The following is a 57,671-nucleotide window of genomic DNA, read 5'->3' as shown; positions in this document are numbered from 1 at the left end:
TGGGCAATTCTCCATGTTGGATGACGACTCAGAAGAAGGTAGTCCACCCAAGACCAGGGAAGCGGACTTCAGCTTCGTAAAGTTCGGTGCCGCCTATACGCTTCGGCTTACCTGCACCGTTGAGGGCGATGAGCGATGCTTAAAGGAAGACTTCGCTCAAAGCGTCGCCGAAAGTCTCGTACAAGTTGGAGGGGCCCCACAATGAAGCTTTTTCTGCTTACAGGCGCTTGTTTGGCTTCACTCATCGCAAGCGTGGCTTCGGCAAACGACTATGGGATGCCCGGAGATTTGGAGCGCAACAGTGGTCAGGGGTACAGAAGTTCCGCGATTTTTAGACCTGGTATGCGCTTTCCGATTGAGAATGGGAAGGCGTATGCCAATTCGCAAGTGTACCGTCCGGGCGGTATGAACGGCGGAGCTGGCGGCCAATGCGATCCCAAGAATTATAGCTTCCCTTGGCGAGACAACTTTTGCGAGAAGCGGAGTCGCGCTACGCCAATGTGCCCGAGTGGGCAAGGCCACCAAGGCCAGGACATTCGTCCTGGAACTTGTAAGGCTGGACTTCACTGGGCAGTTGCTGCTGAGGACGGTATTGTTACGAACATTGGGAGCTACAGCGTCACAATACAGGGGCGCAGCGGAGCTATTTTCCGATATCTTCACCTAGACATGAGCAATCTTCGCGTGAAGACCCTCGATTCCGTCGTACGAGGGCAGAGAATCGGTCAGGTTTCGAATTTTTTCGGCGGAACTCCAACCACCATTCATCTGCATTTTGAGATCAAGCAGGCAGTAGTGGTGAATGGTAGGAGGATCGTGACTTTTGTCCCACCCTATACCAGCCTTGTCGCCGCTCATAAGGCATTTGCCGACGGGAATCCATAGATGATGAAGCTCGTCAGCACCTTGTGCTTAGTCGCGTTGGCTCTTGTAGGATCGGCCGCGCATGCTCAACCGACCTACGTCAACGCTGACCCTAGTCCATACCTCATGTATTCGGACAGCAGGGCGCTTGTCATCGGCGCGGCGCGTTATGACGACGCTGCAGGATGGCCCTCGCTTGCCAAGGTTGAGGGACAGGTCCAAAGAATTGCTGCGGCATTGAAGGAACAGGGCTTTACTGTCGAGACATTGCTCGACCCTAAGAGCAATGATTTGACCCAGACTTTGCGTCGCTTCCTGCTGCAAAGACTTGATAGCAACTCGCGGCTCCTCGTCTATTATGCGGGTCATGGCTGGTCCGACGGTGACGCCGTCGGTTTCATTGTGCCCACCGATTCACCAGCGGAGGGTACCGATAACTTCATTGCGTCCTTGATAAACATGGAAGAGATCGTGGGATGGGGCCGCCGCTCAGGGGCGAAGCATGTACTTTTCGTCTTCGATAGCTGCTTCTCCGGTTCGGTGTTTTTGGTGAGAAGAAATCTCACCCCCTCCACTTCGGAATTGTATCTCAACGATATCGATCGCAAGGGACGGCAGTATCTGACTGCGGGAGGGTACCGCGAGCAAGTTCCGGATAGTAACGATTTTTCCGATGCATTTATGGCGGGCATCCGTGGAGATGCTGATTATAACGACGACAGTATCGTCACCGCGAATGAACTTGGACCGTTCATACGTGACGCACTGATCCCGATCGGGAACCAGCATCCGCAGTTCGGAACCGATACTAGATTCGATATGAAGCTGGGGGACATGGTTTTTGTGCCAGGCGAGACACAAACGAAAATAGCTTATGCGGCAGAGGCTTCAGGCCCGAGAAATTCCGCGTTGCGCGGACTTGGCGAACCGCGTCCGGAAGCTGACGAGGCGTTCAAGGGCGTGGAGGTCTTGTACTATCAGAAGACACAGGACGGAAGGTCCGTGTACACGGCGTTAGATGAGAAGAAGATACCCTACGTGGTTACCAGAGCTTTGCTACCTGGCAAGTTTCCCGTGAATACAGTCGCGTGCGCGCCAGATGTTCCCATCGAGGCACTAAAGCAGGTCACGCTCACCCTCATCGACGGCGGCGTTCCGGTCCGCCGTATTGTGACCTTCCGGAAACCCGCTGAAAAGCCGCGGCGAATCGAGATTCTGTCATCGACCAAGGACGGGGCTGGTAAGGCCCCACTTGACAGCGCGCCACTAACGCGAGCCCAAGTCGAACAACTTACGTCATGTCCAAAACTTCTCGAAAACTCACCCACCTGATAGTGCGTGTCGTTGATCTTACCGCGCAAGGTAAAAAGCCACCCTGCCGATCGCTCGGGACCATTTGATCCGCAGAAGTCGGCGCTGGAACGACCAGTGCATCAATTGGAGATCAGAATGATCCGTGTCTTGTTTGCTATATGCGTACTATCACTTATGTCGGGGTGTAAATCAGATACCATTACACCGAGTTTTGACTATGCATCCACAAGTTTGGGCGTTTATAACAGTGGACTTTTGAATGTAGGGCAGCTTTTCATCTGGGATACGAAGGCGAATACCTTAACGCGATTGGATGAGATTCCCTTCCCTGCTGAGCCGTCCAGTCGAACAACGCCAACAAGCCTGGTCGCATCTAATATTTCTTCGGTATCCTTCAGCGCCGGGTTGGATGCAGCGGTCAAGGCTAATGCCTCTGCTGCGATACGAGACAACGTTTCCATTCAGGTTCGGAATGGTAGTCGAGAAGAGTACAGATCGACAATCACTTTGATTTCAAATGAAATTAATAGAAAGAGAAGCGCGAATGAAGATGTCGACACGAGCTGGCTGCTAAGCCGTGCTGTGCAGGAAAATTCAGGTCTTCTCTATATCCTCGTTCGAGGGCTGGTCACGAGCGATCAGGCAGAGCTCAGTGCAAAGAACAGCAGTGGCGGGCAACTGTCGTTGGTAGTTCCGGGCGCGAAGGGGGGGAATGTAACAATCGACCTTTCGAAAGAAGCACTTGCCAACTGCGCTGGCCCGAGGTCCCCGTGTTTTCTTTCATTCCAGGTGCTAAAAGCTTATATCAACGCACGAGGAAACTATGATTTCGAGCCTGTGCGCGGCGTGAATAATTCGCAGATCGCAAATCTGTTGAAAAAGCTCTAAGTCGCAGCTCCCGACATTGAACCGTACGCACTGACGGTCCGACGGTGAAGTTGGCGTTCGCCGACAACGAATCGTTCCGGTGCCGACTTTTGTCATTGTCGCAAGGTACCCCTCCGGTGATGGCCGCCTTGCTGAGTTAGGCTGAGGGCTGCAAGTCCTAGTGCAAACACTAGGAGTAGTCCTATGACGAAGCATCAGATTGAGGTCATTACGTCGGTCGAGCGGCGTCGGCGCTGGTCTCGGGAACAGAAGGAGCGGCTGGTCGCGGCGACGCTTGAGCCAGGCGCAAGTGTTTCAGAGATCGCTCACTCGGCCGGCATCCATGTGAGCCAGCTCTTCCGCTGGCGCAAGGAGCTCTGCCAAATCTCCGCGCCGTCCGCCCCGCAACTCGTTCCGGTGGAGGTCGTCGAAGCGCTGCCAGCGCCGGCGATCCCGGCCGAGCCGCCGCCGGTCTGCCGGGCGCGCAAGAAGGCAAGCATCGTCACGATCGAGCTTGGCGGTGGGCGTCGTCTCCGGGTCGAGAGTGACATCGATACCGATGCGCTCGGCCGGATTCTTGATGTGCTGGAGCGGCGATGATCCCGATCCCGAGCGGTGTAAAGGTCTGGCTGGCGACGGGCTATACCGACATGCGGAGAGGCTTTCCCGGCCTGTCGCTGATGGTGCAGGAGACGTTGAAGCGCGACCCGATGAGCGGCCATCTCTTCGTCTTCAGGGGGCGGAGCGGTGGCCTGATCAAGGTGATCTGGCACGACGGCCAGGGTGCCTGCCTGTTCACGAAGAAGCTGGAGCGCGGCCGTTTCATCTGGCCGTCAGCGGCCGACGGCACGGTGATGATTACGCCGGCGCAGCTCGGTTATTTGCTCGAAGGCATCGACTGGCGAATGCCGCAAAAAACCTGGCGTCCGAGCTCGGCGGGATGAGCAAAACCGCTGGTCTGGCGGGAGCGAATATGATTCCATCCCGCCATGACCGATGCGGCCGATCAGCTTCCCGACGACCTTGCCAGTGCGCACGCGATGATCCTCGCCGAGCGTGCGGCCCGCCGTGAGGCGGAAGCGCTTGCCGCCCGCGCCCAGGCGGTAAACTCGCACTCGGATGCGCTGATCGCCCGGCTCCGGCTCGAGATCGAGAAGCTGAAGCGCGACATCCATGGCAGCCGCTCGGAGCGCAAGGCCCGGCTCCTCGAGCAGATGGAATTGCAGCTCGAGGAGCTGGAGGCCAACGCCAGCGAAGACGAACTGGCGGCGGAGATGGCGGCACGGTCCTCGGCGGTCAGGGCCTTCGAGCGCAAGCGTCCGTCCAGGAAGCCGTTTCCCGAGCATCTGCCGCGCGAGCGCGTCGTCATCGCCGCGCCGGCGAGCTGCCCGTGCTGCGGTTCTGGCAAGCTGGCAAAGCTTGGCGAGGACATCACCGAGACGCTGGAGGTGATTCCGCGTCAGTGGAAGGTGATCCAGACGGTGCGCGAGAAGTTCTCCTGCCGCGAATGCGAGAAGATCACCCAGCCGCCCGCGCCCTTCCATGTGACGCCGCGCGGCTTCGCCGGGCCGAATCTCTTGGCGATGATCCTGTTCGAGAAGTTCGCCCAGCACCAGCCGCTGAACCGGCAAAGCGAACGCTATGCCCGCGAGGGCATCGACCTCAGCCTGTCGACACTGGCCGACCAGGTCGGGGCTTGTGCCGCGGCGCTGAAGCCGCTGCATGCGCTGATCGAGGCGCATGTGCTTGCCGCAGAACGGCTGCATGGTGACGACACCACCGTGCCGATCCTGGCGAAGGGCAAGACCGATACCGGTCGCATCTGGACCTATGTCAGGGATGACCGGCCGTTCGGCGGACAATCACCGCCGGCCGCACTCTACTATGCCTCGCGCGACCGGCGGCAGGAGCATCCCGAGCGTCATCTCAAGACCTTTACCGGCATTCTGCAGGCCGACGCCTATGGCGGCTACAACCCGCTGTTCAAGGTGGATCGCGATCCCGGTCCGCTGACGCAGGCGCTGTGCTGGTCGCATTCGCGGCGCAAGTTCTTCGTGCTCGCCGATATCGCCACCAACGCGAAGCGCGGCAAGAACGCCGCGCCGATCTCACCAATCGCGCTCGAGGCGGTCAAACGCATCGACGCCCTGTTCGATATCGAGCGTGAGATCAACGGACTGGCCGCCGACGAACGCCTGCAACGACGTCGCCGCGACAGTCAGCCACTCGCCACAGAACTCCAAGAGTGGCTGCGGGCCGAGCGGGCAAAGCTGTCGCGCAGTTCTCCGGTTGCCGAGCCGATCGACTATATTCTGAAGCGCTGGGAGGGCTTCACGTCTTTCCTCGGTGACGGCCGGATTTGCCTAACCAACAACGCCGCCGAACGGGCGCTGCGTGGCTTCGCCCTCGGCAGAAAGGCATGGCTCTTCGCCGGCTCCGATCGTGGCGCTGATCGCGCCGCCTTCATGGCAACGCTGATCACGAGCGCCAAGCTCAATGACGTCGATCCGCAGGCCTGGCTTGCCGACATTCTCGCTCGTGTCGCGGACACGCCGATCACTAAGCTCGAGCAATTGCTCCCGTGGAACTGGGTGGCACCAAAGTCCCTAAAACATCAGGCGGCCTAATCTGCGGCCTTCGCCGGATGGTTACGTCGCAAGCCGCCTAACTATCGCTGCTGCTTGTCCCAACATCTCTCCCCTGTTCGCTTGCCGAACTTAGAGATCATGCGGCCAGTTGAACGAGTATCGTTTCTGGGTCTTGGAGAACTCAATGATGCTTATCTCCAAATTCCCCAAGATGGTTCTGGCAAAGCTGTGAAGGTCCGGAGGGATGACCAAGAACTTTCGGTGTGGTTGGCCTAACGCCTTTTCGTACACCATGAGCTGCCCCACTGCCTTGAGGTAGTCTGATGCTCCGGCGCTGGTCTTGATCTCGAAGAGATAGGGCGTGTCATGCTCTATCGTGAAGAGGTCAGGACCAAGTGCTCCAACTCGCTCGTTTGAAACTTTGAAGCCCTTCTTCTCGAGTCCCCTCCTAAGGGCATGCCATACGTCGGCATGTTCACGATCGATCAGCTTCGCGTCCTGCGGCGGGACGAAGGACTGACCGATCGACTCTTCGAAAAGATGGGCTTTGCGTTGCGCTTTGGTGAAAGCCGGATCGGCCCCTGATTCTGTCGTCCGCACCTGAAGACAAACATCCATGAACTTCTTAGTCTGGCGCACGACCCCCAACGGATCGGCATTGAGGCGCGCCACGGGGAAATAAGGTTCCAATGTGCCGTCCGAGAAGCGAACGAGCATCTGCGGCAACTGTCCTTCCGCCAAATGGTCGCGAAGCTGGACCCGCTTGCGGTGCACATTCATTTCACCCGAGTGCAGAAGCCAAATGTCGCCATCTGATCCTTTGGCGACCAAACCTTGCCAACGGCCTGGTTTACCACCGTCGGGTGGATTTACCTCGACGATGAGATTTCGAGTCGTTCTGCTACCGAGCTTGTCTCCGAGCTCATTCCAATGGCGATGCTCTCCGTCGCGTTCCCATCCCTTAACAGCCAGCCAGATGCCCAAGTCTTCGATCCAGAGCATCTCCTCTGAGTAACCGTGATCGGTTCTTCCAAGGGTTTTGAATGCCTTGTGCCAGAGAGAGATGCCTTTGTGTGTACCCGTGCTGCTTTCGACGGCCTTTAAGGGTCTGTCGGCGATCAGCTTTGGGCCGATTAGCGCCAGGACTTCATCTCTGACGGACGTCAAATCCTGCGAGGTTTCCCGAAAGGTTAGTGCCTTGCGCAATCTGCTCGGTAGTGACACACGGCTCAGGGCTTTGCCGTCGAAAAGAGAGCGAACGTCTCGTCTTATGACGGTGTCAGTATTTAGTTTCTTGGGATGAAGCGTTACCTCGCCCTCCACGGCCAGAAAGTGGATGGCCCTCCCGTGAGGTACGATGACGATATCTCCTTTCTTCATCAGCCGCATAAAACGCCAAACATGATTCGTATCGTGCCCTAGACGACCTCGTTTAGAGAGGTCGGGGTATGTGGTGTTCAGCACGGAGCGAAATTCTTCCTTGCTTCCGGCCTTTTGAAGCAAGTCCGCTGCTCTGCTCCACCCGACAGCGATTTGATTGTCGGCAAGCAGTTCACCAACTCGGTCGATGCGGCTTGGTTTTAGCCTGAAGGCAAAAACATTTGGATTATCCATGCCCCTAATCCTCCCCTATCAATTCGGCAACTTCAGAAAAAAGGTGCATTAAGTAGCGAAGAGCGGTCGATGGGATTTATTGCCCGAACTGCGTGATCGTCTCCCCGACAACGTCTCCGAGCCAAGGAGCGGCAAACGGCGACACCACTACGGCATCGAAGGCCTCGGATAGCTTCAATGGAACCTTCGTGCCCGTGGTCGGCATAGGGGTCGGGTAAGTTAGGCCCCGTCGAACTTCGCTCTCGTGGGCAAGGGACGTGCGCTTCCAAAAAAATACGGTCATGGGTTCCTGTGAAAACCTTGGCAAATCGACGTCTTGGACAAAACCGCTTTCACGTCGAACGAAGGGTCCAATGCGACGGCGTAAGGCCGGATTGAAACTTCCCGTTGGTTCCATCGCCTACATCTTCGCCTGTTTTTTCTGTACCAGCTTCGGGCTCTGGGGCAGGAGGAGGCGCTACCCCAACTTTCTTAATCGCTCTGATGAGCCTAAGTTGTGAAAGTCCTTTTTCCTTTTCGGCACGTGCCTGCAGAATCCTAATAACCTTAGGCACCCAGACTGTCTCTGGTTCTAGCGCAGAAAAATGGCTCGCAGCCATGTGACGCTCTTTGAGAGCGTTCTCGATCCAGTACCAGCCAGCTTTTGGTGACGCTAGCCAAGCGTCGACGAAGTCCTCCGGCGCGATACTCGCGAGAATCGGAATGTCTTCATATACAATGGTTCCATTGTGCGTATGGCAAACCATTTCGAAGAATGTCAGGCCGTTGGAGCGAACAACTTCCAGGAGGGCAGGGATCAGTTCGCCGAATTTGTTCTCCAGAGCTTTCCCACGGGCCTCAACCAAGTGTTCGAAGACTTCCCGGAACTCGTGTTTATAGGGGTCCGTTACCCAATACGAGACGCCCTGGTAAGCGCCGTCAAAGTCGTCGAACCACCTCGATCCACGTGTTCGAGGAGGTAGGTTCCCTTTTTTCAACAGATCATCGATGTAAGCTTTACAGGCGTCGGTCACCTGCCGGACAGTCTCAGATGTTAAACCGCGAGCTGCCATCATCATCTTGAGCGCGAAGATATGAAGCATCTCTCCGGACTCGATAACTTCCCTTTTCTCGAACTGCTCTTCCATGCGTTCAAGGGCGGGGTTTACGAGATCGTCGTCGAGCTGATCAAAGTTAATTACAATCTGCCATGGCGAGGAATCCAGCTTCAGGAAATAGGCGCTGGCATTCACTGATTCTCGGATGCGCACAGGGTCGAAGCGGCCTTCAACGAGCATTTCGCAGAGGACGTCATCCTGCAAAATCGTGCCCGAGAGATTGATAGACTTGTATTTTGCAGCCGCTTTCACGAACCGCGGCGGTTCAACATTGCTACCGTTGTTCGCGGCCGCACTGAGACGATGAGCGTACAAAGCTCCGTGGCGGTTTCGAATATCCTCCTTCTGAATGGCATTCGATCGGTATTCGATTGCGAGCGCTGAAAATAGCCTGATGAGCTCGACCATCGCGGCCCGATCTTCGCGATGGCGCTCCTCAAGGACTGCTACCAGTCGTCTCACGTCCTCGATAACGTGCCGAAGAATTCGAAGGGATTGCGCTTCCGATTCCCGGAAAATCGAAAGCACTTCGGCTTTTAGATCGCCCAGCAAGTCCTTTTCGTTCTTCTGTGCGAAAAAGGTGTTGAACTCCTCGAAGGCGGCGTCGACATTCGGCTCCACCATCAGGGTTTGACCGAAGACCTTTTCCTTCGCATCCTTAAATGCATCGACGACCTTTGTGTCATGGGCAATCACGATCACGCGGCACTTATGATGCTCTACATAGCGGTTGATGATCCCAAGAATCTTGCTGTTTCTAACGGAGCATCGCTCGAGGTCGTCGAAAATCAACGGTTTCGAATTGTCGACCTCGTCCTTGATCAACGTGTTCGCCAAGACAGACGTAAGGCCGTTGACTCCCAAGGAACCGTATCCGGGAACGCCCACATTTACTGCGCCGAGCTTGTCGGCGAACTTCTTCAACGAAGCCATCTTTGGGAACATCTTGGCGAACACCTGCGCCTCGATTTCCTCGGGTGTGTTTAAGCCAAACAGGCTGACGTAGTGGGCGTGGTCCGCAGGCAATGCCTTGGTCACCTGATGCGTCTTTCCCGTCCCCCAGTCACCCGTAATCAGGACAGCATAACCCGGCTCCTCGCGACCCACGTAATACGCCAGATATTGTTCGAGATGTGTCTGCGGTTCGTGCGCCAATTTGGTAACAAAATTGCTGTCTTCGCCGTCGTCCGCTTCATCGGCAACTTGCTCCTTTCGGATAAGCATATTCCAGATCATTTAGTCGCCCCAACAAACACCGTCTGGTTGTTCGATGGCACATACTTTGGGTTGCCACAACAGCTATTTATGCGACTTTAACCCCTCCTGCATACTTTCCTCTCGAAGGTAACTTCCGCGTGCGGAGGGCAGGTAGGAAAGCGCCTAGAAGGGAATTGGATGCTGACAAAATCCGAACTTTTGTTCCTCAAGACACAGGGTCTTGGTGCAGATGATGTGTTCGATGCGAAGGGGCGCTCGATCAAAGATGTTAAGGACGAGGCCAAGGCATTGGGCAAGGTGCTTGTCGTCGGCGCGCCATGTGGCTCCGGAGGACATCGGTTGCGTACACGGCACGGTCACTGCGTCCAATGCAACCCCGCACCGCTCGGCTACCTCAAAAGGGCTTCGGCGCTCGGGGACGTCTATATTGCCGTTTCACGTAGCCTGAATTGGACGAAGGTGGGGAGTACCACTAACCGCGAGCAGAGGTTCGCCAAGCTTAATTTTGACGCCTATGGCAACGCCAGCGACTGGAGGCCCGTGTTCTGGATCACTGCCGAGCAGTCGGGGCGGATCGAACTGGACGCCCACCGGAAGCTGAGCCGCTATGCTGTAGAGGCAACCTACATCAAAGACGGCAGGCCCCAGGTCTCGCGCGAGTGCTTTGCGTGTCCGGCAATCGTCGCGATGAACGCTATCGTCCAACTGGTCGAGCGCGGGGGGTACAAGACTTCCCGATACTGGAGGGATGAACGGTATCACTGGAAATGAAGATGTAAGCGTAGAACCCGAAGAGCGGCCCGGTCGCAAGAAGTCAAACACGGACACAAGTCAGCGACCTCCGGGCACGAGCTTCGCCTGACCAATGTCATGGCGGCCTAAAATCGCGGCTCCGCCTGGTAGGCGATTTGCGCCACGACCTTGGTTGCGTCGCCGCGCCCTCCGTACCTGCCGATATGCTGCCCCTTCTCATCTGCCGTAGGGGCATTCACTCGGTGAAGGTCCCATCGTTTGTCAGAAGTTGGCGTGAGGCGGTACGTGCGTCCGTTGGTGCGACAATACCATTGCGGTGCCCTGCCAAGCTGCGTCCATTTGCAATCGGCACCCGAAAGAAGGCGTTGCTCTGCTGCCAAGCGCTCCTGCTCCCGCATGTGCTTATATTGCTCCGTTCGTTCAAGACGAAGGCGTTCCTCCTCGTGCTCGATATGTTCGGACAATAGCCCGATTATTGCGGGAAGCTCAGTGCCTTCAGCCTTCTCTTTAGCAAACAACGCAAGACAGCCATCTTTGAGCTCGTCGTTCGGGTAGGAGGCATAGGGTTCCTCCTCAAATGCCCTTAGTCTCTGTGCGACATCGGTCATCGTGAGGTTCGGACCAGGCAAGTCGTTGAGGTAGTCACGCAAATCTTGCACCGGAATCCAGCATCCCACCGCCGACTTGAGAAGCGTCTCCCGCTCACCTTGCCATTTTTGCCATGTCCTACTCTGGCGATCTAAGCGCTTCACGATGTCAGTTGCCACCCGCGTCAAAGAGTATGGATCGCGGAGATGCCGAAGAGATGGGCTCTTCACGTACTCACCTAAGATGGCTCGCACCACCGAAACCCGATCATCATTTGTCACGAGTTCACCTTCCTGCGACCGGCCGGAGCGGCATAGCACCAGTTGTTTTCACATCTGGCAACTACAATGAACGTATTGATCCTGAAGGCTTCCCCGGTAAGCGCGCTAGGCGCTCGCAAGCACTACTACTAAGACGAGAAAGAGCGCTTGAGCATAGCGAAAACGCCAGTATGTTGTTCACATGAGGGAAGAGACGGGGAACTTTACATTTCTGTCGGCGCACAGCCCGCAATTGGCCAAGCTCGGCAGATTGGCCGAGCGCTATTTTCATGACGATCCGCCCACCGCGCTGGTGAAGTTACGACAGTTCGCAGAGGCTGTAGCGAAGGAAGTCGCGGCGCGGCAGGCGCTGTTGACCGACAGCCGGATGTCTTTCGACGATGTCCTGCGTATCTTGCGCGCCCGTTCCATTCTCCAGCGGGAGATCGCCGAGTGTTTCTATCACCTAAAACGTGCGGGTAATCTCGCCGCGCATGAGGACCGCGGCACGCGAAGCGAAGCTCTGACGGCTCTCAAGATTGCACGGGCGATTGGAGCCTGGTTTCATCAGTCCTACGGCAATGCACCATCCTTTCGGGCGGGGCCGTTCGTGCCGCCGACAGCGCCCGCTGACGCGAGTGCGGCCTTGCATCAAGAAATTCAGCGTTTGCGCGAGGCGGTGAATGCGAGCGCCGATGCAGAGGCCAAGGCGCGTCTGGCAGCACAGGAGGCAGAAGAAGCACGCGGCGAACTTGAAGGACGCGCCGCTGCCGAAGCGAAGGATCGAGCCTTCTGGGAGGCACAAGCGCTGGAGATTGAGACGTCTCTGCGTGAGGCCGAGCGATCCCTGGCCGAGACGCAGGCGAGAGCAGCTGCGATGCCTGCGCAGCAACTGGACCTATTGGCCGAGGCTGCGGCAAGAAGCACGGAAAGCCTCGAGATCGATGAAGCGACGACCCGTGTTCTCATTGACGAGCAATTGCGTTCCGCTGGCTGGAGGGTAGACAGCGCCCTGCTGCGCCATGCCAATGGAGCCCGGCCAGGTTACGGGGAAGCAATAGCCATCGCTGAATGGCCAACAGAGAGTGGGCCGGCAGATTATGCGCTCTTTATCGATGGCCGCTGCGTGGGCGTTATAGAAGCCAAGCGGCAAATCCGTGATGTGCCCGGGCGGCTGGGGCAGGCGAAGCGCTATGCCCTCGACATCAAGCTCGCGGCCGACGAACTGTTGCCCGGCGGTCCCTGGATTGCTGGCGTCGATCAGTTCCGGGTACCGTTCATGTTCGTGACCAATGGCCGGCCCTATGTGAAGCAGCTTGCCACGAAATCGGGAACCTGGTTCTGGGATGCCCGAATCAAGGCTGCGCCGAGGGCGCTAGCGGAGTGGTTCGCGCCCCGGGACCTGATTGAGCGCTTCGAACAGGAAGTGGGTGGCGGGGTGGCGGGCCTCGCCGAACGAGAGATCGGCGTCACGGGGCTTCGCCCGTATCAGCAAGAGGCGATCCGCGCCGTTGAAGAAGCGATCGGCCGGGGGCAGGATCATATACTTCTCGCCATGGCCACCGGAACCGGCAAGACGCGTCTCGCCATTGCACTGATGTATGAACTGCTGCGGGCCAAGCGTTTCCGGCGCATCCTGTTTCTCGTTGATCGCAACGCGCTCGGTCGGCAGACGCTGGACGCCATGAGCACCACGGACACAAGCGGCTTCTTGAAGTTCGACCAGGTATTCCCGGTCGCCGACATGGCGCGAAAATTTCCGGAGTCGACGGACCGCGTGCAGGTCGCGACGGTGCAGGCAATGATCCGCCGAATCTTCGATGATCCCGACGCCGAACGCCCGACGCCGGGCACCTACGACTTGATTATCGTTGACGAGGCGCACCGCGGCTACACCCTCGATGCGGAACTGCGTGAGGACGATCTCGGCTTCCGCAATCTCGATGATTACCTCTCAGCCTATCGCCGCGTACTCGACTATTTCGATGCGACGAAGGTCGCCCTGACCGCAACGCCTGCTTTGCATACGCGCGAAATCTTCGGTGCGCCGGTCTTCCGCTACGGTTACCGTCAGGCGGTCATTGACGGGTACCTGATTGACCACCGCCCGCCCCGCCGCATCACGACGGCGCTCAGCCAAGCCGGCATCACCTTTGACAAGGGCGAAGAGGTCAACATCATCGATCCCCGGACCGGCCAGATCGACCTATTCGATCTCGACGATCAGGTGGACTTCGAAGTCGCCGAGTTCAACAAGAAGGTCTACACCCGCGCCTTCAACCGGGCAGTCGCGACTGCTGTTGCGGCTGAATGCCCACCGGACCAGCCGGGTAAGACCCTCCTGTTTGCGGCTCGCGACGATCACGCCGATATCCTCGTCGAGGAGTTGCGCGCCGCGCTGATCGAGGAGTACGGTCCCCAGCCGCATGACCTCGTCGAGAAGATCACGGGTTCGGTCGACAAACCAGGAGACAGGATCAAGGCCTTCAAGAACGATCCGCGCCCGAAATACGTTGTCACTGTCGATCTCCTTTCGACCGGGATCGACGTCCCCTCGATCATCAACCTCGTCTTCGTCCGCCGAGTCAACAGCCGCATTCTCTACGACCAGATGATCGGCCGGGCCACCCGTCGCTGCGATGAGATCGGCAAGGAATATTTCCGCATCTTCGACGCCGTCGATATCTACGCGAACCTGCAGGAAGTGACCGACATGCGGCCGGTCGTGGTCGACCCGACCTTGAGTTTCGCGACACTTGTTGGAGACCTGAACCGGGCGACCACAGATGAAGACCGCGCCTTCGTCCGTGACCAGATCGTCGTCAAGCTGCGCCAGCGCCTGAAGCGGATCGACAAGGAGCAGCGGGAAACGCTGGCAGCGGTGCTTGGGCCGTTGGAACCTCTGCTTGAACGGTTGAAGTCCGCGCCGCCAGCCGAAACGGTGGCCCTGTTCCAGCAGCACCCGTCGCTGACCACAGTCCTGGACGCAGGGCGGAAGGCTGGCCGAGGAGATGGCATCTATATTTCCGAGCATGAGGACGATCTGATATCGGTCGAGGATGATTTTGGCGGCAAGGCAAGCCCTGCCGATTACATCGAGAGCTTCGAGACCTTCGTCCGCAATAACATGAATGCCATCCCTGCCATGGTCGCCGTCACCCAGCGCCCGCGTGAATTGACGCGCAAGGAGTTGAAGGAATTGGCTATGCGCCTCGATGCCGAGGGCTTTTCCGAGGCGAGCCTCAGGCGCGCCTATGGCAGCGCCCGCAATGCCGATATCGCTGCCCATATCATCGGTTTCGTGCGCCAGGCCGCGTTGGGCGATCCGCTGGTGCCTTACGAGACGCGCGTCGAGAACGGCGTGCAGAAGATTCTCGCGAGCCGTCCTTGGACGCAGAAGCAAAAGCAGTGGCTCACCCGCATCGGCCGCGCCTTGAAGGCCCAGCCAGTCAGCGACCCGGAAATTCTCTCGGAACCACTTTTCGCACAGGCGGGTGGCTTCGAGGTGGTGGACCGGGAGTTCGATTCGGGTCTAGGGGATGTTCTGAAAGATTTGAACGCCGCGATCTGGGATGGCGGCAAGGTTGCTTTATGAAAGTGTCGCCATGAACCCGTCCGCCGATCTCGTTAACAAGCTCTGGCGTCTCTGCGCTCTCCTGCGCAAGGACGGCGTGACCTACCAGCAATACGTCACGGAGCTCACTTATCTCCTGTTCCTGAAGATGGCCTCCGAACAGAAGGATGAGAGTCGCATCCCGGAGCAATATCGCTGGGGTGCGCTGAAATCGGCGAGCGAAACGGACGTGCTGCAGCGCTACAAGCAGGCGCTGATCGATCTCGGCGACGGTACCAAGATTGCCGACCGCTCCATCGTGGCGATTTTCCAGAATGCCGCGACCATCGTCCGCGAACCGGCCAATCTGCGCAAGCTGATCGACGCCATCGACGGCCTCCATTGGTTCAGTGACGAACGTGATGCCTTCGGCGACGCTTATGAAGGTCTGTTGCAAAAGATGGCCGAAGAGACGAAGCGCGGAGCTGGCCAGTACTTCACGCCCCGTGCGCTGATCGAGGTCATGGTGCGGCTGATGAAGCCTGAGCCCGGCGAAGTCATCCAGGACCCGGCAGCAGGCACGGGCGGCTTTCTGATCTCCGCCAACAGTTACATGAAGGAGAAGACGGACGACTATTTCGAGCTGTCGCCAAAGCAACAGGCTTTCCAGTTGCGCGAGGCGCTGCGCGGCATCGAGAACGTGCCGGATACCTTCCGCCTGCTGCTGATGAACCTGCATCTGCATGCCATTGATCCCGACAATCTCGATCTCGCCGACACGCTGAGTCCGAGGGGATCGGAGGCGAAGTTCAAGAACGCCGATCTCATCCTCACCAATCCGCCCTTTGGTCCCGCCGGTGGACCGCCGACCCGCGATGATCTGACAATCACCGATCGCGTTGCCTCCTATCAGTTGCCCTTTGTCGAGCATTGCATCCGCGCGCTGAAGCTCGGCGGTCGCGCCGCCGTCGTCGTGCCGGACAACGTTCTGTTCGATGACGGTCGCGGCAAGGAATTGCGCCGTCGGCTGATGAGTTGGTGCAACCTGCATACCATCCTGCGCCTACCGACCGGCATTTTCTACGCGCAGGGGGTGAAGACCAACGTGCTCTTCTTCACCCGGTCGACGGAAGAAGCGCCGATGGAGGACGCGACCAAAGAGGTGTGGATTTACGACGCCCGCTCCGGCGCGCCGCCCTATGGCAAGACCAATCCCTTCAGAGTCTCCGATCTCGAAGCCTTCGTGCAAGCCTTCGGCGAGGACCCGAACGGCGCGTCGCCTCGTGCCGACCAGGACGAGAGCGGCCGCTTTCGCCGCTTCACCCGATCGGAGATCGCCGCCCGCGGCGACAATCTCGACATCATCTGGCTGAAGGACACCAGCGCCGAGGCCGAGGACGGGTTGGAGACACCAGAGGACATCGCAGCCGCCATTGAAGGGCATCTGAAGACGGCGCTGGAGGAGATTGCCGCGCTGATGGCGGAGTTAGAGGGAGATGCCGTCGACGTCGAGCTTCCGGAGGCGGCGGAATGACGTTGCCGAGAGGGTGGGCGAGTGCGACGATAGGAGACGTCACCGCAATTAATCCCAAGCATTCAGTTGATACTGATGGAAGCCAGAGTGTTTCGTTCGTTCCGATGCCTGCGGTTGATGAGCATTTGGGCGCGATCGTCGATCGGATCGACAAGACGCTTGACGAGATTTGGACGGGATACACGCATTTTGCGGATGGGGATGTCATATTCGCTAAGATTACTCCGTGTATGGAGAACGGAAAGGCAGCCGTTGCTTCCGGCCTGACGAACGGTCTTGCTTGTGGTTCAACTGAGTTCTACGTCTTCCGCCCGGAAGATGGTGTGGACGCCTCATATCTTTGGCGCTTTTTGAGGCAGAACAGTTTTCGGGCTGAAGCGGAAAAGCACATGACCGGCGCAGTCGGTCAACGTCGAGTCCCGCGATCATATCTTGAAAATCATGGTTTGCCGCTTCCCCCCTGGGCCGAACAACGCCGGATCGTTGCAAAGCTGGATTCGCTCACCGCCCGCATCGCCCGCGCCCGCGCAGAGCTTGACCGGGTGCCTGTGCTGGCTAGTAAACTACGATCTGCAGCTTTGTCGGCCCTCCGCCGGCAACTGCAATCTGTTCCAGCTATTCCCGTGAGCGAAATTGCTTCATCGACTTTCGATGGACCATTCGGGTCAAATCTCAAATCGTCTGATTACACGTCGAGCGGCGTGAGGGTAATTCGCCTTGAGAATATTGGGCGTCTTCGCTTTATTGCAGAAAAGCGATCGTTTATATCGGAAGAAAAGTATAAAGTCCTTGCTCGCCACACTCTCATGGATGGCGACATACTGTTTTCGTCCTTCGTTGATCAAGACATCAGGGTCTGTCAGTTCAAGCAACAAGATGGTTTGGCGATAAACAAAGCTGACTGCTTTGTTGTCAGAGTTGATCCAGAGAAGTTCGAACCGCGATTTGTATCATACATGCTGGCATCGCCAGAAACGTATGAGGCCATGAAGTCTAAGGTCCATGGGGCAACGCGCCCTCGCATCGGACTAAAGCAATTGCGAGATTACCGGATAGGAGCACCTGCGCGAGAGAAACAGGTAAGAATAGCCGACTCTCTGGATGCAGCTTTCGCCCGTGCCGACCGCCTCGAAGCCGAGGCGACACGAGTCCGCAAGCTCCTCGACCGGCTAGAGGCCGCCGTCCTCGCCAAGGCCTTCCGGGGCGAGTTGGTGCAGCAGGACCCGAATGACGAACCAGCGAGCGTACTTCTGGAGCGCATCCGTGCCGAACGCGCCGCCGCCCCCCTGCCGAAACGCGGCCGCCGTGCCACCTCCTGAGACAGCACGCCATGCCCATTCCCGACTATGAAGCCCTCATGTTGCCTGTTTTGCGCCTTGCTGCCGAGGGCGAGACGCGGGTGCCTGAAGCCGCCGAGAAGATTGCCGATCAATTTAGCCTCAGTGAAGCGGAGCGAGAGGAGATGTTGCCTAGCGGCCGCCAGCGCCGTTTGCACAATCGCATCCATTGGGCAAAATTTCATATGAGCAAGGCTGGCCTGATCGACAGCCCGGCACATGGGCGTTTCGTGGCTAGCGAAGAGGGCCGCAGGCTTCTGGCCACGAAGCCCGATTTCATCGACGTTGAGAGGCTGAAAGCGTATCCTGCCTTTGCCGAATTCTATGCGGCCAGCAATGCCCGCTCGCCTGTTGACGCACCCTTTGCCGGTGCTCCAGCGGAGACGATTACGGCCACGCCGGAAGAGCAGATCGATGCTGCGCACACGGTCCTGCATGAGGCCTTGAAGGCGGACCTGCTCCAGCGCATTCTCGCGCAAAGCCCTGCCTTCTTCGAACGCGCCATCGTCGATCTCCTTGTCGCCATGGGCTACGGCGGCAGCCATGAGGATGCAGCCCGTCGTCTTGGCAAGACGGGCGATGGTGGCATCGACGGCGTGATCGATGAGGACCGCCTCGGCCTTGACCGCATCTATGTGCAGGCCAAGCGCTATGCGCCGCATGTCGGCGTCGGACGACCAGACGTCCAAGCCTTTGTCGGCAGCCTTGTCGGTTTCGGCGCGACCAAGGGTGTTTTCGTAACAACGTCAAGCTTTAGCGCGCCGGCCGCTGATTTCGTCCGCCATCTTCCGCAGCGCATCGTCCTAATCGATGGCGACCGCCTCGCCGACCTGATGATCGAACACGGAGTCGGCGTTCGTGTGGCCCGAACTGTGGAAGTGAAACGGCTCGACGAGGATTTTTTCCTCGAGGAATGACTGCCTTCCGCCTTGGGGAGTACGTGCTCGACGATCATCTCATTCGCAGGTCAACGCCTCAATAGAGCCACTTCCGTGACTTCCGACGCTGATTGGGACGTGACGACGGAAAGAAACCGTCCGTGGGACGCGACAGCCTGGAGAACACCGGTTCCTGGATGTCGCCATTTGCTGAACCTATCCGCAGCGGCGACGAAGTGGACTGGTTCGATCGCAGTGAGCAATTCCACATCGAAGTTGTTTTCTGAACCGTGATGGGGAAGGGTTAGCGTTGAGACTTTTGAGGTCAATCGCCTATAGTGTCTCAAGAACGGCTTACGGCGGCTGCCTGATTTTAGGTCTGCGTCGCCCGTCGCTAACCAGGCAACGCGATCGTTGCCATTGACCGACCACCTGCCGAACGTTCCGTGATGACCGGTGTGACCACGTTCATCAGGCAGTGGCCCCGAGTACAAGCACACCGAAGTCGTATTGAGATCAGCAGAAACGGCGTTGAACGCCTGCACGAGTTCATGCACTTTGTTTACAACAAGGTCTTTGAGGTTAAGTGGATTGTCCAGCCACACTTGGAATTTAGCCTTCTTGATCCGCGCCCCCGCGGTCAGACCTTGGTTCAACGACTTGAGCAGCTCAGTCTGGAAGCGCGCAGATTTTGCCGAAACTGCAGGGTCGATGTACGGCGAAAAGAGCCACGAAATCGATCCGGAGGGTACTGGGGAAGCGACTACCGCCACATGATCCGTCATCCGGGCGACGACCCTGTTCTCAGCCTCTTGGACAGCGTCTACATTGCCGCTGCCGGATAGTTTCCACAAACTGCGAGCAGCATCATGCTCTAGGCCAGCGACAACTGGCCCGCGGAACTCGGGTCCACGGTCAAAGCTCGGGCCATCTGGGTCGCCCGGCCCGCCTGATGATATGAGCATAATCTGCCGAGGATTGAACCGCGACAATGCGGTGACAGGATCGACGACGAATTCTCTATAGAACTCGTCCCCGCGGACCGCCGGATCGTGACTCGCGCACTTGGCAAACTCGATAAGGCGGTCCATGACGTTAAAGAGAGGCAAGATAATTGTGTCGACAGACATTCCCTTTTTTGCGTCGAGCAGGATCGGCAAGCCGCTGACGTGATCGGCATGGGAATGCGAGATGAACAGCAATTCCAGTCTTCGGTCGCCGCCGACATCTGCAAGAAGGGATGCGATACTTCTTTTGAGCGCTGCCGAGTGCTTTTTCATCGCGCCGCAATCGTAGACGTAACGGAGTTTCACAGCACCATCGTGTAGTAGTGTTCCGGAATGAAAGAAGCCTTGGCCGACCGCGTGCTGTTTTCTTTCGTTCCGGATTTCCGTTCGCGTTGTCATCATTCACAGTTCCATTTGAGGTCGGAATACAGACAGTCCGACCCAGGCGTGACGCTCGGCATGACCGCGTTCATGATCGGCGACGAAGGTAGGACTTAGGTCGATGGATGTAGGTCAGTCTCCAGCGTGATAATGGCGTGGCCCGTGTAGTGAGCCTCGTAAAGCAGCGTGACCAGGATGTCGCCTCCGCGAAAACCTTCTTGGCGAACGATTTTTCTCGCAACGCTAGTCAGGGGATCGGGGAAATTATGCATGCTGTTCCTGTTTCACGAATGGGCCTAACTCAATCGCCAAGATCACCTAGCCACGACGGGCCTTTCTCGTCGCGGAACCGCTGATAATAGGCTAAAGCCTCTTTTACCGTGTCATTGGATTTCATGTAGTCGTGCATGATTTCGTTCGACTTCAGCAGGATGGCGATGAAGCAATCCACCGTCGCCGCAATGTCGGTGCGAGATGGCTTGTCGAATATCACCAAATCCAATCCCTCCTTGTGCGCTCGTAGGTGTCGCGAGGTCAGGGCCCGGATGTTATTATGGCTATCGTTGCACAGACTGTTGTAAATCGACCGGTAGACGTCTTCCAGACCGGCCATCTTGAACTTGTCCAAGTTGTTGGGAATGGTGTGCGTTTTCTTGAAGGCCGCTAGTTCGGCTTCGTGATGGGCGAGCTGTTTTTGAGCTTCGGGGTTATCCTTGAAATAGGCGAGGAACGGGTTGTCGCCCTTCACGCCGTCGCCCGTCAACTTGATCCATTCCTTGTGGTATACGGCCTTCATGGCTTGCAGATAACCGTCATCGTTGGCGAGATTGATTAGGTCAACGTGCGCTTCCAGAGCGGAGCGCAGCAGGATGTCCATGCCGGTGTATTTCCCGGCTTCCCGAATAATGATGGCGCTGTCGGTCAGCTCAAGAATACTGGCGTAGAGGGAAACCAGCGTCCTATGGACCTCGCTGCCTTTGTTGAAGCGGAGTTCGGCGAGGTGCCTGATTGACGCAGCTTGAAGTTCAAGGAAGAAGCCGTACACGGTTATGGTTCCTTCGGTCTGGCGAATCCTGCAAAGGCCCACAGGAATAGTGCTCCGATCAGAAATAGAACTGCTGGCGGAAGCAGAGCAAATAGCAGCACAGGCTTGGTGCGCTCGAACTGGTCACCCTGAAATTGTCTGGACCAGCCAAGCCTCTCATATAGCTTATCGGAAATCTGGAGATGGGTGAGGTCGGAATATTCTGGCCAAAGCGCCCTGAACCGCGCCTCTTCGTACCAGCAGGCATACGACGGGCTACGATCACGGTTCCATGGCTCAACCGCCGACTTGGACGTGTAGTCAGTGTTGACGATCCCGCGTGCGTCCGCACAAACCACGGGAAGCTCCGCCAGTGGATCGCCTTCCCAAAAAGGAGCGCCTGCGTACCATCGGTCCTGGATGATGTTATCCCAGCCAATCACCACGATAACGGCCACCCAAAGGATGCTAACCACAAGCCAGAGCCGGAACATGCCGTGCCGGATGTTCATGGGGAAATCTCCTTATGCCGCCACCCATACCGTGCCGTCGGCGTTTTTCCCGATCTGCGGCTCTGGCTTGCTCCCGGCAGGTTTGGGCACAGGGGGCATAACCTCAAGAAGCTTTGCCGCCTCGATGTTGAGCATATGGCAGCGATCCGCGATGAACTTCAGGAAGTCGTCGTTGAAGGTGTCCGGGGGCAGCAGGTTAGCCGTGACGATCTCGGCCACATCTTCCGGCATTTTCGCCCGGTAAACGCTGGGAGCCGCGCCGCTGATGGCATTGTTGTCGGTACGGGACAGGAAGCAGATATTTGCCAAGCAGGATTCGTCGTACATGAAATCCTGATCGCTCGCCTTGATGAAGCTGCGCGGGTAGATGTGGTGGAATTCGTTGCGGTTGTATTCCTTCAGTACCTTGTGGAGATCGATCTTGTTGCCGCTGATAAAGCTGTGGGGACCGCGCTGCGCCAGCATCAGGATGAAGGTCTTCGACAAGACCGAATTCAGGCGGAAGATGGTTTCGAAAAAGAAGCTGTCAGAGAGATGGACGGGCGCAATGCTCAGTTCCTTGCGCTTCTTGGCCTTCAGGTCAGCGAATTCAGCAACGTCTTCCTTCAGCGTCTTGATCGGCTGGCTGTTCAGCCGGCGGCCGAAGCAGGTGCGCCAGAACCACTTCAGGATTTCGGTGCGCTGTTTGTTGGTCATCTTGTGCTGCTTCTTCGAGTCTTCGGCGAAAAATACGCACAGCGGCACAAGGATATTCTCGTAAGGCAGGTTTTCCAGCGAAGCGACGTGGAGGTTTTTGCGCAGGAAGTCGATAGCGCCCTTGATGCCGGTCATGACCGTTTCGAAGGAATCCCGCACCTTCTGGCCGTTCAGGTTGATAAGTGCCTCGGGCGACGGGTCCAGCGTCATCACCGCACTACAGCAGCGCAGCAGCAAGTCCTTGTTCGCGCCCACATCCTTGAACCCGAACGGGGCCAGCTCCTGTGCCAGCTCCTCGAACTTCTGATTCAGGTCGAAGTCGCCGCTCCATGTCCAGGCGCTGAGAAGTTGAACCGTATCGAGTTCGACGCCGCGCTGGTTCACCCGCTCGAACACGATGGCAACCGCCGTCTTGTCCTCGGTGGTGATCGTCTGAACGGGAATAAGGGCTTCCTTGAAGCGTGCTTGCAGCTTGTCGATGCGCTGAATCATGTCCTCGCTGTAGCCGTCGGTTTCCTTCCGATATGCAACCGGGTCGAAAAGGCAGCTGATGGGGAAGTGGCGAGCCTTGTCCGCCTCGTCATCCTGGAGCGCCATGAACGAGGAATCCTGCGCGTTCTCCGGCGTCAGAAGGTCGTAGTAGATGCTGGCCCAAAGCGGGCGCTTATCCAGCTGAATGTCCGTCTGGAAGACGCCGAAGATCGACGTGATACGCTGCTGGCCGTCAAGAATGTAATCCGTCGGGTAGGACGGGTCGTTGTGCGGAAGCTTGAAGGGGCCAAGGTCGCGTTCGTGGGCAAGCTCTTGCTTGGTCCGCCACAGTAGAATGGAGCCGAAGGGATAGCCCTTGTAGATGCTGTCCATTAGATAGGCGACACGTTCTGGATTCCACACAAAGCCGCGCTGGAAGTTCGGAACGCGCATGCGCCCGGCAACGAGCTCTTCCATGATCTTACGGATATGCAACGGTTCGGCCACGGACTTTCCTCGGTAAGCGAATCACTACTTTAAGGTTAGTGACCGAGTCCTCTACAGGCAACGTGGTGAAAACACACTTGCCCCGGTTGTTCGCGGGCAATTCTTTGACGGCTTTCGCAGGTTGGGGCACCGAAAGAAATCGCTCCAGCAGAAGCGCGTGTCGCAATGACACCCGATTCCGCCAGACGCTTCAAAAGCTCGGACATGAATGCTTTGGTCCAAACCGGAGCCTCTTTCGAGGCGGCTTTTTGTCGGCTAGGTTCAGAACCTCGGTCGTCTCGCTTGCCGTCTCGCGAGATATGCCTCGAACCCCTGCATCGGGAATCGGCGTCGAGGGGGTGGTGACGCGGTGCTTGGAAATCCTCGTATCGGCGTTCCGGATAGATAGTGCTCGATCACGCTCTGCCGGGAGACCGGTGTCGCGATAACCCGCCCTCCATGAACGTACCTGAGCAACCACAACAGGTCATTCTTCGGCAGCCAACGCGAAGAGAAGTCGCCGTCGCCGAAATCCACCAACACGGGGCAACGGCTTGCTCTCCAGCGCTCGATGATCGCCGACGCTTCGTCAGACATCCCCCACGCACGAAATTTGAGGTCGGCCGGCCACGCGTAGGTCAGTGCCTCCTGAAAGGAGGACAGGTCCTTTTTCAACCGCGTCCCGTTCACGAACCAAGCCATTCGACCGTAGAATCCTTCACGGGACGCGCGTTCATTGGGCGAAATAGGCGAGTGCTGGAACTCAAGAACAGTTCCGGTTGCCGTTTTGACGTCCGCGATATGGATTTCACCGTCGGCGGCGACATGGCGGCTTTCCTGCCATTCCGCGGGAAACTCCTCTTTCCAGGCACGATGCCATTCGGTTTCCGGTTCCCACCAGTGATCACATGACACGGTGGTGACATGAGCCCAATGATGCAGGCGCTTTAAACCGCATTTAGGAATCGTGGGCGAGTTGCACACGGGGCAGACGCCACGGATTCCTGGGCGCGCTTCGAGACGGATTCCGTCCACAAAAGAATACTTCATTGCTAACTCCAAACAGCCAAGAGCCGCGCCCAAAGCGACGCATGCTCAATTCAAAGGGGAAAGTGGCGGGCGGCTTGGATACCGCTTGGAGCTTCTTCGGGCAGTTTCGGCTGCCTCATCTTCTTAGTCGTCCGGTCCGCCTGACGACTGCCATGACGTTACGAGAGAGTGTGCCACAAATCAACAAGGCTGTCGGGCGACGACAATGATCGCCGACTAAATTTTCGCACGCCGCATGAGCTCGTCCAGGGCTTCACCGTAGGACATTCCCGTTTCATTGCAGAATGTCTTGAAGCGATTGATTACATCGATTGGCGCTCTGACAAAGGCTTGATCGAACGGTGACGCGAAGACTGGGCTGCGGTACGCACGGACGTCCAGCTGCAGCCACGGGGCGTTAGCGGCGTTCTCCTCGAAGCAATTCCAACGAAAGCCGATTCTTAACGGACCGACGTTACATGCTCCCTGGTACGATCGGAGCGCCATTGCAGGGAGTATTTTTCGTGGACACATGGCAGGCGGCGGTGGGGAATGGGGTTCTGGGCGAAGCTCGCGTACGAGCATTGCTATTGGAGCGGTTCGATGTTCTTACCAGGTCGGTCGACATCGATGGAGCTGATTTTCTGATCCAGTTACGAGACTCGGGGAGATTCAGCGACCTGGTTGCGCCACGCCTCGGAATTATCCAAGCGAAATTCGCGGAGAGTCCCGCCACTGGACACGATCTGCCTGTAGACTACGCCGTTGTCGAAGGTGTCCCAATTAAGGAGTTCTTCGTCATTGTTACGGAAGGACGCGAAGACGACATTAAGTACTTCTTATTGTCCGCAGCGGACGTCTTTGACCTCCCCATCAAGAAGAACGCCAAAGGAAAAGAATTCTACAGCCTCACTTCAGCGGTGAGAAACAAGTATGAGGCTGCTGGCAAGACCGCGCTTCTCGATCGTATCCAAAACGATCTCGTCGCAAGGACAGCCGAGCAGAACGACAAACTTCTCAATACAGTGAGGGTTCCCAACTTCGAGTTCCTGCGGCGGTCGATCGAATCTAAGTGGCTATATCCGATCGCGAATGAACACGGATATATCCCTGATCTTATTTATCAATTGCGGACCAAGTTCCGATCTCACATCTTCGCTTTTGACGATTTCCTCGCGAACACGTCGAAGCTACTGACCGCCGAAGATGCCGAAGTTTGCCTTCAAGCAGCCGAGCTCGTTTTCCAAGATACATTGATCCAGGATATAGGCGGCAACCTATCGATGATCAGAACCCTGGATAGTGAGGCGGCCATTGTTGATGACCTTCGCGCCGCGATATCAACGCACAAACGCCGATTTGATGCTTTGGTAAATAGAAATCAGAAAGATCGTTTTCTCGGGGCCTACGAAAAGATATACAATAGTCACCAACTCTTTATGGAAAAGCATCTGGCACCAATCTTTGAGCGTCTTGAAAACGGTACCTATCAAGTCTCCAAAGCTTTGGCTCAAACCACTTTCACTTTCGATCTCAACACCAACGATCCAATTTCTGTTGTAACGGAACTCGTTGCTCCAGGTTGCGAAGTGGCGGCTGAGCCCAACCAGATTGTACGTGCACGTGAGCTATGGAGGCACAACATCACCGACGGCGATGCGGCCACGTGGCGTGAGCTTCATCGGTTACAGATCGAAGTGCTCGCGGAATATATTCAGCTGTTATTGTCCGACGAAAATGTGAAGGAGTTTAAGCTACCCTTCTATCTCATAGAGTGACGTCTGAGCCTCTTGCGTACTCGGTTCCCCGGACAGCGTAACATTTTTGCTGAACGTCGCATCAAGGGTTGGCGGTATGTTTGTCGTAACGATAAAGCCATACGTCAACCGCTTGCGGCGTCATCGCGGAAGTTGTTGCAACTTCCTTCACGACCGCAAAATACTGTCGCCAGTGCCGGACCTTGAGGCCGCCGGGTGGATCGGCGACCAAAATACCTTTGCTGAACCCCACCAAGGCCCGCCAAGCCCTAACATCGATAACTGGCCACTTGTGGGGTAGTGTCCACGCTAGGATGCAGGTTGCAGTCGGAAGCCTCACGCCATCGAGCCCGAGCAGTAGGCGGACGGCCAGTTCCGGATCGTCTGTACCGAGTGCCATCCTTGTTAGGCGCTCAATAGTGTCCTTCGAGTTCGACCATAGCGCCTCGCGCGTTTTGGTCGAGAGCTTGCCGCCATTTTTCACCAAAGCGATCTCTTCGAGTTCGTCTGGAAGCAGGAAACCTCTTTCTGGCACACCACGCTCTCGGAAACTTGTCATGAGACGTTCAGGGGAGTTCGTCGGAAGCACTAATGTCTCAAAAGTCTTCCCGCTTTTCATGGCGGCCAAAATGGCAGAGACAACCTGTTGAGTATCCATCCAAAAACTCCGATGGCGGTTAATCGCGGGGGCTTTTGCTGTGAGACGTCTTGAGGATTCGTTTAAAGTTGGCGAAAACGACTGCTTTCATCTCTTCAGCGCTTCGCCCGAGGGCCGAGCTTAGGTTGGAAACGCAGAATTCCACGTCGCGAGGTCGACTTGGCTTGCCTGCGCTTTCAGTGAATGGGCCGTCTGTCTCTGTAAGAATGCTCTTCAACGGAATGGAGTCCAATATCGCCGCCGACTTGGGCTTTCCCAACATCCGATCGTTTATTGAAAACATGCAGCCCATGGCCGCCGCGCGCCTCGCTTCAGAGACACTACCTGAAAACCAATGCAAAACCGGGATGTTTGAAGTCAGATCGAGCTGTTTCTCGATCATATCGAGGACTGTTGAGACCGTACGTACGGCATGAATGGAGAGAATCTTGCCGCCATGCGCGTTGCAGGCCTCCAACACTCGTTGGAAAACCCTTTGCTGATCGGGCAATGACTTTAAGTACTGAGGACTGGCGTCTAGCCCGACCTCGCCAACATAGGTCGTTTCGTGGAGTAGCCGTTCCCATAAAGGAAGCTCGCTTGCGTGCGTCGCGACCAATTGGGGATGGAGACCAAGCGCGACCCTCACGTATTTCCCCTCTGCAACCACAGACTTGTTGTGGGCCCAGGCGCGTGGTGTTGTCGTAACCGTGAGGGTGTAGATTCCTTCTTGTTCGCATTCACGCACCAGCGCCTGAAAATCGGGGTAGAGGTCGAGGTGGCAATGGAAGTCTACATAGCGAGTCACGAATCGGCTTTCGATGAGTGGGTTTCGACGCCTTGCAGAAAGAAGGCAACTTCCTCCATACCCCGCCTGTAGACGCCTTCCAACTCACCGATACGATCCAAATCCTCTGCCAGTGGTCCCGTCTTGAAGACAAAGGTACGAGCGCGCGATGGCTTCTGTTTCAGCCTCGCTATTGCATACTCAAAGCCACGGACCTGCTCGCCCTTTTTCGTCGTGCTGTCCAGGCCCGCCTTGCTCAAGTTCGGGACCCGGTATTGGGTTGGGTCGGCGATGATTTGACTTCCCTTGAGGAATGACGCCCGTCGGATAATGCACGGAAGGCAATAGCCACAATGTTTCTCCGTGGCTTTTTCCCACCTGCCATGTGACGGCTTCGCGCACGAAATCGAGAGTTTCGCGGTCTGCTTGAGGATGTCGGGCCGTTCGCAGTCGACAATCATCTCGCCTTTGGTCTTGTTCCAGTACGGGTTCTGAACTTTCCCGGGAATGCCAAGCAATCCGAGCAGCTCGTTCCAACGATGGAAGTAAAACGGATGTGTTGTCCGCGTGCTGTTACTCGCAAGCCGGGTCGGGTCGAGCGGAATATTGAGTGATATCAGACCGTTCTCGGGGACGTAGATCGGAAATGGTGCGCCGATTGCAGAGCCGGCAAAGGCCGCGAGCGCTATGAATAGGAACGAACGGCCTCGCGTCGAGTCCTCGGAACCGAGCTGCGGGAAGACATTGAGCACGTGGCTGGTAGGGAGGCTCAGACGTTTTGGGTTGCGCTTCGGGAACGAGCGAGCAACAAGTTTGAACAGGTCCGACTGCGGCTTGCTGATTGAACCATCAGCTTTGTGGCTGACGAATAAGATTTCCTCTGAACTTTTCTCGAGCTTGTCGATAGCTCCGATGAGGCTATCCAGGCCGCCTGAAAATAGTGAAATAGCCGAAAACTTCGGCTTCAACAGCGATCTTTGACTCGTGGGTCGACCTAGTTTGCCTTTCCACTCCCTGAAATCTATCACCCAAATGTCTCCGGTCAGAAATCGGAGCATTCTCTCCAGGACAGGCTTTGCGATCTCCCATCGCGCCGAGTTTGCGACCGGTAGATAGATGCCGATCTCGCGGGTCCAGCCGTCCTGGCTTGCGTCGATGCGATTGATCCTCGTGTCTGCAATCGAAATCAGCGATGCCAGAAGCAGTAGCTCGAGAGCCTCACCAGTCGGGGTACCGTATGCCTTTTTCAACTGAACGATGGCCGAATCGATACCAAGCGAGAGGTGTGCTGCAGGAAGGATGTCGAATAGATGGATTTCCTCATCGCCGCGAGGTGAGGGCGAGAACCTGTCAGAAGGGCCGAGTACGGGCGCGAGCACATATCTGGTCATTCGTCATCATCCCCGCTGTGTTCGAGGTTGGAGTAGGCCGTCTCGTAGATTCGATTAATCTGTGCGACCACCTCTCCCTCCCGGAAGACGCCGTTGGTGGCTTCCATTGCGTCCTGCACCCGGCCATGTATCCATTCTCTGAATTGATCGGTCAGGTTCACTGCCGACACGGCGGTTTCCGGAAGGGTTATCGCGCCGTTCGCTACGGCATTAAGCAATCTGCTCATGATGGTATTTGTGATGAAATGCTCGAGGACAAACCGGATTGTCTCCGCGTCCGGACGCTCAAGTCGCGCCATCATATCGGCGGGAACAAGATCGAGCGCTTCGGCATACGCATCACGGACAAATGCCTGATCCAGGTCGCCGCCCGGCTCGCAGACGTAGTCGATGAGGGCGTCGAATATCTCCCCTGTGGACCGCTGGGCGAGAGAGTCCAGATTTAACCTTCGTAATTCTTGCCTGATGTCTGACCCGTCGGCACCCGCCCGGAGCAGCAGTTCGGCTAGAGCGCTGGCCGATGCGCTATCCAGCCTCGCCCTTGCTGAGGCTCCGCGGGCACCGCCACTCCGTGAGACATACGACGAGGCCGCACGCCCGAATGAGCGCGCTCTGTCATCACGATCTGTAGATCGTGCCCCTTTGTTGAATGCCTTGCGGGCTGACGTAAATCTGGGAAGCGGCGGCGGAGGAGGGGCTGGGGCCGCGGGCTGGGTTGGATTTGCGGGACCCGGCTGATTAGTCGGATTTGCAGGGCTTGGCTGTTGAACCGGGGGCGTTCCCGGAGCGGGCGGGACTGTGCCCGGTATCCCCGACGGGTCATTGAGCCAGGAGGGAATCAGAGGGTTCTTGTTATTGCCGCCGCCGAATGGAGTGGAGGTTCCCATCAACGAGACCTCGTCTCGAGCTTGACCGCGGCCCTTAGTTCATCGCTTCCCGTGGTGGCCCAACGATTTCGAATTTCCCCTAGTCGCGCCTTTCCCGCTTCCGTTTTGACCGCTCGATCGTGACCGGAAGCTGCCCAGCGTCCGAGTTTTTCCGGGGGCATGTGAGACAGTAGTTCGAGATACCGCGCTTCGAACGCGGCTACCTTATTGACGAGCAGGACCATTCCTTCCAGGGAAACGGGCTTGGATGCCCAGTTCGTGGTGCGCAGTATGACACTTCTCAACTCGTCGAAAACCTTCCTCTGATCCGACGGCGATAACGCTTCGAACGCCGGGATGGCCTGCGTCGCGTAAAGGCCGCCTTTCGCAAAGTTATCGGCGAGTGCCTGCAGGGCAGGATCGAGAGCTGATCCCAGCAGTGTGAAGTTCCGAACGTCGTTCACAACGAACAGATATGGCCTTAGGTCTACCCTTCCTATCCAAGGTTCCTGCCCAGCCCAGGTCTCCACATAGGGCAGAGCCAGCCATGCATCGATTTTTGCCGAAGCATCGTAATCGGGCCGAGCTGCTGTTTGCGACGAGGGCTCCGTTTCCGCTTTCGCTTCCGCATCATCTGAAGCCGCATCCTCTTGTATCGCTTCCTCGCTCCGAGTGATGTCGGATCGGTGTAACGCCACTCGCTCTTCCAACTGGGCGAGGCTAGAGCTTTTGCCTTGAGGGTCCGATCCCACCTCTTTGGCGATGTCGGTGAAGACGCTGGTGGCAAACTGCTCAGCCAGCATGAGTTTCGCGAGAACTTGGCTGTCGATCTCGCTGCCGAATCCGCGCGCCTCGGCCACGGCCAGTCGAAGCGTCAGTGAGTTCATGAAGCGTTTTACGTTTCTCGGATTACCGGCCGTACCGGAAGCCAATATCGGCGCAATTCGATCCGCCAAGTTGACGGCAGAAACAACGTCCGGTGTGTATAGGTCTTTAAGGGCGTCGGAGACTTCGCGATCGCCGATGGATGTCTGCAGCCACGGCGACGACATGAACTCCTCTGCTTTTGCCAGCAGCTTTCCGAACTGCGCGGTTTGGTCGCCGATCAGGGAGCCGACTACGAGCAATGTCAGGTACGTTCGCGTCTCGGCTTCTCCCATGGCGGGAATCCTGAACGGAACTTGTATGAGCTTCTCGAGATACGCCCTGGGATAGTCCTGAGCTTCACTCTCAGAAGGAAGATGATCGAAGTGCTTGGCAACGGCATATTGGATCATGCGTTCGTCAGCACCGATGACAAACGCTGTCTTGGGCAGCATCACGAAGAGCCTGATCGCTTCGAGCGTCTCGACGGCCGTTTCCGGGAGGCACCGATCGAGATCGTCCACTAGCACGATCAGCCGATCGAGCCCCGCCTTATCGATCAGTTCCGCGAACGCATCGTGGAATTCACGAATGTTCCTCGCGACCGAAGGCTTGTCGTCCGTTTCCTTGATGTAGTCCTGGACGCCTTCTGCGATCGCCTCCAGGTTTTCTTGGGTGGCGAGGCTCGGCACGTTAGGCAATTTGGACCATGCGAACCGAGCAAGGTCCATCGCTTGATCCGGAGATGGCAGCCCGGTGAGGGCATTGACGAGAAGTCCGCTGCCTTTCTTTGCCACCTTGAGCCAGTTGATCCGTTTGGCGACGTCGATGATCTGATCTTTGGCCCGATGATATATGGTCTTGTTCGCAGCCAATTGGTCGACCACACCTTCGATCAATGCGATCTTCGCATCTTCGAAGCCCTCGAACTGCCAACCGTTAAAACGAATAACGACAGTTCGGCCGCCATCGAAGTCGTGGTCCGCGATCATCTCAAGAACGCTTGACTTTCCGGCTCCCCAATAGCCATGAACCCCGATCGTCAGCGGACGAGGGTCTTTGTTTCCGATAATCTCGATGATCGTGGATGCAATGGCTTTGTTTCGAAGAAGATCGACCCGGGTCTCGTGATCGCTGATGAACCCCAATCTTTGCCTTGGCGACGTCTCGTTCAAGGTCCCCACCCTCACTCGAAATCAACTTGTGGTACGCATCAGGCACTTTCACCCTTTTGGTGTCAATCGCATTTATGAACATCTCTGCGTAGTCTTCGATGCCGTGCTTCGACGCTCGGGCATGACGGCGGACCTGGGACGAGGGCGACGTGTAACTTAGCTAGAGGTCAATCAGACTCAATATATCTACAGATGTATCTATTGACCGCGACCGCCGCTGAGCTTACAGTTATATCTGTTGACATATCAGAGGGCATTCCATGCAGTTTACTCCTCGCATCCGCAGTCGGGCCGCGACACTCCCTCACGGCAACACCCTTCTCAAGATTGCCTCACAGGGCGCAATCCAGCAGAACATGCTCCAGCGAATTAGGAGCGGCGAGAAGCCAGTCACCGCACTCTCTCAACCCCTCGTCGATGCGGTAGGTATGGATAGTGCCCGCGACGACAATCTACGCCGTTTGGCGGGAGAGGTTGCGGCGTTCATCGTAGAGACGGAGTTTTCCTGCGTCCGTTCTTCGGCATCAAGGGTAATCCCAGGAGACCCTGTCTTCACAAGCGGTCAGCCATACCGGAAGGACAGCGGGCACCCGGCGATCACATCCGAGGGGACAGACGACGAGAAACAAATCGTGGAGGTTCTGCTCGCCGCGCTCGATGACGCTGGATTGGCCCGTTTGGAGGGACTTTTGTCCAAGGAGCGCCAGCGACGCGCGTGACGATCTGCAACTACGCGCGCCGCCGCTGGCGCGATACGCTAAGATGCCCTGGACCCGTCTCCTCGGGCAGTTCGACGCCCGCCAGCCAGTATCCCCGTCCCTTGCGCACCACCAGTGGCGAGTCTTGCAGCGCCTTCTTGAGCAGTTCGGTCGGGTTTTTGGAGCTGAACACGTACCCAGTCGCGTCGATCCCATTCAGTATTTGCGGGCCCGACAGGATTCGGCCAGCGCCTCTCAGCACCTCGGCAGCGAGTTCCCGGATGCGGTCGGACTCCGAACCTGCGGGTGCCTTCCTACGAGGCTTACGACCCTTCTTCTGTGTGGAAATCTCCAGCTGCTCGGTACGCAGTGTCGCTTGGGCCCCCGAAAGCTTATGGCCGCCAATCAACGCTGATACCTCCGCGACCAGTGCGTCGACGTCGGAATCCTCAGTCTGTATGAAGTTTTCGACTTGCTGGATGAACCGCGCATCGTTGGCCATCGTGGCCTGGAGCGCCTTGAGGTAGTCCTTTAACCGGCGCGCCTCCCGCTCTTTTGCGGCGTACTTTTCTTTGAGGGAAGCGAGGAATTCTAAACTAGGCTTCTGCGGCGACAATCTTTCCCTCTCTCAATTCATCTTTGCGGCTTGCGGGAGGATCGGCGGTATGCGTATGTTGGGGAAACGAGCGAATCAGTTCGGGCTGGCGGATGCATTGCAGTGCATCCGCCTCCCTAAACAGTGACCCTTCTAAGACAAGGACACCAGTTTGATGCGTATATACCATGCTCACTTTCCCCACGCTACAACTTTGCCGGCCGAATTCCGGTGGCGTTCCTATATCCGTCTGTAGGGACATTCTGTAGCTATAACAATGGCTTAGCCATTCCATCGTTCCCCGATTATCTTGGTGATTGAGCGTCGACTGCCGCGGGAAGACACATTCTTTGTCTCTTTCTCCGCGTGCCGACGAATCGAATCGCGTCCTTTGACGCCGGCCGGCCACGGTGAAGCGGGGAAAATTGCGCCTTACCGGCCGCGATCTGGAACACGAGTAGGCCTTCCTGCTCGGGCGCTAGGTCGTGCTTAGACAGGGAGAACGCGGGAAAGATGACCAGAAGAAGTGCAATTCTCGGGGAGCGAGGGCTTCCTCGGCAGCGAACGCTTTCAGGCGAGCAGTCTCAGGACAAGCTAGGCGGAGGGCGTACCACGGACCCTTACGACGAAAGTCAAACCGGTAGCTCACTCGACGCTGAAAGCATCCGCAGGTCGCCAAGCTGGTCGATTTTGAAAAGCTTGGAAGTACCTCGGGTTCACACCTTATCGGCTGGCCTCTCCGCCGCGGAAAGAAAGGGGGAACGAGAGCGGGCGATCGTTTTGCGAAGTAAAAACACTTGCTCTCGAAGGGGCACCATCCCGTAGTTCGTGAGAGCGTTTGCTTCGGCGGGAGCCTCGTGTGGGGTTTATATTTTCCCCCGGTTGAAAAGGGGAAATGAAGACCCCATGCATGTGCCTGTCAAATCCGAGGGAGGCGAAGTCTTCCATTCGGGTTCCTGAATTCGGGGAATTCAAGGTCCCAATTCCGTACCATCCACCGTCAACTCAAAGCGACGATTTGCGAACGTCGCACGCGACCGGCTGCGCACTTTAGCCGAAGGAGACAGATCGTATGAAGAAAAGGAATCAACGGCTGAGCCAATGGGGCGACCACCGCGTGCCACTCGATGTAGAGGCAACCAGCCGCGGACTGGCGTGGGTTGGTTATGCGCAAGAGCTCCAGGCTTTTTACCTTCAGTCCGCCTTCGATCAATGGCGGAAAAAATATCACTCGGCTCCCGATGAGGCGAATGCTGCGTTTCATGAAACCGCGGATTGGATAAAGGCAAACCCCCTCATCGACAGAATGGAAGACGTTGATATCGCGCGCTGTGTGAACGCGCTGACTGTGAACTTCTATCGTTCAATCGAGCCGGAAGCGCGAGCGCTCGGCGTCCCTCCGGAGGGGCTTTTATGGGCCGCCATGATGCATGTGCGGGTGACCGAAAAGAACTACACCTTCGGCGGCATGTTGCGGGTCATCCTCCGTGCACACGAAGTGTGGAAAGAGCATCATAGCATTGCCTTTGCGAACGAAGGCGAGTTGGAGGCGTTCCTCTTCAAGTTTCTCCATACGCGCGTCCGCCAACTAGCCCCGGCGGGCTGGGACGATCCCTTGCCTGACGATTTGATCGTTGAATACCAGATACTCTTGGATTTTTGCCAGTACATGGCCCTGGTGGAAGGGCTTTCACCCTTCGGAAAAGCGATGGGTGCTGGCCTCCCAAATATGCCCGTCCGCTGTGATAGCGATGAATTCCGTCGGCGTGCTTTCGACGCCCTGACGCGGTTCGACAAGATGGAGTTCGAGGCTCTCCTGCCGTTCTGAACTGCAAAGCCGAATTCACATAAACGGTGGCTAACCCGACGCTTGGTCCAGCGTCAATCGAAGGGCCCTATTACCTCATCCGGAGAAAACCATGTCCAAGAAACCAACCCACAATCGGCACAGCGGCAAATACAAGCATTGCGTCCCGGTCGCGACGAAGCACTATATCGCATTCGACGATCAGCAACTATCTGAAAGGCGAGATCAAGAATTATTGTCGCCCGAAATTGATACGCGGCACGCCATATGCCGCCCGAAGGACGCGTCGAGGGAAGATGACGATGAGAACATTCCCGACGAAGAATTCGAAGATGTCCCCAATCCGCTGGCGCGACGCATCTTTACAGGCCGCGAAGCATTCACGGCATTCCTGGCGCAGCTCAAAACGCGCCGCCCAAAGGACAAAAGCGATCTGGTTACGCTCTTTTTCATTTCGATCTGGGTCCGGTTGAAAGAAGGACGGCCGGTAAGTTCGTACGGAACAGCCCCTTTCGCCGACCGTGTTTTCTGCGATGCGCGTGTCTCAGCCGTCGACCGCCCGAAGCTTTGGATTAAGCGGGAGCTGAACTCAATCGTAGAGCTCATGGTCACGCACGGGGCTTAGAGACCCAGCTTCCACCGGTCGAAGCACCCATCCAGTGGAGGGCGAGGTGCTCGGCGGTCCGCGAACTTCACCGCATTCAAATGCTCAACGTGATCTCCGATCCAGTTGGATCGGGACGGGAAAACTGTGCCCTGAAGGAGGGTAAAACATGAAAGCATGGAAGATGCCCCGATCCCAGGACGATCTGTCCATCCGCGACATCGTAAAGGCTTCGCACCTCGGTAAGGCGACGCCCTCGAAAATTCCCAAACCCACGGATTTAGGAAAAGACACTTGGACGTTCCTGATCCCCCTTGCTGATGATGCGTGGAATTTGGCGGGCAGACCGGCTTTCGAGAACGCGTTTCAGGTCGAGGCATTCTTGTGCTCGGTCGTGGTCAATGCTCCAGGCTTCAATGCCTACACCCTCACCAAACGGGACAGTCGTGCCGAAGTGAATCTGCACATCAGGTGCTTTCGAAACTACCTCTCGATGCCGAACGGTCAGTCGGAGTTGCACGCGGCTGCGGCGTTCTATTCTTCGGCACTGGGGTCGCACGCACCATCAGCCAATGCCCGCGGGTTTCTCGATTACTACCGGACGCGTGCCGACCAATTCTCTCTTTGGCATTCGCAATACGTGCTGGAAACGAGACGTCGGGCTGTCGAAGGAATTCTTTCTGACGCCCCGAAGTCCCACGAGCCTGTGATCACCACCTGGAAGCCGGACGAACTTTCCGCGCAAATCGCAAATGTAACAGGTTGGTATATCCGCTCCTCCGCTATCGAGGCTCAACTGATGGGGCTTCCGTCCGAGGCTTTGGTGTGGCGGGCGGCGCTTCGTGCGGTCGGGTTCTCTGAACCTGTCGATGATCTCCTTTGCCTACAAGCGGTGTCCGAATACCAGCAGGTATGGGAATCATTCGCGAAACCCAGCACCCGGTCTCATGCTGATGTTGAAAGCCTTCTGGCATCGATACTGCTGGAAAGGATTGTCAAGTGGGACAAGTCTTCTACCAAGATTCCCAACAGCGTCCTCTTGAAACAGTACGTTTGCATGCGTGAGTTCGCTGGCTTCGTCGCCCGGAACGGCGCGGTCTCCGGCTTCGGGCGAGCGCTGAGCAAATTTGTACACGGAGTTGAGCTCTCGGAGGATTGCGCTCTGGACTGGGCGCTTGCCAGGTTGGACCTTGTCCCCTCCGGGGAATGCTCGATTGCCGAAATCGAAGACCCGGATGCAGCCGGCTTCCGGAAGGCGCAGTCCTGGCTCGGTCCGCAGTCACCAGGAATGTCCTACTAGGCAGCCAGCGACTGGCCCTTTCGGGCGTCATCAATTTCTTTCCCACTTCACTTCGAGCGTCCGGACACGTGCGCGCGGCGGGTCCCGCGCGCCCATTCCGAGCCGACCAAACGAGGATTTGCCAATGTTAGACATCATTGTGCCGAGCGGCGAGAACCGCAGGGCAAGGAGAAGACTCAAGAAGGTCGCCAGTTTGCCGGCGCTCCGTTCGTTCGAGCGCGGTCTTAACTTTTTCTATGTCACTCAAACCGTGATGAGAGGAACCAGGCGTTTCGTATGGCCTGTTCTCTACTTCATTGTGCCGGAAGGTAAGCATCTGCATATAGTCAGGCTGGAGACCCTTCTGGATTACTTCGAGGAGCACACCGCTCGGTCGCACCAGTGGCGTCTCCTCCGTGCGCGGGGGGTCGGTCTTATGATCGACTCCTCGGTGTCACGCCTCAATCTGCTTTCGGATCAACAGCGGGGGGACACGGGCGAGCCTATTGAGCGCTACCTGCTTAAACAGTTCGCTCTGGACCTCGCCCACGGGACGATCGATCTCCACGAAAACGGTACGAAAACGGATCGATCAAACCTGTTTTGGTACGCTCGTGGCAAAGAAGCCGACAAACTGCTGGCGGCGGCATCTGCCTACATCGCATGGCTCGGTGAAAACACAGGTGCCAAGCGGTGGACGTTCGCCGCTTCCGTCGACGATGTGAGGCAAAATCCCGTCAATGCTTTCCGAATGGCGGCCGAGCTTGCTATACGCAGGAAAAAGAGCTTCCTCAGCTACCTCGAGGGCGAAGAGAGGGCACCTTCGCACAGGTTCGCCGCGATCACGGGCACTCATGACCACGACGCGAAACCAATCCATTCCTTTCCGGCCAAATATTTCTCGCCAATGCTGTTCGAGGCCTTTCGGACAGACGACGGCGAGGTCGACCATGCGGCACAGCTGATCGCGCATATCTTGCTAGCGGGTGGGCTTCGCTCGAGCGAGCCATTCCACTTCTACGTCTCAGACGTGCAGTTCATGGCGGATGAACCGGTGGTGTTCATGCATCATCCTGAGTTCGGAGAAATTCTCGATCGTAAACGGAGTACGGATCGGAAAGCTTTTCTGCTGAGGCGCTATAAAATGCTGCCGCGCACAAAGCAGTCGGGGGCAGGAAAAGCCGGTTGGAAATCCGTGCTGGGTGATGACGTAGGAACGCCCATCTTCTGGCTACCCATTCCCGGGCTACCTGAGCGCATCGCGGATTTACTACGCAATTACATCCTGCGGATACGGCCGGCGATCATGCGCGGCCGCGCACCACATCTCAAAGATCATCCATTTCTGTTCGTCAATCCGCGGGATTCGACCGATGCCGGTGGAGGACAAATCGGTGATCCCTACACGATGTCGGCATTCAAGGGCGCATGGAAACGCGCCATCGGGCGGTTGGCTCGCATTTACGATGATCCCGACCTCGCAGTCTTAAAAGCAAAGGGTACGACAGCGCATGGGCCGCGCCATCTGTACGGCCGTTTCCTGCGAACCCTCGAGCTCGAACCCGACATAATTCAACAGGCGATGCACCATCGCAGCATCTTCAGTCAGCTGATCTACACGCGGCTCAGCTCGAGCGAACTCAATCACCTCATCAAGAAAAGCGCCAAGCGCCCGGACGTGCCCAAAATGGCCGTCCAAATCATGAGCTCCGTTACAAACTTCCGAAATCACTACCAACAGAAAGGCTTTTGAAATGAAGCAGATACGCGGAACGAAGGTTTGGGTGAATCTCACGACCCGGCACATCAGTCGATCAGGAAACGTCACGTTGGATCGCACCATCATCGAGGCCTTGTCCATTCTGAAGGCCTACCCAACAAACAAGCCGCTGACCTCCGACATTCTCGAAAAGATAGACCTCGTGATCAATTCTGATGTCTGCCTTTCTCCATCGTTCTTCTATGAAAGAGACAAACGGCCGTCCAAGCTCGTTGTTCTGGAAATGGTCAAGCAAACCGAGTTGGGTGCCCAGATGTGGGAGGCGCTTCACGAAGCCGGTGCACTCACGTTTATCGAGCGGCTGACGACAAAACAGCGCCAGAGCGGTTATACCTCAGAGATCGCCCGTATTCTCGGAGTTTTCGCGCTTTGCACGATCGGCGAGGAGAACTTTGCTGACTTCCCGCTCCCGGCGATTCATGCGGTGGTTGACTTCTTCCGCAGTGATAACGGGAGACGTTGGCGCGGCGAGCTCTGGGGAGCCGGCGAAGTCGGATTTCAGTGCATGCGCGAGATTGTTCTCGCGCTTGCCAAAATCAGAAACGATCCAGCGCTCGCGGCAAAGTCTGGCCAAGAGAGGGAGTACGGTGATCTTCATCGCCATACTCGGCGCGGCTGGGCCGCTATTTGCAACAGCGACGATCCGCTCGATCGGGAACTCAGTCGCCGTTACGCCGACTACGACCAGCAGGCAACGGACAAGCCCCAAGCACGACAGCAGATGGTACTAGACCTGCGCGCCTACTTCGAAAACGTCGGCATCGACGGGCCTCTTTCCGAGGCTCTCCGGAAAAAGAATTGGAAGCCCTCCTTCGTCGATTTTCTCGTCGAAAGGACCGGGAGCGTGACGAAATATATAAAAGCGCATGCCGGCCGGGCGCAACGGTTTCTGGACTTCACCATTCGTCAGCTCGAAGAAGAACACCCAGGTGTGGTCTTCCATTCCCTCGTCACACAGCACGATATCGCTGTTCTGAAAAATGAAGTGGAAAGCGGTCCTCCGAAAAGGCGGACAACGGCGTCGAGACCCTTGCCGGGAAAACTGCACGCGATCGCAAAAGCAATTTTAGACGAAGGCGAGGCCGGATGGCCTGGCCAATCTGGGTTCTTCCATGAGTGGGTGGAAGTCAATGGCAAGCGCCAAAAGATATACTGCCCGGTGATTCCAACACTCCTCCGGACAGCGATGGACCTACCGTTGCGGATGGGGCAGCTGCGTCGACTGGACTCCGGCGAAGGCGACCTCGAAATGTTCAACGGTGACACCATGACCTGGGAGCCGAACACCAGTCCTCTGGCAGGCTACTGGAAGCGAGAAGAGGGGCGCGGTCGATGAAACCATGGGAACTTATGCAGCGCCGTTTGAACGCCCGCACTGCATCGATCACAGGGGTCTTGATCTCGAGGTTGGAAACTGATCCAGACAGCAATCCCGTCGAAAGTCCAAGCCTCGATAAACGGCTATGGCAGCTCCGTCTTTGGCAGGAAAAGCACAACCCGATTACCGAGCCCCTTGCTCCTCACCGGTACGTCGAGCACCCGGAGGAATATCCGCCGGACAAGCTGAAGAATCTGCCGTCGATATTTCCGCTGGCTCGCCTCTTTCCCACGCCAAGACAACCTGTGCCGGGTCGCATTGCGACAACGCGGGAGGTCGCGAAAGGCTGGATGATGCTTCTGGTGGAAGTCGAGCGTCGTTGGAACCTGGAAAACGAAGACGATCAGATCGTGCTCGTCGAGCGCGATGGATCGGGCAGACCGATCAGAACTCTCTACCCTTTGTCTCATCTATCGGCGGCACAACGGAATGTACTTCGGCATCAGGTGTTTGGACGGATGGAGGACGTACGATGAGAAAGACTGCTAGCCATGGGGATGGGGTCGGATATCAGGGTGTCACGGGGTTATTCGTGAACACCAATAACTCGGACGAACGTTACGATGCCCCCTGGGACAATCCCCTAATTCGCGGGCACCTCAGGGACCTTGAGCGGTGGGCGCGGCGGTATGCTGCCGAAAGCGAAGCGCCGTTTCCGAACAGTCATCGTGCTAGTGGCAGGAGAAGCTCGGACCAATGAGAACCAGAGGCTATGCATACAGGTTCGAAGACACGGTCCCGAACATCACGGGGTTCTATGTCAACACCAATAAGACTGGCGAACCTTACCAAATTCCGTGGGAACACGAGGAAACGCACAAACGCCTTTGGCACTTGCGACAGTGGCAGGTGCGCTACAACCCTATCAAAAAGGCCCTATCTCCGGAACAATACCTCGACAACCCCGACGAATATCCAGACGTCACCAAGAAACGGCTACCGAGAATTCTGCCGATAGCAAGGCTATTTCCGACGTCTCGGCGGCCGTGGGCAGGGCGCATTCCCACGTCTTCGGAGATCGACAAAGCCTGGCACAAGCTCATGGTTGAGGTTGAGCGCCGCTGGAACCTGGAGAACCCGGACAACCAGGTAATGATTGTTCGGTACCAGGAAAAGACGGGTCAACCTCAAGGGTCGATCTACAACATCCACGGAATGCGAGTGCGAGGTCTAACTGATCTTCGTCGCGGGGGAATGTCGTTAGACGTGCTCAGCAAATTCGTTGCGGGCCACGCGAGCCTGATGATGACCCTCTACTACCTCGAGTTTGAGCCTGCTTCTGTCAATGCAATGATCTCCAAAGCAGCTGTGGAAGCGAAGGCTACGGAAATCAATGACTTCGTTACCGATTTCAAGAAGCTGAGCTATGAGGATGCTCGTCGCCGTTCGGTATCGGTTCATCCTGACGCAATTGCCGCGGCCGTAGAATCGCCATCAAAGATCGAGTTCTGCAACGTCGACATCGGGATGTGCCCGTTCGATGGAGCCCGCTGCTATGATGGCGGACCTGTACTCCGTGCCGACAACCGATCCGGCGGCTCCTTCGGTGTCCACGGAGACGTTGGGTCGCGCAATTGCATCATGTGCCGTCATTTTGTCAGTGGTCCGCCGTGGATACCGCAACTTGAGCTGTACGGCGGCAAGCTGTGTGCGAAGCGCCAATACCTTGCACGGAAGGAGACTGAAATAAACGAACGAGCTGCCCTCCTCCGAGACCAGAGGGAAGCCGGGCTGAATACCCGCGCGGAGGAAATGACGGCTTCAGCCGCCTTGCAAGCCGATCTCATCGCAATCAAGGACGAGCAGGAAATGAACGAAACTGCAATCTTCAATGTCGAGATGCTACTCACTGCGAGCATTGAAATCATGGCGAGGACCGAGGAAGGTGACTCGGAAAGCGGAATTGCCTTGGTGGGCAACGATCGCCGGTCCGCCGTCCAATATGTAGAGGTACCGGAGTTCGTCCGGGCTTTGATGCTGGCGCGCGTTGCTGAGGTATATCCTGTGCTTGGCGACGACCGAATCATTGCAGAGCGGGACCGAATGATCGATCTCATCATGCATAATGCTGGAGAAGTCCCCCTCGGGTTGCGTGTGAATATCACGGACCGCCAGCGCAATCGCGCCAGGGATATGTTGTCTAAATGGATGCTCGGCCGCCTGAAGGCTCACGACATCGCGGCCTTGGGCGACGGTCGCCAGCGCCTTCAGGACCTTCGCGTCGCAGGGGAGGTCAAGGCTATGATAAGCCGTGCTCTGTCGGATTCGGTTCCCCTCGGAACAGGCCTCACGGATTCCTCGTTGAGAAGCCTCGAGCACAGCGAGGTGCGATAATGGCCTCGAGAAAAGGAGCGATTATTCAAATCGCGGAAAAGTCTTCTGAGCTGATAATAGAGGCATTGCCGCATGAACGGGCGGTGGCGAAAGCCAACTACCAGAAGATTGCTGCGGTCTGCAGAGCCTTGGTTAGCAGACAAAAAACACCTTACTTTCCGACGGCAATCCTGGTGGCGGAGGAAGGCGGAACTGCGGACGCAGAATTTCCGAGCGCGCGAACAATTCATAATGCCTACGCCGATATGATGCGCATATGGAAGCGCGCGTACCATGACATTACCAACATCATGGCCAACGACGCGATATCACTAGATGAACTTCCTTCCGTCGATCTTAGCGACGCCGACGCCAACACGAAACACGTGTTTGACGAACTGTACCGGCATCTCAGAGAGGTCCATCAGCGAAACAACGCGCTGAAAAAACTAATCACGGACAGCGTCCCGGTTGATGCTGATCAGATTCCCGCCGCTTCGGGCCGTATCATCGACGCTCTGGAGTGGTGGCTAAATTGGGTGCGCTCGGGTTTGTTCACGCTGGATGAAGATGGCCTGAAGGTCAGCAGAAAATCGCCGATTGGAACGGTAATTATGGACGCTGAAATGTTGAACGACATGCAAACCCTCGTAGAGGATTTCAGAGCGGCAGATAGATTGCGTCGGAACCAAAAGCCAGACTAGCAAGGGGTGGCCCGGTTCACTCGTCAATTTGTGCGATGGTCCGGGCCGTTCAGCCACAGCATACGATCGATTTACAGGCCACGTAAATCTGCGTCCGCTTGGGACTCCGGTTTCAATCTTCAATCAGCCGCCTTTTCCTTTCTCCAGGCGACTAGAGTCGAACTCATGCAAGCAATCAAGAATGATAGCAATCCTGATAGCACGAAAGCCTGCCATCGAACGTCTGCTAAGCTATGATGGAGGCAGCTCGTGCCGATGGAACGAAGAGGGTTGAAACCCGAGAGCGGGATGTGGCGGATAATAAACCGCTGTTGGCTCCGCAGGTACCGACCCAGCGACGTGCGGAGATTTGGTGTCCACGAGAGGATTCGAACCTCCGACCCCAGGATTCATACCACTTCGGCTTTCGCCGCCGCTTCCGCGTTCGTGGTCTGGACTGTCCCTTCACCATAGGCGAGATGCCTTTAGGTGCTGCCCGTCCAGTCTCTACACACTTCCCCAGATTTCTCCAGGGCTTGGCTCGGGATTGGCATGCTGGAAGCCCAGCGAAGCGTTCCCCGACTTTGAGCAGTTAGATTGTATAAGTTTCCAAATACAACCCCCAATTGAGGAATCCTGTGCTCTATCCGACTGAGCTACGTGGACACAACATCCCTCCAATAGCGCAGGCGAACAGGCCGGGCAACCGCTCTTTTTCGGAAATCACTGTCGACAACTCATTCGAGTACGCGCTCATCAGCGCAATGGAAGGAGCCAAAATGAATCTGCCTCATGGATGCCTCTCAGTGTTCAGCGGTCATCTCGATGAAGACTCTGCCCGTTATCTAGCAACGACACATCCTTACTACTGACCATTTCCCGGGGGCGTACGGGCGTTACTACGGTTGGTTCTGCAAGTGCGAACCTTTCGATCTCGGACCCAGTTTGGCCCCCTTCACGGGAGCAGAAATCCTCGCGGTCTTCGAGTTCGCTAAAGCACGAAGGTGCGAGTGGGTGATGTTTCACGAGTCCGGGGACCGGCATCGTGGCCTCAAAATACATAGGAAACTACGGGGATGGCTTCGATCCTTTCCTCTACGGACTCTCGATGAAAAAGGAAGACTGGCGTCGAGAACGCCAAGAGTGGCTCAAGGCACTAGCTCGCGGCGACGATCCTGCGTTCTAGGCACTCGGGCGTTCGCGGGCACCGGAGCCTGTTCACCGCCAAGATGGAATTCGCCATGGGCGAGTAGGGAAATAACTCCGACCGGTAATGTTACCGGCCTCCGAAATCCCGCTGACACAGGGCTTGGAGTTGGATCGGTAAACATTCCTGCCCCTAAACGTGCTCTATCCTGCTGAGCTACGGGACCACTCGGCATAGACCCATACAAAAGCGAGACCTGTTCGCCAAGTGTTTTTGCGCCTCGGCCGGCGATTTGCCCCCGTGTGGAGGCCGATGCGCCGATGCGAAATCATGGGGCTAGCGTCATCGACGGGGTGGATGCTAAGCAGGGGCCGGCGGCGGCTGGAGGAGATGCCGCCCTTTCCCGCAGCTACATCCATCCTGGGACCTGATCCGCGCATGTTCATCGGAATCGATTGGGGCGGCACCAAAATGGAAGTCATCGCGCTTAGCCGCGATGGCGAGACGCGTGCCCGGCATCGCGTCGCAACCCCGACCAGCGGCTATGACGCGTGCATCCGTGCCGTGGTCGATCTCGTCGCTGCCGCCGAAGAGACGGCCGGCGAACGCGGGTCGATCGGCATCGGCATTCCCGGCAGTCCCAATCCGCGGACCGGGATCGTCCGCAACTCCAACGCCGTGCTCATCAACGGCAAGCCGCTCGGGCGCGACCTCGAGGCCGCGCTGGGACGCAAGGTGCGGCTTGCCAACGACGCCAATTGCCTGGCGGTCTCCGAGGCGGTCGACGGGGCCGGCAAGGAGGCGCATGTCGTCTTCGGCATCATCGTCGGCACCGGCCATGGCGGCGGGCTGGCGATCGGCAAGAAGGTGCATGCCGGCTATCAGGGCATCGCCGCGGAGATCGGCCATTATCCGCTGCCCTGGATGACCAGGGACGAATATCCCGGCCACAAATGCTGGTGCGGCAAGCTCGGCTGCCTCGACATGTATGCCTGCGGCACCGGGCTCGAACTCGATTATCGCCTGACGACCGGCACCGACCGCCGCGGCCGCGACATCATTGAGGCGAAGCGGTCCGGCGATCCGGTGGCGATCGGCGTCTACCAACGCTTCGTCGACCGGCTTGCCCGCAGCCTGGCGCTTCTGACCAATATCGTCGATCCGGACGTTTTCGTGCTCGGCGGCGGCATGTCGAATGTCGACGAGATCTACGGCGAAGTGCCTGGGTTGATCACCAAATACCTGTTCGGCGACAGTTTCGAGACGCCGATCCGCAAGGCGGTGCACGGCGACAGTTCCGGCGTGCGCGGCGCCGCCTGGCTGTGGAAGGAATAGGGCGTGCCGAGACTTGGCGGCGGCAGGCCAGAGGAGGCATCGCCCTCCAATTCGATCATGACAAGCGGAGGCATCATGAACATCGACAATGATCTGCGCCGGATTGCGCGCCAGGAACAGGAGTTGCAGTTCGAGGGCTTCGATCTCGAAACGGCCTGGACGCTCGGATCGACGCTCCGCCGCATGGCGGCCGAGCGCAAGCTCGGCGTCGTCATCGACATCACGCTGTTCTCCATGCAGGTCTTCTTTGCGGCGCTCGATGGCGCGACGCCGGACAATCCGAACTGGGTGCGGCGCAAACGCAATACGGTCTTCCGCCTGTTCAAGAGCAGCTACGCCACCGGCCTCAGCCTCCTAAAGCAGCAGACCAACCTGCAAGCCAAGCTCGGCCTGCCGGATGCCGAATATGCCGCGCATGGCGGCAGCTTCCCGATCGTCGTGAAGGGAACCGGCTGCGTCGGCGCCGTCACCGTGTCGGGCTTGCCGCAGCGCGACGACCACAATCTGGTCGTCGAGGCGCTCGCCGAGCTCCTCGGCGCGAATCACGACGAGCTGAAACTCGAAACCTGATGAGCGGACCGATGGACATTTCATTGCAGGCGACGGAGCTCGGCCGCTGGCTCGCCGAAGCCGCTTTGCCGCTCTGGCGCGATAAGGGGTTCGATGCGGCCGGCGGCGGCTTCGTCGAGACGATCGACATGGCCGGCGAGCCGACGCGGGCCGATCGCCGCTCTCGCGTCCAGCCCCGCCAGGTTTATTGCTTCGCGGAGGCGGGGCGGCGCGGCTGGCACGGCGACTGGCGCTTGGCCGCCGAAGGTGGGCTTTCTTATTTCGATCGGGTCTACCGGCAGCCGAGCGACTTCTATGGCGCGCTTGCCACTGCCGACGGGGAGATCGTCGATCCGTCCTTCGACCTCTACAACCAGGCCTTTGCCCTGCTTGCCTTCGCTTATCTCGCCGAGGTGATCCCGGAGCGGAAGGCCGAGATGGTGGGGCGCAGCAACGATCTGCGACAGAGGCTGGAGGCTCATTGCAAGCATCCGGTGGCCGGTTTCGAGGAGGATAATCCGCCACGCCTGCCGCTCGGCTCCAACCCGCATATGCACCTCTTCGAGGCCTGCCTCGCCAGCGAAGCGGTGGACGGATTCGATCGGGTCGCCTGGGCCAATCTCGCCGACGAGATCGCCCATCTGGCGATGGATTGCTTCATCGACGCCGAGACCGGTGTGCTGCGCGAGTTCTTCGAGCACGACTGGACACCCTTTCCGGGCGAAAAGGGTCGCATCGTCGAACCCGGCCACCAGTTCGAATGGGCTTGGCTGCTCCTGCGCTGGGCGGAACGGCGCGGCAATGCGGAAGCGATCGTCAAGGCGCGCCGGCTTTTCGAGATCGGCGAAGCGCACGGCATTTGCCCGAAGCGCGACGTGGCGGTCATGACCCTCTTCGACGACCTGTCGGTTGCCGATCCGGTGGCACGGCTCTGGCCACAGACGGAATGGCTGAAGGCGGCGATCCGCTTTGCCGCGCTCGGGGACGGCAGCGAACGGCAACGCTACCTCGCCTCAGCCTCGCGCGCGGCCGCGGCGCTGCAGCGCTTCCTGGAAACGCCGATCCGCGGTCTCTGGCGCGACAAGCAGAAGGCGGACGGCGGCTTCGTCGACGAGCCCGCGCCGGCCAGCAGCTTCTACCATATCCTCTGCGCGATCTATGAAGTGGAGGATTGCCTGAAGCGGATGTGAAGCATCGATTCCGGTTTTGCCTTTGATGGCCCGCCCCGCCCGCGGCGGGCTTTTTGTTGCGCCCCTGTTTGCCTCTGGCCAAAATTGTGATCGGATCGTATGTTGACATAAAGATATCTTTATGTGACTTAATCCACAAAGCTTTTGTCGTTTTCAGAACGGGAGACTTCCCATGTCCGCCGCGTCCCTCTTCGGAGATCTCTCGCCCAAGCCCGACGGCTCGGAAGTCTTCCGGGCCCTCAATCGGGCGGCAAGCGAACGCATCCTGATCATGGATGGGGCGATGGGGACCGAGATCCAGCAGCTCGGTTTCATCGAGGATCATTTTCGCGGCGAGCGCTTCGGCGGCTGCGCCTGCCACCAGCAGGGCAACAATGATCTGCTGACGCTGACGCAGCCGAAGGCGATTGAGGAGATCCATTACCGCTACGCTCTTGCCGGCGCCGACATCCTCGAAACCAACACCTTCTCCTCGACACGGATCGCCCAGGGCGATTACGGTATGGAGGACATGGTCTACGAGCTCAACCGCGACGGCGCGCGGCTCGCGCGCCGAGCGGCGAAGCGCGCCGAGGCGGAGGACGGACGGCGGCGCTTCGTCGCCGGTGCGCTCGGGCCGACCAACCGCACCACCTCGATCTCGCCCGACGTCAACAATCCCGGCTATCGTGCCGTCAGCTTCGACGATCTGACGCTTGCCTATGCCGAACAGGTCCGCGGCCTCATGGATGGCGGTGCCGATATCATCCTGATCGAGACGATCTTCGACACGCTGAACGCCAAGGCAGCGATCTTCGCGACGCAGGAAGTGTTTGCCGAGAAGGGGATCCACCTGCCGGTGATGATCTCCGGCACAATCACCGATCTCTCCGGCCGGACGCTATCCGGCCAGACGCCGACCGCGTTCTGGTATTCGGTGCGCCATGCGGCGCCCTTCACCATCGGCCTCAATTGCGCGCTTGGCGCCAGTGCGATGCGCGCCCATATCGACGAGCTTTCGACCGTCGCCGACACGCTCGTTTGCGCCTACCCGAATGCCGGCCTGCCGAACGAATTCGGCCGCTACGACGAGAGTCCCGAGGCGATGGCGGCGCAGATCGAGGAATTTGCCCGCGACGGCCTCGTCAACATTGTCGGCGGCTGCTGCGGCTCGACGCCGGCCCATATCCATGCCATCGCCGAGGCGGTCAAAAAATATCCGCCGCGCCAGGTGCCGGAGATCGAATGCCGCATGCGGCTCTCCGGCCTCGAACCCTTCACGCTCACAGACGAGATTCCCTTCGTCAATGTCGGCGAACGCACCAATGTCACCGGCTCGGCGAAGTTCCGTAAGCTGATCACCGCCGGCGACTATGCCGCCGCACTGGACGTAGCGCGCGACCAGGTGGCCAACGGCGCGCAGATCATCGACATCAACATGGACGAGGGACTGATCGATTCGACCCGCGCCATGGTCGAGTTCCTGAACCTCGTGGCTTCCGAGCCGGATATCGCCCGGGTGCCGGTGATGATCGATTCCTCCAAATGGGAGGTGATCGAGGCTGGCCTCAAATGCGTCCAGGGCAAGGCGCTGGTGAACTCGATCTCGCTGAAAGAAGGCGAGGAGGCGTTTCTGCATCATGCGCGGCTGGTGCGCGCCTATGGCGCCGCGGTCGTCGTCATGGCCTTCGACGAGAAAGGCCAGGCCGACAGCAAGGTGCGAAAGGTCGAGATCTGCCGGCGCGCCTATCGGCTGCTGACCGAAGAGGCGGGCTTTCCGCCGGAGGACATCATCTTCGACCCGAACATTTTCGCGGTCGCTACCGGCATCGAGGAACACAACAATTACGGCGTCGACTTCATCGAGGCGACGCGGGAGATCATCGCGACGCTGCCGCATGTGCATGTCTCGGGCGGCGTGTCGAACCTGTCCTTCTCCTTCCGCGGCAACGAGCCGTTGCGCGAGGCGATGCACGCGGTATTCCTCTACCATGCGATCCAGGCCGGCATGGACATGGGCATCGTCAATGCCGGCCAGCTCGCCGTCTACGATGCGATCGATGCGGAGCTTCGCGAGGCCTGCGAGGACGTCGTGCTCAACCGTCGCGCCGATGCGACCGAGCGCCTCCTGGAAATCGCCGAGCGCTATCGCGGGCAGGGCGGTGCACAGGGCAAGGAGAAGGATCTCACCTGGCGCGAGTGGCCGGTCGCCAAGCGGCTCGAACATGCGCTCGTCAACGGCATCACCGAATTCATCGAGGCCGACACGGAAGAGGCGCGGCTTGCCGCCGAGCGTCCGCTGCACGTCATTGAGGGTCCGCTGATGGCCGGAATGAACGTGGTCGGCGACCTCTTCGGCGCGGGCAAGATGTTCCTGCCGCAGGTGGTCAAGTCGGCGCGCGTGATGAAGCAGGCGGTGGCCGTGCTGCTGCCTTACATGGAGGCTGAGAAGCTTGCCAATGGCGGCGGGGGAACGCGCGAGAGCGCCGGCAAGATCCTGATGGCGACCGTCAAGGGCGACGTGCACGATATCGGCAAGAACATCGTCGGCGTCGTGCTTGCCTGCAACAATTACGAGATCATCGACCTCGGCGTCATGGTGCCCTCGGCAAAAATCCTCGAAGTGGCAAGGCAGGAGAAGGTCGACGCGATCGGGCTTTCCGGGCTCATCACCCCGTCGCTCGACGAGATGGTGCATGTCGCCTCCGAACTGGAGCGCGAAGGCTTTGACATTCCGCTCTTGATCGGCGGCGCGACGACCAGCCGCGTGCACACGGCGGTCAAGATCAATCCGCGCTACAGCCTCGGCCAGACCTTCTATGTCACCGATGCCAGCCGCGCCGTCGGCGTCGTATCGAGCCTGCTTTCGCCGGAGGCAAGCGACGCCTACAAGCAGACGATCCGCGCCGAGTATCTGAAGGTCGCCGACACCCATGCGCGCAACGAGGCGGAAAAACGCCGCCTGCCGCTGTCGCAGGCTCGCGCCAATGCTCAGAAGCTCGACTGGAATGCGCATCAGCCGAAGACGCCCGCCTTCCTCGGCACGCGCGTCTTCGAGAGCTGGGACCTGGCGGAGCTTGCCCGCTATATCGACTGGACGCCTTTCTTCCAGACCTGGGAGCTGAAGGGCGTCTATCCGCGCATTCTCGACGACGAGCACCAGGGGCCGGCGGCGCGGCAGCTCTTTGCCGACGCGCAGGCGATGCTCGAGAAGATCATTGCGGAAAAATGGTTCAGGCCGAAGGCGGTGGTGGGCTTCTGGCCGGCAGGCAGCGCCGGCGACGACATCCGCCTCTTCACCGACGAGACGCGCAAGCGGGAGCTTGCCACTTTCTTCACGCTCCGGCAGCAATTGACGAAGCGCGATGGGAGACCGAACGTTGCCCTCGCCGATTTCGTCGCTCCGGTCGACAGCGGCAGGCACGACTATCTCGGCGGTTTCGTGGTGACCGCCGGCATCGAGGAAGTGGCGATCGCCGAGCGCTTCGAGCGCGCCAATGACGATTATTCCTCGATCCTGGTCAAGGCGCTGGCCGACCGCTTCGCCGAGGCCTTTGCCGAGCGCATGCACGAATATGTCCGCAAGGAGCTCTGGGGTTACGCTCCGGACGAATCCTTCGCGCCGCAGGAACTGATCGGCGAGCCCTATCAGGGCATTCGCCCGGCGCCCGGCTATCCGGCACAGCCGGACCATACCGAGAAGGAGACGCTCTTCCGTCTGCTCGACGCCGAGGCGGCAATCGGCGTCAGCCTGACGGAAAGCTACGCGATGTGGCCGGGTTCGTCCGTTTCCGGTCTCTATATCGGCCATCCGGACGCCTATTATTTCGGCGTCGCCAAGATCGAGCGCGATCAGGTCGAGGATTACGCGACACGCAAGCGCATGAATGTGCGCGAGGTCGAGCGCTGGCTATCACCGATCCTCAACTATGTGCCGATGCCGGAGGCCGAGGCCGCCGAGTAGGCGGCTACCCGTTTACCGCGAGGATCATCCCAGCCGCCTTCTCGGCGATCATGATGGTCGGCGAATTGGTATTGCCGGAGGTGATGGTCGGCATGATCGAGGCGTCGGCGATGCGCAGGCCTTCAACGCCGCGCAGGCGCAGTTCAGGATCGACGACGCTCTCCGGATCAGCCCCCATGCGGCAGGTTCCGACCGGGTGGAAGATCGTCGTGCCGATATCGCCGGCGGCTTGCTTTAGCTCATCATCGGTCTCGTAGCTCGGTCCGGGCTTGAATTCGACCGGCCGGTAGCGGGCGAAGGAAGGCTGCGAAACGATGCGGCGGGTGAGGCGGATCGCCTTCACGGCGACGTCCCGGTCGGTTTCGGCCGTTAAATAGCGTGGGCGGATGTCGGGCGCGGCGGCAAAATCCGGCCCCTTCAGGTGCACCGAGCCGCGGCTTTCCGGCCTCAGGTTGCAGACGCTGGCGGTGATCGCCGGGAAGGGGTGCACCGGCTCGCCGAATTTTTCGAGCGTCACCGGCTGGACATGATACTGCAGGTCCGGCGTCTCCTTCTCGGGGCCCGAGCGCGTGAAGATGCCGAGCTGGCTCGGCGCCATGGCCATCGGCCCGGAACGGCGGACGAGATATTCGAGGCCGATCGCCGCCTTGCCGAGGACCGAGCTCGCCTTCTCGTTCAGAGTCGGAACGCCGGTGACCCTGTAGGCAAGACGCAGTTGCAGATGATCCTGCAGGTTCTCGCCGACGCCGTGCAACGCGTGATGCACTTCGATCCCGTTGGCGCGGAGGATTTTCGGATTGCCGATGCCGGAAAGCTCGAGAATATGCGGCGAGCCGATCGCACCGGCGCAAAGCACCGTCTCGCGGCGAGCGTGCGCGCGCTTGGTCGTGCCGTCGTGCTGGAACTCGACGCCGGCGACACGCCCCGCTTCGAGGATCAGCTTGCGGACATGCGCCTTGGTCAGGATCGTCAGATTGCGCCGGTGCCTGGCAGGTTTCAAAAACGCTTTGGCGGTGTTCCAGCGGATGCCGGAGCGCTGGTTGACGTCGAAATAGCCGGAGCCTTCGTTGCTGCCGCGGTTGAAATCGTCTGTTTCGGGAATACCCGCCTCGGCTGCTGCCTTCTGGAAGGCGTCGAGTACCGCCCAGCGAACGCGGGCCTTTTCGACCCGCCATTCGCCGCCGGCGCCATGCATGTCGTCGGCGCCGCGATAGTGATCCTCGGATTTCCTGAAGAACGGCAGCACCTCGTCCCAGCTCCAGCCGGCGCAGCCAAGCTGACGCCAGAGGTCGTAGTCGCGCGCCTGGCCGCGCATGTAGATCATGCCGTTGATCGAAGAGCAGCCGCCGAGCACCTTGCCGCGCGGATAGAAAAGCGACCGGCCGTTGAGGCCATCCTCAGCGGCCGTGGTGAAACACCAGTCGGTGCGCGGATTGTTGATGCAATAGAGGTAGCCGACAGGAATGTGGATCCAGTGATAATTGTCGCTGCCGCCCGCTTCGAGCAGCATCACGCGATGCGCCGGATTTTCCGACAGGCGGTTGGCGAGGACGCAGCCGGCGCTCCCCGCTCCGACGACGATGTAGTCGAACGTTTCCATGGGCTTTCTCTTGTCGGGCCGCGCGTCAGTGCTTGTGCCGGTGCTCGAAGCCGAGCCGGCGGCCCAGGCGGGAATTATAGAACTCGCCGACGATGCCGCGGCGGAAAACGAGCACGCAGACCATGAAGACGACGCCGGTGATGATCGTCACCGGAAATTCCGAGGTCGCCAGATAGTTCTGCAGCGTAACCACCAGTGCGGCGCCGAAAAGCGGTCCGATCAGCGTTCCGATGCCGCCGAGCAAGGTCATCAGAATGACCTCGCCAGACATCTGCCAGCCGACATCGGTCAGCGTCGCGAACTGGAAGACCAGCGCCTTCAGGCCGCCGGCGAGACCGGTCAGTGCAGCCGACATGACGAAGGCGGCGAGCTTGTAGTTCCGCACCGAATAGCCGAGCGAGATGGCCCGCGTCTCGTTTTCGCGGATCGATTTCAGGATCATGCCGAAGGGCGAATTGATGATCCGCCAGATGATGGCGATGCCGATGACGAAGACGGCGAGTACGAAATAGTACATGTTCGAGGACTGCGAGAGGTCGACGAAGCCGAACAGATGGCCGCGCGGCACCGACTGGATACCGTCCTCGCCATGGGTGAACTCGGCCTGCAGGCAGAAGAAATAGAACATCTGCGCCAGCGCCAGCGTGATCATCGCGAAATAGATGCCCTGGCGGCGAATGGCGAAGAAACCGATGACCACGCCGAGAAGGGCGGCGCCGACAACGCCGACGAGGATGCCGAGTTCGGGCGGCACGCCCCATTCCTTGACCGCATGCGCGGTGAAATAGGCCGCACCGCCGAAGAAGGCAGCATGGCCGAAGGAGAGCAGCCCCGTATAGCCGAGCAGCAGATTGAAGGCGCAGGCGAAGAGCGCGAAACACAGGATCTTCATCAGGAAGACGGGGTAGAAGAACAGCGGCGCGAGCAGGAGAAGCGCGAGGCCGAGCCCGAGAAACACCGTCTGGGCGACGATGGGGGTGCGTTCCTTCTGCTTCTGAAGTTCGAGTGTCAGCGTCATGTCAAGCATCCCGGCCGAAGAGGCCCGCGGGTCTCAGGAGTAGAACGATGGCCATGATCACGAAGATCACGATATTGGAGGCCTCCGGATAGAACACCTTGGTCAGCCCCTCGGCGACGCCGAGCAGGTAGCCGGTGACGATCGCCCCCATGATCGAGCCCATGCCGCCGACGACCACCACCGCGAAGACGACGATGATGATGTTCGAGCCCATCAGCGGCGACACCTGATAGATCGGCGCGGCGAGCACGCCGGCGAGAGCGGCGAGCGCCGCGCCGAGGCCATAGGTCAGCGTCAGCAGGAAGGGCACGTTGATCCCGAAGGATTGCACCAGCACCGGATTTTCCGTCGCCGCCCGCAGATACGAGCCGAGCTTCGTCTTCTCGATGACGAGCCAGGTGCCGATGCAGACGACGAGCGAGAAAACGATCGCCCAGCCGCGATAGACGGGCAGGAACATGAAACCGAGATTGGCGCCGCCGGTCAAAAGCGGCGGTGTCGCATAGGGCTGACCGGAGGCGCCGTAGAGATAGCGGAACGTGCCTTCGACCGTCAGCGCCAGGCCGAAGGTGAAGAGCAGGCCGTAGAGGGGATCAAGCGAATAGAGCCTTCTTAGCATGGTGCGTTCGATGGCGGCGCCGAGGAGACCGACGAGAAGCGGTGCGAGGATCAGCGCCGGCCAATAGCCGATGCCGAAATGCGCGAGCAGCAGCCAGGCGACGAAGGCCCCGAGCATGTATTGGGCGCCGTGGGCGAAGTTGATGACGCGCAGCAGGCCGAAGATGATGGCGAGGCCGAGACTCAGAAGCGCATAGAAGGAGCCGTTGATGAGGCCGATCAGCAGCTGACCGAGAAACGCCTGAAGCGGGATACCGAAGATCATCGTCATCACTTACACCCCGAGGATGTCGTGCAGCATGTCCATGCGCGCGGAAAGCTCCGAGATCGGAAACTCGCCCGCCACCTTGCCGTGGTCCATTAGATAGAAACGGTCGGCGACCTTGCTGGCGAAACGGAAATTCTGCTCGACGAGGAGAACCGTCATGCCGCGCTCCTTGAGTTTCTTCAGCACCTCGCCGATGCGCTGGACGATGACCGGGGCGAGGCCTTCGGTCGGCTCGTCGAGCAGCATCATCCTGACCCCGGTGCGCAAAATCCGGGCGATCGCCAGCATCTGCTGCTCGCCGCCGGAAAGTTTTGTGCCCTGGCTGTTGCGGCGTTCGTGGAGATTGGGAAAGAGCTCGAAGATCTCGTCGATCGTCATGCCGCCTTCGGCGACGGCCGGCGGCAGCAAGAGGTTCTCGTAGACGGAGAGGGTCGAGAAGATGCCGCGCTCCTCGGGAACGAAGCCGATGCCGCGGTGGGCGACGCGATGGAGCGGCACGCGGATCAGGTCCTCGCCGGCAAAGGTAATCTCGCCCTTGCGCTCGCGCACGATGCCCATGATGGCGCGCAGCGTCGTTGTCTTGCCGACGCCGTTGCGGCCGAGCAGCGTCACCATCTCGCCCTCGCCGACGGTCATGTCGACGCCGTGGAGGATGTGGCTCTCGCCGTACCAGGCGTTGAGGCCGGAGACCTTGAGAAGCGGTTTCATCTCAGGCCTCCTCCGTGCCCATATAGGCGGTGCGCACTCGCGGGTCCTCCGACACCGTCGCATAATCGCCTTCTGCAAGAATCTCGCCGCGCTGCAGCACGGTGACGTGGTGGCAGAGCGTGGCGACGACGGAGAGATTGTGCTCGACCATCAGCACGGCGCGCTCGCGCGCCACCTCGCGGATGATTTCGGCCACCATGCCGACATCCTCGTGGCCCATGCCGGCCATCGGCTCGTCGAGCAGCAGGACCTTCGGGTCGAGCGCCAGCGTCGTGGCGATCTCGAGGACGCGCTTGCGGCCATAGGAAAGATCGGCGGCCACCGCATTGCGCTCCTTTTCGAGCCCAACGCCGCGGATCAATTGATCGGCCTTGCCGTTCAGCGTGTCGAGCGCCGAAAGCGGTTTCCAGAACTGGGTCGCCAGCCGGTTCGGCCGCTGCAGGGCGACGCGGACATTGTCGAGGACCGTCAGGTGCGGAAACACAGCCGAGATCTGGAACGACCGCACCAGGCCCATGCGGGCGACCTTGTCCGGCGCGGTGTTGGTGATGTCCTCGCCGAGCAGCGTGATGGTGCCGTCGGTCGGCTGCAGGAACTTTGTCAGCAGGTTGAAGACGGTGGTCTTGCCGGCCCCGTTCGGGCCGATCAGCGCATGCACGCGGGCATGATGGACGTCAAGGTCGACGTCCTTGACGGCGGTGAAGCCGCCGAAGTCGCGGCGGAGACCGCGGGCGGACAGAACCACCCGCGGCCTTCCATTCTCAAGAGGCGCGGCGACGCTCATCGCTCGGCGCCGGTCAGGATTTCACGAGGTCGCAGCCGCTCTGGGCCGGATCGATGAAGGCCTCCTTGCCGGGGATGGTCGCCAGAACCTTGAAGTAGTCCCAGGGCTCCTTGCTCTCGTCCGGCTTCTTGACCTCGAGCAGGTACATGTCGTGGATCATCCGACCGTTCGGCGCCACGGTGCCGTTCTGTGCGAAGACGTCGTTCACCGGCATTGCATGCAGTTCCTTGGCGACCGCGTCGGCATCGTCGCTGCCGGCCTTTTCGATCGCCTTCAGATATTGCGTCACGGCGGAATAGGTGCCGGCATGGACCATATTCGGCATCTTGCCGGTGCGCTCCATGAAGCGCTTGCCGAACTTGGCGCTTTCGGCGTCGCGGTTCCAATAGAAGCCCTCCGTGAGCGTCAACCCTTGCGCCGCCTCGAGCCCGAGGCCGTGGACCTCGGCAAGCGTGAAGAGCAGCGCCGCCAGGCGCTGACCGCCCTGGACGATGCCGAACTCGGCCGCCTGCTTGATAGCGTTCGAGGTGTCGAGACCGGCATTGGCAAGCCCGATCACCTTGGCACCGGAGGATTGCGCCTGCAGCAGGAAGGACGAGAAGTCGGTGGTGGCCAGCGGATGGCGCACCGCTCCGACGACCTTGCCGCCGTTTTCCTTGACGTAGTTGCCGGTGTTTTCCTCGAGCGAATAACCGAAGGCGTAGTCGGCGGTCAGGAAGAACCAGCTATCGCCGCCCTGCTTGACGAGTGCGCCGCCCGTGCCGACGGCCAGCGAGTGGGTGTCATAGGCCCAGTGGAAGCCATAGGGACTACATTGCTTGCCGGTAAGCTCCGTCGTCGCCGCGCCAGTGACGATGTCGATCTTCTGCTTCTCCTTCGAGATCGCCTGTACCGCGAGCGCCACCGATGAGGTGGTGAGTTCCATGATGCTGTCGACCTGCTCGGTGTCATACCATTGCCGGGCAATGTTGGAGGCGATATCGGGCTTGTTCTGGTGGTCGGCGGTCACGACTTCGACAGGGACGCCCAGCACCTTGCCGCCGTAATCCTCGACCGCCATCAGCGCCGCCTCATAAGAAGATTTGCCACCGAAATCGGCATAGACGCCGGACTGGTCGTTCAGAATGCCGATCTTGACCTTGCCGTCGGACGCGTCGGCAAGAGCGGCGGTGCTGCTGGCGAGCAGCATTGCAAGCGTGGCGATCACTTTCTTGTTCATCTGTCCTCCTCCCGAGGATGTCCAGGGTGATGCTGGCCGTCATGCGCAAACACATAGGGCCCGGCGGTGACCTTTCGAGGCCCCGACCGTTTCTCGTATCGCTCTGTTCAAATTTGGCCAGACATGCTCCTCAACAGCTGGCCTCGAAGTTTAACATCCAGAAAATTCTACTTGGAAGCAAGCGGGTCAAACCGTAAATTGCAAACAGCATCTGTTCATTTTTGAACAGAAGGGAGGCGGAATGAATCCGAATTTCACCTGGGACGACCTGCAGTTCTTCCTGGCGGTGGCGCGCACCGGCCAGCTTTCGACCGCGGCGCGGCGTTTGAGAACCAGCCATGCGACGGTCTCGCGCCGTATCGACCGGCTGGAATTTGCCCTCAAGGTCAAGCTCTTTGAACGCAATCCGCGTGGCTACGTGCTGACCGGCATGGGCCAGCGCTTCGTCGAGACGGCCGAACGGATCGAGCGGGAAACGGAGCAGCTGCAGCTCGACATCAGCGACGGCATGACCGCCCAGCGCGGCGTCGTGCGGCTGAGCACGCTCGAGGGCTTCGGCAATTTCTTCCTTTCCGACCGGCTTGCCGACTTCGCCGGCCGCTATCCG

At 58.5% G+C, this 57,671-nt stretch carries 47 protein-coding genes (2 of these 47 cut by a window edge); 27 read left to right on the top strand and 20 right to left on the bottom strand.

The genetic code is table 11. The annotated features are described in order from the left end of the window. The 7 genes from SS05631_RS15890 to SS05631_RS15865 form a co-directional block, all read left to right on the top strand. Nucleotides 1–205 carry the 3' portion of a hypothetical protein gene (locus SS05631_RS15890; protein WP_037417496.1) on the top strand. 380 nt of this gene lie to the left of the window's left edge, so 205 of the gene's 585 nt are visible here — the last part of the coding sequence; its start codon lies off the left edge, out of view; it ends in the stop codon at nucleotides 203–205. After that, nucleotides 202–885, top strand: a complete 684-nt coding sequence (locus SS05631_RS15885; RefSeq protein WP_083853968.1) for a M23 family metallopeptidase — start codon at nucleotides 202–204, stop codon at nucleotides 883–885. Before SS05631_RS15890 ends, SS05631_RS15885 begins: the two co-directional genes overlap by 4 nt. Next, entirely contained in the window at nucleotides 886–2,196 is a 1,311-nt protein-coding gene (locus SS05631_RS15880; RefSeq protein ID WP_037417490.1) for a caspase family protein, read from the top strand. It begins immediately after the preceding gene. 117 nt (nucleotides 2,197–2,313) lie between these two features. After that, a complete protein-coding gene (locus SS05631_RS31065; protein ID WP_157213168.1) occupies nucleotides 2,314–3,066 on the top strand; it encodes a hypothetical protein in 753 nt (250 codons plus the stop codon). A gap of 183 nt (nucleotides 3,067–3,249) precedes the next feature. After that, nucleotides 3,250–3,645, top strand: a complete 396-nt coding sequence (locus tag SS05631_RS15875; protein WP_037417487.1) for a transposase — start codon at nucleotides 3,250–3,252, stop codon at nucleotides 3,643–3,645. Then, a complete protein-coding gene (tnpB, locus tag SS05631_RS15870) occupies nucleotides 3,642–3,989 on the top strand; it encodes an IS66 family insertion sequence element accessory protein TnpB (protein ID WP_037417484.1) in 348 nt (115 codons plus the stop codon). The genes SS05631_RS15875 and tnpB overlap by 4 nt, the downstream gene beginning before the upstream one ends. Before the next feature lie 45 nt (nucleotides 3,990–4,034). Beyond that, nucleotides 4,035–5,672, top strand: a complete 1,638-nt coding sequence (locus SS05631_RS15865) for an IS66 family transposase (protein ID WP_037417480.1) — start codon at nucleotides 4,035–4,037, stop codon at nucleotides 5,670–5,672. A gap of 90 nt (nucleotides 5,673–5,762) precedes the next feature. Here the strand turns inward: SS05631_RS15865 and SS05631_RS15860 are convergent, their stop codons facing one another. After that, nucleotides 5,763–7,247 carry a hypothetical protein gene (locus SS05631_RS15860; protein ID WP_037417477.1) on the bottom strand — a complete coding sequence of 495 codons (1,485 nt, stop codon included), beginning with the start codon at nucleotides 7,245–7,247 and terminating at the stop codon, nucleotides 5,763–5,765. A gap of 332 nt (nucleotides 7,248–7,579) precedes the next feature. Further along, nucleotides 7,580–9,580: a hypothetical protein gene (locus SS05631_RS15850; protein WP_050988230.1), complete on the bottom strand. Its 2,001-nt coding sequence runs from the start codon at nucleotides 9,578–9,580 to the stop codon at nucleotides 7,580–7,582. A 159-nt stretch (nucleotides 9,581–9,739) separates the two neighbouring features. Between SS05631_RS15850 and SS05631_RS15845 the strand changes: the two genes are divergently transcribed. Beyond that, entirely contained in the window at nucleotides 9,740–10,333 is a 594-nt protein-coding gene (locus SS05631_RS15845) for a GIY-YIG nuclease family protein (protein WP_086022743.1), read from the top strand. A gap of 107 nt (nucleotides 10,334–10,440) precedes the next feature. Here the strand turns inward: SS05631_RS15845 and SS05631_RS15840 are convergent, their stop codons facing one another. Beyond that, on the bottom strand, nucleotides 10,441–11,184 hold the full coding sequence (locus SS05631_RS15840) for a hypothetical protein (protein ID WP_037417626.1): 744 nt from the start codon (nucleotides 11,182–11,184) through the stop codon (nucleotides 10,441–10,443). Nucleotides 11,185–11,365: 181 nt separating this feature from the next. On the opposite strand from SS05631_RS15840, the gene hsdR reads away from it, so the two are divergent. From hsdR to SS05631_RS15820, 4 genes are read left to right on the top strand one after another with little or no spacing between them, the layout of a single operon-like run. Then, nucleotides 11,366–14,758 carry a type I restriction-modification system endonuclease gene (gene hsdR, locus SS05631_RS15835; protein ID WP_037417472.1) on the top strand — a complete coding sequence of 1,131 codons (3,393 nt, stop codon included), beginning with the start codon at nucleotides 11,366–11,368 and terminating at the stop codon, nucleotides 14,756–14,758. Between the two features lie 10 nt (nucleotides 14,759–14,768). Further along, nucleotides 14,769–16,250, top strand: coding sequence for an N-6 DNA methylase (locus SS05631_RS15830; RefSeq protein WP_037417469.1), 1,482 nt, complete (start codon nucleotides 14,769–14,771; stop codon nucleotides 16,248–16,250). Next, a complete protein-coding gene (locus tag SS05631_RS15825; RefSeq protein WP_037417466.1) occupies nucleotides 16,247–17,569 on the top strand; it encodes a restriction endonuclease subunit S in 1,323 nt (440 codons plus the stop codon). The genes SS05631_RS15830 and SS05631_RS15825 overlap by 4 nt, the downstream gene beginning before the upstream one ends. 38 nt (nucleotides 17,570–17,607) lie before the next feature. Beyond that, nucleotides 17,608–18,504, top strand: coding sequence for a restriction endonuclease (locus SS05631_RS15820; RefSeq protein WP_245369158.1), 897 nt, complete (start codon nucleotides 17,608–17,610; stop codon nucleotides 18,502–18,504). Between the two features lie 50 nt (nucleotides 18,505–18,554). Here SS05631_RS15820 and SS05631_RS15815 read toward each other — a convergent pair whose 3' ends face one another. From SS05631_RS15815 to SS05631_RS15795, 5 genes are all read right to left on the bottom strand, one after another. After that, a complete protein-coding gene (locus tag SS05631_RS15815) occupies nucleotides 18,555–19,874 on the bottom strand; it encodes an MBL fold metallo-hydrolase (RefSeq protein ID WP_095678012.1) in 1,320 nt (439 codons plus the stop codon). A gap of 280 nt (nucleotides 19,875–20,154) precedes the next feature. Further along, complete coding sequence (locus SS05631_RS15810; protein ID WP_037417440.1) at nucleotides 20,155–20,898, bottom strand: DUF5677 domain-containing protein; 744 nt, start codon at nucleotides 20,896–20,898, stop codon at nucleotides 20,155–20,157. A 2-nt stretch (nucleotides 20,899–20,900) separates the two neighbouring features. Continuing rightward, complete coding sequence (locus SS05631_RS15805; RefSeq protein WP_037417438.1) at nucleotides 20,901–21,389, bottom strand: hypothetical protein; 489 nt, start codon at nucleotides 21,387–21,389, stop codon at nucleotides 20,901–20,903. Nucleotides 21,390–21,401: 12 nt separating this feature from the next. After that, nucleotides 21,402–23,063: a DUF262 domain-containing protein gene (locus SS05631_RS15800; protein WP_202947942.1), complete on the bottom strand. Its 1,662-nt coding sequence runs from the start codon at nucleotides 23,061–23,063 to the stop codon at nucleotides 21,402–21,404. 261 nt (nucleotides 23,064–23,324) lie between these two features. Continuing rightward, nucleotides 23,325–24,092 carry a competence protein CoiA family protein gene (locus SS05631_RS15795; protein ID WP_037417436.1) on the bottom strand — a complete coding sequence of 256 codons (768 nt, stop codon included), beginning with the start codon at nucleotides 24,090–24,092 and terminating at the stop codon, nucleotides 23,325–23,327. Between the two features lie 503 nt (nucleotides 24,093–24,595). On the opposite strand from SS05631_RS15795, the gene SS05631_RS15785 reads away from it, so the two are divergent. Beyond that, entirely contained in the window at nucleotides 24,596–25,849 is a 1,254-nt protein-coding gene (locus SS05631_RS15785; RefSeq protein ID WP_157213166.1) for a hypothetical protein, read from the top strand. Nucleotides 25,850–25,910: 61 nt separating this feature from the next. On the opposite strand, the gene SS05631_RS15780 is transcribed toward SS05631_RS15785, so the two are convergent. The 5 genes from SS05631_RS15780 to qatA are packed head-to-tail and all read right to left on the bottom strand — an operon-like array spanning nucleotide 25,911 to nucleotide 31,548. Next, nucleotides 25,911–26,486 (bottom strand): hypothetical protein, encoded by a 576-nt coding sequence (locus tag SS05631_RS15780; protein ID WP_037417428.1) that lies wholly within the window; start codon nucleotides 26,484–26,486, stop codon nucleotides 25,911–25,913. 19 nt (nucleotides 26,487–26,505) lie between these two features. After that, entirely contained in the window at nucleotides 26,506–27,273 is a 768-nt protein-coding gene (qatD, locus tag SS05631_RS15775) for a Qat anti-phage system TatD family nuclease QatD (protein ID WP_037417425.1), read from the bottom strand. Next, a complete protein-coding gene (qatC, locus tag SS05631_RS15770; protein ID WP_037417421.1) occupies nucleotides 27,270–28,643 on the bottom strand; it encodes a Qat anti-phage system QueC-like protein QatC in 1,374 nt (457 codons plus the stop codon). The genes qatD and qatC overlap by 4 nt, the downstream gene beginning before the upstream one ends. Beyond that, nucleotides 28,640–29,530, bottom strand: a complete 891-nt coding sequence (qatB, locus tag SS05631_RS31055) for a Qat anti-phage system associated protein QatB (RefSeq protein ID WP_157747996.1) — start codon at nucleotides 29,528–29,530, stop codon at nucleotides 28,640–28,642. Before qatB ends, qatC begins: the two co-directional genes overlap by 4 nt. Then, nucleotides 29,530–31,548, bottom strand: a complete 2,019-nt coding sequence (gene qatA, locus SS05631_RS15755; RefSeq protein ID WP_157213165.1) for a Qat anti-phage system ATPase QatA — start codon at nucleotides 31,546–31,548, stop codon at nucleotides 29,530–29,532. The genes qatB and qatA overlap by 1 nt, the downstream gene beginning before the upstream one ends. A gap of 260 nt (nucleotides 31,549–31,808) precedes the next feature. On the opposite strand from qatA, the gene SS05631_RS15750 reads away from it, so the two are divergent. Further along, nucleotides 31,809–32,267 (top strand): hypothetical protein, encoded by a 459-nt coding sequence (locus SS05631_RS15750; RefSeq protein ID WP_037417414.1) that lies wholly within the window; start codon nucleotides 31,809–31,811, stop codon nucleotides 32,265–32,267. A 10-nt stretch (nucleotides 32,268–32,277) separates the two neighbouring features. Here SS05631_RS15750 and SS05631_RS15745 read toward each other — a convergent pair whose 3' ends face one another. Then, on the bottom strand, nucleotides 32,278–32,862 hold the full coding sequence (locus SS05631_RS15745) for a hypothetical protein (RefSeq protein ID WP_037417412.1): 585 nt from the start codon (nucleotides 32,860–32,862) through the stop codon (nucleotides 32,278–32,280). Nucleotides 32,863–33,913: 1,051 nt separating this feature from the next. Here SS05631_RS15745 and SS05631_RS15740 point away from each other — a divergent pair. The 12 genes from SS05631_RS15740 to metH all read left to right on the top strand — a co-directional run bounded on the left by SS05631_RS15740 (nucleotide 33,914) and on the right by metH (nucleotide 50,849). Continuing rightward, nucleotides 33,914–34,669, top strand: a complete 756-nt coding sequence (locus SS05631_RS15740; RefSeq protein ID WP_037417410.1) for a hypothetical protein — start codon at nucleotides 33,914–33,916, stop codon at nucleotides 34,667–34,669. Between the two features lie 91 nt (nucleotides 34,670–34,760). Further along, nucleotides 34,761–35,273, top strand: coding sequence for a hypothetical protein (locus SS05631_RS15735; protein ID WP_037417406.1), 513 nt, complete (start codon nucleotides 34,761–34,763; stop codon nucleotides 35,271–35,273). A 148-nt stretch (nucleotides 35,274–35,421) separates the two neighbouring features. Further along, on the top strand, nucleotides 35,422–36,552 hold the full coding sequence (locus tag SS05631_RS15730) for a hypothetical protein (protein ID WP_037417403.1): 1,131 nt from the start codon (nucleotides 35,422–35,424) through the stop codon (nucleotides 36,550–36,552). A 124-nt stretch (nucleotides 36,553–36,676) separates the two neighbouring features. Then, nucleotides 36,677–38,284: a hypothetical protein gene (locus SS05631_RS15725; protein WP_037417401.1), complete on the top strand. Its 1,608-nt coding sequence runs from the start codon at nucleotides 36,677–36,679 to the stop codon at nucleotides 38,282–38,284. A 1-nt stretch (nucleotide 38,285) separates the two neighbouring features. After that, nucleotides 38,286–39,647: a VPA1269 family protein gene (locus tag SS05631_RS15720; protein ID WP_037417398.1), complete on the top strand. Its 1,362-nt coding sequence runs from the start codon at nucleotides 38,286–38,288 to the stop codon at nucleotides 39,645–39,647. Further along, nucleotides 39,644–40,165, top strand: a complete 522-nt coding sequence (locus SS05631_RS15715; protein WP_037417395.1) for a hypothetical protein — start codon at nucleotides 39,644–39,646, stop codon at nucleotides 40,163–40,165. Before SS05631_RS15720 ends, SS05631_RS15715 begins: the two co-directional genes overlap by 4 nt. A 220-nt stretch (nucleotides 40,166–40,385) precedes the next feature. Beyond that, nucleotides 40,386–42,023 carry a VPA1269 family protein gene (locus SS05631_RS15710; protein ID WP_037417391.1) on the top strand — a complete coding sequence of 546 codons (1,638 nt, stop codon included), beginning with the start codon at nucleotides 40,386–40,388 and terminating at the stop codon, nucleotides 42,021–42,023. After that, nucleotides 42,023–42,706 (top strand): hypothetical protein, encoded by a 684-nt coding sequence (locus SS05631_RS15705; protein ID WP_037417388.1) that lies wholly within the window; start codon nucleotides 42,023–42,025, stop codon nucleotides 42,704–42,706. Before SS05631_RS15710 ends, SS05631_RS15705 begins: the two co-directional genes overlap by 1 nt. Nucleotides 42,707–44,270: 1,564 nt before the next feature. Then, on the top strand, nucleotides 44,271–45,167 hold the full coding sequence (locus SS05631_RS15700; protein ID WP_037417449.1) for an ROK family protein: 897 nt from the start codon (nucleotides 44,271–44,273) through the stop codon (nucleotides 45,165–45,167). A gap of 75 nt (nucleotides 45,168–45,242) precedes the next feature. Then, nucleotides 45,243–45,737, top strand: a complete 495-nt coding sequence (locus tag SS05631_RS15695) for a heme-degrading domain-containing protein (RefSeq protein ID WP_037417448.1) — start codon at nucleotides 45,243–45,245, stop codon at nucleotides 45,735–45,737. 11 nt (nucleotides 45,738–45,748) lie between these two features. Then, nucleotides 45,749–46,906 (top strand): mannose-6-phosphate isomerase Pmi, encoded by a 1,158-nt coding sequence (gene pmi / locus SS05631_RS15690; protein WP_037417446.1) that lies wholly within the window; start codon nucleotides 45,749–45,751, stop codon nucleotides 46,904–46,906. A 172-nt stretch (nucleotides 46,907–47,078) separates the two neighbouring features. Next, complete coding sequence (gene metH / locus SS05631_RS15685) at nucleotides 47,079–50,849, top strand: methionine synthase (protein WP_095678011.1); 3,771 nt, start codon at nucleotides 47,079–47,081, stop codon at nucleotides 50,847–50,849. A 4-nt stretch (nucleotides 50,850–50,853) separates the two neighbouring features. Here metH and SS05631_RS15680 read toward each other — a convergent pair whose 3' ends face one another. The 6 genes from SS05631_RS15680 to SS05631_RS15655 are packed head-to-tail and all read right to left on the bottom strand — an operon-like array spanning nucleotide 50,854 to nucleotide 57,064. Continuing rightward, nucleotides 50,854–52,449 carry an FAD-dependent oxidoreductase gene (locus SS05631_RS15680; protein WP_037417382.1) on the bottom strand — a complete coding sequence of 532 codons (1,596 nt, stop codon included), beginning with the start codon at nucleotides 52,447–52,449 and terminating at the stop codon, nucleotides 50,854–50,856. A 25-nt stretch (nucleotides 52,450–52,474) separates the two neighbouring features. Further along, nucleotides 52,475–53,476, bottom strand: coding sequence for a branched-chain amino acid ABC transporter permease (locus SS05631_RS15675; protein ID WP_037417380.1), 1,002 nt, complete (start codon nucleotides 53,474–53,476; stop codon nucleotides 52,475–52,477). Next, entirely contained in the window at nucleotides 53,469–54,356 is an 888-nt protein-coding gene (locus tag SS05631_RS15670; protein ID WP_037417377.1) for a branched-chain amino acid ABC transporter permease, read from the bottom strand. The genes SS05631_RS15675 and SS05631_RS15670 overlap by 8 nt, the downstream gene beginning before the upstream one ends. A gap of 3 nt (nucleotides 54,357–54,359) precedes the next feature. Next, entirely contained in the window at nucleotides 54,360–55,061 is a 702-nt protein-coding gene (locus SS05631_RS15665; RefSeq protein ID WP_037417375.1) for an ABC transporter ATP-binding protein, read from the bottom strand. A gap of 1 nt (nucleotide 55,062) precedes the next feature. Then, nucleotides 55,063–55,845, bottom strand: coding sequence for an ABC transporter ATP-binding protein (locus tag SS05631_RS15660; RefSeq protein WP_037417372.1), 783 nt, complete (start codon nucleotides 55,843–55,845; stop codon nucleotides 55,063–55,065). Nucleotides 55,846–55,858: 13 nt separating this feature from the next. Next, complete coding sequence (locus tag SS05631_RS15655; RefSeq protein ID WP_037417370.1) at nucleotides 55,859–57,064, bottom strand: ABC transporter substrate-binding protein; 1,206 nt, start codon at nucleotides 57,062–57,064, stop codon at nucleotides 55,859–55,861. A 241-nt stretch (nucleotides 57,065–57,305) separates the two neighbouring features. On the opposite strand from SS05631_RS15655, the gene SS05631_RS15650 reads away from it, so the two are divergent. Continuing rightward, a protein-coding gene (locus SS05631_RS15650; protein ID WP_037417367.1) for a LysR family transcriptional regulator crosses the window boundary here: on the top strand, nucleotides 57,306–57,671 show its 5' end (the start). Its footprint extends 579 nt past the window's final position; the window shows 366 of its 945 coding nt (coding positions 1–366); it begins with the start codon at nucleotides 57,306–57,308; the stop codon falls past the right edge of the window.

It is taken from the genome of Sinorhizobium sp. CCBAU 05631, assembly GCF_002288505.1.
Taxonomy (GTDB): domain Bacteria; phylum Pseudomonadota; class Alphaproteobacteria; order Rhizobiales; family Rhizobiaceae; genus Sinorhizobium; species Sinorhizobium fredii_C.
The sequence above is the reverse complement of the archived record's forward strand: the minus strand, read 5'-3'. Positions and strand labels throughout refer to the sequence as shown.

What these genes read in the sequence shown, in the direction of transcription:
- SS05631_RS15885 (WP_083853968.1), top strand. Translation starts at nt 202, where the DNA reads ATGAAGCTTTTTCTGCTTACAGGCGCTTGTTTGGCTTCACTCATCGCA.
- SS05631_RS15880 (WP_037417490.1), top strand. Translation starts at nt 886, where the DNA reads ATGATGAAGCTCGTCAGCACCTTGTGCTTAGTCGCGTTGGCTCTTGTA.
- SS05631_RS31065 (WP_157213168.1), top strand. Translation starts at nt 2,314, where the DNA reads ATGATCCGTGTCTTGTTTGCTATATGCGTACTATCACTTATGTCGGGG.
- SS05631_RS15875 (WP_037417487.1), top strand. Translation starts at nt 3,250, where the DNA reads ATGACGAAGCATCAGATTGAGGTCATTACGTCGGTCGAGCGGCGTCGG.
- tnpB (WP_037417484.1), top strand. Translation starts at nt 3,642, where the DNA reads ATGATCCCGATCCCGAGCGGTGTAAAGGTCTGGCTGGCGACGGGCTAT.
- SS05631_RS15865 (WP_037417480.1), top strand. Translation starts at nt 4,035, where the DNA reads ATGACCGATGCGGCCGATCAGCTTCCCGACGACCTTGCCAGTGCGCAC.
- SS05631_RS15860 (WP_037417477.1), bottom strand. Translation starts at nt 7,247, where the DNA reads ATGGATAATCCAAATGTTTTTGCCTTCAGGCTAAAACCAAGCCGCATC.
- SS05631_RS15850 (WP_050988230.1), bottom strand. Translation starts at nt 9,580, where the DNA reads ATGATCTGGAATATGCTTATCCGAAAGGAGCAAGTTGCCGATGAAGCG.
- SS05631_RS15845 (WP_086022743.1), top strand. Translation starts at nt 9,740, where the DNA reads ATGCTGACAAAATCCGAACTTTTGTTCCTCAAGACACAGGGTCTTGGT.
- hsdR (WP_037417472.1), top strand. Translation starts at nt 11,366, where the DNA reads ATGAGGGAAGAGACGGGGAACTTTACATTTCTGTCGGCGCACAGCCCG.
- SS05631_RS15830 (WP_037417469.1), top strand. Translation starts at nt 14,769, where the DNA reads ATGAACCCGTCCGCCGATCTCGTTAACAAGCTCTGGCGTCTCTGCGCT.
- SS05631_RS15825 (WP_037417466.1), top strand. Translation starts at nt 16,247, where the DNA reads ATGACGTTGCCGAGAGGGTGGGCGAGTGCGACGATAGGAGACGTCACC.
- SS05631_RS15820 (WP_245369158.1), top strand. Translation starts at nt 17,608, where the DNA reads ATGTTGCCTGTTTTGCGCCTTGCTGCCGAGGGCGAGACGCGGGTGCCT.
- SS05631_RS15815 (WP_095678012.1), bottom strand. Translation starts at nt 19,874, where the DNA reads ATGATGACAACGCGAACGGAAATCCGGAACGAAAGAAAACAGCACGCG.
- SS05631_RS15805 (WP_037417438.1), bottom strand. Translation starts at nt 21,389, where the DNA reads ATGAACATCCGGCACGGCATGTTCCGGCTCTGGCTTGTGGTTAGCATC.
- SS05631_RS15795 (WP_037417436.1), bottom strand. Translation starts at nt 24,092, where the DNA reads ATGAAGTATTCTTTTGTGGACGGAATCCGTCTCGAAGCGCGCCCAGGA.
- SS05631_RS15780 (WP_037417428.1), bottom strand. Translation starts at nt 26,486, where the DNA reads ATGGATACTCAACAGGTTGTCTCTGCCATTTTGGCCGCCATGAAAAGC.
- qatC (WP_037417421.1), bottom strand. Translation starts at nt 28,643, where the DNA reads ATGACCAGATATGTGCTCGCGCCCGTACTCGGCCCTTCTGACAGGTTC.
- qatB (WP_157747996.1), bottom strand. Translation starts at nt 29,530, where the DNA reads ATGGGAACCTCCACTCCATTCGGCGGCGGCAATAACAAGAACCCTCTG.
- SS05631_RS15750 (WP_037417414.1), top strand. Translation starts at nt 31,809, where the DNA reads ATGCAGTTTACTCCTCGCATCCGCAGTCGGGCCGCGACACTCCCTCAC.
- SS05631_RS15740 (WP_037417410.1), top strand. Translation starts at nt 33,914, where the DNA reads ATGAAGAAAAGGAATCAACGGCTGAGCCAATGGGGCGACCACCGCGTG.
- SS05631_RS15735 (WP_037417406.1), top strand. Translation starts at nt 34,761, where the DNA reads ATGTCCAAGAAACCAACCCACAATCGGCACAGCGGCAAATACAAGCAT.
- SS05631_RS15730 (WP_037417403.1), top strand. Translation starts at nt 35,422, where the DNA reads ATGAAAGCATGGAAGATGCCCCGATCCCAGGACGATCTGTCCATCCGC.
- SS05631_RS15725 (WP_037417401.1), top strand. Translation starts at nt 36,677, where the DNA reads ATGTTAGACATCATTGTGCCGAGCGGCGAGAACCGCAGGGCAAGGAGA.
- SS05631_RS15720 (WP_037417398.1), top strand. Translation starts at nt 38,286, where the DNA reads ATGAAGCAGATACGCGGAACGAAGGTTTGGGTGAATCTCACGACCCGG.
- SS05631_RS15715 (WP_037417395.1), top strand. Translation starts at nt 39,644, where the DNA reads ATGAAACCATGGGAACTTATGCAGCGCCGTTTGAACGCCCGCACTGCA.
- SS05631_RS15710 (WP_037417391.1), top strand. Translation starts at nt 40,386, where the DNA reads ATGAGAACCAGAGGCTATGCATACAGGTTCGAAGACACGGTCCCGAAC.
- SS05631_RS15705 (WP_037417388.1), top strand. Translation starts at nt 42,023, where the DNA reads ATGGCCTCGAGAAAAGGAGCGATTATTCAAATCGCGGAAAAGTCTTCT.
- SS05631_RS15700 (WP_037417449.1), top strand. Translation starts at nt 44,271, where the DNA reads ATGTTCATCGGAATCGATTGGGGCGGCACCAAAATGGAAGTCATCGCG.
- SS05631_RS15695 (WP_037417448.1), top strand. Translation starts at nt 45,243, where the DNA reads ATGAACATCGACAATGATCTGCGCCGGATTGCGCGCCAGGAACAGGAG.
- pmi (WP_037417446.1), top strand. Translation starts at nt 45,749, where the DNA reads ATGGACATTTCATTGCAGGCGACGGAGCTCGGCCGCTGGCTCGCCGAA.
- metH (WP_095678011.1), top strand. Translation starts at nt 47,079, where the DNA reads ATGTCCGCCGCGTCCCTCTTCGGAGATCTCTCGCCCAAGCCCGACGGC.
- SS05631_RS15680 (WP_037417382.1), bottom strand. Translation starts at nt 52,449, where the DNA reads ATGGAAACGTTCGACTACATCGTCGTCGGAGCGGGGAGCGCCGGCTGC.
- SS05631_RS15675 (WP_037417380.1), bottom strand. Translation starts at nt 53,476, where the DNA reads ATGCTTGACATGACGCTGACACTCGAACTTCAGAAGCAGAAGGAACGC.
- SS05631_RS15670 (WP_037417377.1), bottom strand. Translation starts at nt 54,356, where the DNA reads ATGACGATGATCTTCGGTATCCCGCTTCAGGCGTTTCTCGGTCAGCTG.
- SS05631_RS15665 (WP_037417375.1), bottom strand. Translation starts at nt 55,061, where the DNA reads ATGAAACCGCTTCTCAAGGTCTCCGGCCTCAACGCCTGGTACGGCGAG.
- SS05631_RS15660 (WP_037417372.1), bottom strand. Translation starts at nt 55,845, where the DNA reads ATGAGCGTCGCCGCGCCTCTTGAGAATGGAAGGCCGCGGGTGGTTCTG.
- SS05631_RS15655 (WP_037417370.1), bottom strand. Translation starts at nt 57,064, where the DNA reads ATGAACAAGAAAGTGATCGCCACGCTTGCAATGCTGCTCGCCAGCAGC.